A 46,197-nucleotide genomic window follows, 5' to 3' on the forward strand; every position below is an offset into this window, starting at 1 on the left:
AGATGTGTATAAGAGACAGGTGCTGACTTGGACCGACGAAATCGCCGGCACGGTCGTCGCCGATCCGCTCTCGCACGGCGACGTCATCCTCGCGCGCAAGGATGCGCCCGCGAGCTATCATCTTGCGGTGACGATCGACGATGCCGCGCAAGGCGTCAGCCATGTCGTGCGCGGAGTCGATCTGTTCGGCGCGACCCATGTCCACCGCCTGCTCCAGGCGCTGCTCGGTTTTCCGACGCCGATCTATCACCACCACGCGCTGATCGCGGGGCCCGATGGCGCGCGCCTCGCGAAGCGCAATCACGCGCCGACGCTCGAAAGCCTGCGCCTGGCTGGCGAGGACGGGCCTGCGCTTGCGGCATCGCTGCGCGCGGGCATTGGCTTTGTCGCAGCGAACGCCTAGATTGGCTGCATGAGCACATTTCTCACCATCTTGCTGGTCGCCGCGATGATTGCGGTGGTTGTCGTCCTCGTGCGCGGGCTGGTGGTCTTCCTGCTCGGTGCGAGCCAGGATTTGCGCGACGGGACGTCGAACGATGCCGTCTCCGCCTCGTCGATCAAATCGAACAAGATGATGCAATATCGCGTGATGTTCCAGGCGATTGCGATCTTCCTGGTCGTCCTGCTGATGTGGCTCGCCGGCAAGAGCTGAGCCGCTCGCTCTCGGGGAATCCAGCATGGTCAAGCTCAACCGAATCTATACGCGCACCGGCGATGACGGCACGACGGGCCTCGTCGACGGATCGCGCACGCCCAAGGACGCCGCGCGGATGGCGGCGATCGGCGATGTCGATGAAGCGAACAGCACGATCGGTGTCGCTGTCGTCGCCTTGCGCGGTGCCGGGCTCGATCTCGCCTGGCTGCCGGCGTTGCTCGAGCGGATCCAGAACGATCTGTTCGATCTCGGCGCCGATATCGCCACGCCGAGCGCGGGGGAGGATGACGATTTCGCGCCGTCCGAGATGACGCTGCGCATCGTCGCGTCGCAGGTCGCGCGGCTCGAGGACGAAATCGACCGGATGAACGCCGAACTGGGCGCGCTGACGAGCTTCATCCTGCCCGGCGGCACCGCCCCGGCGGCGGCGTTGCACGTCGCGCGCGCGACCGTCCGGCGGGCCGAACGCGCTGGCGTCGCGGCGGCGCGCGAGGTCGCGATCAACCCGCTCGCGCTCGCCTATTTGAACCGGCTCTCGGATTATCTTTTCGTTGCGGCTCGCGCAGTGAACCAAAAGGCGGGTGGCGACGTTCTTTGGCGACCCGGCGCGACGCGATAATCGCACCAGCGCTGCCGGGACTCGCTGTCCGTCAAGGTGACGGCGCGGGTCATACGGGGGAATGGTGAGATGACGACGCGACCGCAGACCGCCCCGATGCCCGACCCTGCGGGTCTTGCCACCCGCTTCGAAGCGGTGCGCGGCTTGACCGTCGGCCTGGTCGCGCCGTTGTCCGACGCCGATGCGACGGCGCAGTCGATGGACGATGCCTCGCCCGCCAAATGGCATCTCGCGCACACGACCTGGTTTCTCGAAACCTTCGTGCTGCGCGATTTCGTGACGGGCTACACGCTCTATGACGCGCGCTTCCCCTTCCTGTTCAACAGCTATTACGAAGCCGAGGGGCAGCGCCATGCGCGCAACCGGCGCGGAATGGTGACGCGCCCCGCGCTCGACGAGATCCTCGCCTATCGCGCGCATGTCGATGCGGCGGTGCTGGCCGCCTTGCCCGATCTTCCGCAAGCTGCGCGCGCGCTGATCGCGCTCGGCTGCCATCATGAGGAGCAGCACCAGGAACTGCTCGTCACCGACATCCTGCATCTGATGGCGCAAAATCCGATCGAGCCCGCGATCTGGCCCGCCGCGCGCAAGGTGCCCGTCGCGATGCCGGGTCCGATCGGCTGGATCGAAGGCCCGGCCGCGGTGACCGAGATCGGGCATGACGGCGACGGCTTCGCGTTCGATGCCGAAGGGCCGCGCCACGCCGTGCTGCTCAGCCCGCATGCCATCGCCGACCGTACCGTCACCAACGGCGAATGGGCCGCGTTCATCGCCGATGGCGGCTATGCCGAGCCGCGCCACTGGCTGTCGGACGGCTGGGCGTGGGTCAAGCGCGAGGGCATCGTCGCGCCGCTCTATTGGGAGCAGGGCGAGTCGGGTTGGACGCGCTTCGGGCTCGACGGACGCCGCGCGATCGATCCTGCCGCGCCCGTCACGCACGTCAGTTTCTACGAGGCCGACGCCTATGCCAGCTGGGCGGGCGCACGGCTGCCGACCGAGGCCGAATGGGAAGTCGCGGCGAGCGCGCACGATTCCGCTGGCGGGAACCAGATGGACGCGCCCGGCCCGGTCGAGCCGCGGCCTTCGGCGGGCGGTCCGGCGTTCTTCGGCGATGTGTGGGAATGGACGGGCAGCGCCTTCCGCCCGTATCCCGGCTTCCGCGCGATCGAAGGCGCGGTCGGCGAATATAATGGCAAGTTCATGAGCGGCCAGTGCGTGTTGCGCGGGGGCTCCTGCGCCACGCCGCGCGGGCATGCACGCGCCAGCTACCGCAATTTCTTCTACCCGCACCAGCGGTGGCAATTCACCGGCGTGCGGCTCGCGAAAGACCTTTGAGATGTTGAAGCAGGAAATCGAGGATGGCCAGGCGTCGCTGGCCGACCCGGCGTTTCGCCAGGATGTATTGCGGGGCTTCGACATGCGTCCGCGCGCCATCCCAGCGCGCTGGTTCTATGATCGCGCCGGGTCCGAACTGTTCGAGCAGATCACCGATCTCCCCGAATATTATCCGACGCGGACCGAGACGGCGATCCTGCGCGCGTGCGCGCCCGAGATCGCGGCGCGCGCCGGTGAAGGTCGTGCCGTCGTCGAATTCGGCTCGGGATCGTCGACCAAGACGCCGATCCTGCTGCAGGCGGTGGCGCCCGCGGCCTATGTGCCGATCGACATTTCGGGCGATTTCCTGCGCGAATCGTCTGCGGGGCTGGCCTCGGCGTTTCCCGGGCTGGACGTGCTTCCGGTCGAGGCTGATTTCATGCATCCGATCGCCTTGCCGATGCAGGTCGCAGCGACGCCCAAGCTCGGCTTCTTCCCCGGCTCGACGATCGGCAACATGATCCCGCATTCGAGCGTCGATCTGCTGCGCGCGATGAAGGAATCGCTCGGCGAGGGCGCGATGCTCGTGATCGGGATGGACCGCATCAAGGACGCGGCCACGCTCGAGGCGGCGTATGACGACGCACAGGGCGTCACCGCGGCGTTCAATCTCAACTTGCTGACGCGGATCAACCGCGAGCTTGCCGGCACGATCCCGGTCGAGCGCTTCCGCCACCGTGCGATCTGGAACGACGATCGGGCGCGCATCGAGATGCATCTCGAGGCGACCGAGGATGTGGCTTTCACGATCGAGGGGCGACCGTTCGAAATGACCGCAGGCGAGACGATCCACACCGAGAACAGCCACAAATACGGCGCGCGCGACGCGCGCATCCTGCTGCGCGCGGGCGGGTGGACGCCGATCGCCGAATGGACCGACGCCGAGGGCAAGTTCGCGGTGATCCTCGCCGAAGCGCAGGCGGCACGCCTCGCGCCGTAAGACCTTCCCCGCCGCGCCAAATCCGCTATCGACGCGTCAAACGGATAGGAGCGGACGCATGGATACGGTCGGAGTCATCGGGGCAGGGCAGATGGGCGCGGGAATCGCGCAGGTTTCGGCGCAAGCCGGATACCGCGTGCTGCTTTCGGACATGAACCTCGCGCGCGCCGAGGCGGGCAAGGCGGGGATCGCCAAGCAGCTCGACCGCGCCGTCACCAAGGAAAAGATCACCGCTGAGGCGCGCGACGCCGCGCTTGCGCTGATCGAGCCGGTCGAGAGCGTCGCGGCGATGGGCCCGGCGTTCCTCGTGATCGAGGCGGCGACCGAGCGCGAAGAGATCAAACGCGCGATTTTCGCCGAGGTCGGCAAGGTATTGTCGCAGGACGCGGTGCTCGCCTCGAACACTTCGTCGATCCCGATCACGCGGCTCGCGCAGGCGGCACCCGATGCGGGGCGCTTCGTCGGCGTGCATTTCTTCAATCCGGTGCCGGTGATGGGGCTGATCGAATTGATCCGCGGTCTCGCCACGTCGGATGCGACGGTGGCGACGGTCGAGGCCTATGCGGGGCGGCTCGGCAAGCAGGTCGTGCGCGCCAACGATGCGCCGGGCTTCATCGTCAACCGCGTGCTGATGCCGATGCTCAACGAAGCGTGCTTCGCGCTCGGCGAGGGCGTCGCGACGATCCGCGACATCGATCTGGCGTGCCAATTGGGGCTCAACCATCCGATGGGCCCGCTGACGCTCGCCGATTTCATCGGGCTCGACACGTGTCTGGAGATCACGCGCGTGCTGTTCGAAGGGACGGGCGACCCCAAGTTCCGGCCTGCGCCGGTGCTGGTGAAATATGTCGAGGCGGGTTGGTTCGGCCGCAAGACCGGGCGCGGCTTCTACGACTATTCGGGCCCGGAGCCCGTGCCGACGCGCTGAGGTGCGTAAGCCCCTCCCCTGGCGGGGAGGGGTAAAGCGTTACCCTGGCCGGCGCATCTCGAAGCGCGTGTCGTCGCTGATCTCGAAATAATCGGCCGGGCCGCCGCCGCGCAGGATCGGATGCGCTGCGGCGGTGCGATAGGCGCCATCCTCGATCAGCTGCGGCGCGATGTGGATGCCGACGACCTCGCCGAGGATCAGCCAGGTGTCGATCTCGGCGCCATCGATGCCCTGCAAGCGCAGCGTCTGGGTATGGCGGCACTCGAACGCGACGGGGCTCGCCGCGACGCGGGGTGGCGCGACGATCCGCGAGGGCGCGGCCTCGAGCCCGGCTAGCTCGAATTCGTCGACTCCGGCCGCGACCATCGCCGCACTTGCATTCATCGGCGCGGCGAGCTCGCGCGTCGCGAGATTCCAGACGAATTCGCCCGTCGCGGCGATATTGGCGACGCTGTCCTTCCAGCCGATCGAGGCGAAGCCGACGATCGGCGGGCGATAGTTGAGCAGCGTGAAGAAGCTGTACGGCGCGAGATTGCGTGTGCCGTCGGTGGCGAGCGAGCTGATCCAGCCGATCGGGCGCGGCGCGACGATCGAATTGAGCGGATCGTGCGCGAGGCCGGGGACGGCGGCATGGCCGTTGCGCGGTTCGTAGAAATGCAGGTCTGACATGATCGGGCGGCCCTTGGCTCATATGTGCGGTCGTGTTTGCGGTTTCGTCGGCGCGTCGCTGCGACTAAGGTGTAACCGAGCCGCCGTGTGGCGCGAATAGGGATCTGCATGACCGACGCACCCCAGCCAACCCCGGGACAACCCGCTTCGCCCACGGCCGTTCCCGCGAGCACCTCGATCTATCGCCATCGCCTCGCGACGCGGGTCTGGCACTGGGTCAATGCGGTGACGATCGTCATCATGATCGGCAGCGGGCTGACGATCCTCAACGCGCATCCGCACCTCTATTGGGGCGAATATGGCGCAAATTCGGATCATTCGTGGTTCAATCCGCCGCATATGCCGTCCTATCTGACGATCCCGGCGGGTTACAATCTGGCGATCGCGCGGCGTTGGCATCTGCTGTTCGCACTCGTCTTTGGCTTCGGCCTGCTCGCCTTCATGGTCGCGAGCTTGCTCAACCGCCATTTCCAGAAGGATCTTCGGATCCGCCTGAAGGAGCTGGCGCCGTCGCACTTCTGGTTCGATCTGAAGGAGCATCTCGCCTTCCGCTTCCACGATCCGAAGCATCCGGCGGCGTTCAACATCTTCCAGAAGCTGTCCTATGCGCTGACGATCTTCGGACTGATCCCGGCGATGATCGTCTCGGGGCTCGCGTTGTCGCCTGCGATGACCGCTGCGTGGCCGTGGTTGCTCGCGGTCGTCGGCGGGCGCGCATCGGCGCGATCGGTGCATTTCATCGCCGCGTCGGGGCTGGTGGTGTTCATCATCGTGCACCTTGTGCTCGTGATCCTCGCGGGCGCCTGGCCCGAGGTGAAGTCGATGGTGACGGGCTGGTGGCGCGTGCCCGAAGACCGTGCGGAGGAAGCGGCATGAGCGGTATCATCACGCGGCGCGCTTTGCTCACCACCGGCGCGCTCGGCGCGGGCGCGCTGCTGAGCGGGTGCGATCAGGTCGCCAAAACGCCGGCATTGCGCAAGATCCTGTTCTCGGGCGAGACGATCAACGAGGGGTTGCAGCGCGCATTGTCGAACCGCGGCAGCCTGGCGAAGGAATATCGCCCCGATCAGATGTCGCCCTTCTTCCGCACAAATGGCACCCGCAACCCCAACACGCCCGATTATACCGCGATGGTGGCCGACAAGTTCGCGCACTGGCGGCTCGAAGTCGGCGGTCTCGTCAATCGTCCGCTCGCGCTGTCACATGCGCAACTGCTGGCGATGCCCGCGCGCAGCCAGATCACGCGGCACGATTGCGTCGAGGGGTGGAGCGCGATCGGGCAGTGGCACGGCCCGCTGCTCGGCACCGTGCTCAAGGCCGCCGACGTGCGCACCACCGCGCGCTATGTCGTGTTCACCTGCGCCGATCTGTTCTCGGGCCAGCATTATTACGAATCGATCGATCTGATCGACGCCTTCCATCCGCAGACAATCCTCGCCTGGGGAATGAACGGGCATCTGCTCGACGTCGGGCACGGCGCGCCCGTCCGGCTGCGGGTCGAGCGGCAGCTCGGCTACAAGCAGGCGAAATATATCATGCGGATTGACGCGGTCGCCTCGCTCGCCGGGATCGGCAAGGGCAAGGGCGGCTATTGGGAAGATGCGATCGATTACGATTGGTATGCCGGCATCTAATCGCTAAATACGCGCAGCTATGGCTTTGATCGACTTATTCCTCGCCAAGCGCGTCAAGCGCGGCACGCTCACGCTCCATCATGCCGATGGCAAGACCCGCACCTTCGGCACCGCGACACCGGGTTTCCCCGATATCGTTCTGCGCTTCACCGATGCCGGCGCTGCCGCCGCGATCGTGCGCGATCCGGGGATCGGCGCGGGCGAGGCCTATATGAACGGGCGGATGGTGATCGAGCAGGGTGACGCGCGCGATCTCGTCAAGCTGCTGATGAAGAACGATCCGTGGGAGGCCGGCCAGAACGGGCTCGCCGCGTCGCCGCTGCGGCGCGCGGTGCAAGCGGTGACGCTTCGCTTCGGGCGGGTCAACATGGCGCGCCAGTCGAAGCGCAACGTCGCGCATCATTACGATCTGTCGGACCGGCTGTACGATCTCTTCCTCGATGCCGACCGGCAATATAGCTGCGCTTATTTCACCGATCCGGCCAACTCGCTCGAGCAAGCGCAGGACGACAAGAAGGCGCATATCGCCGCCAAGCTCGCGCTCGCGCCAGGGACGCGCGTACTCGACATCGGCTGCGGCTGGGGTGGGATGGCGCTGTACCTGCACCAGCAGACCGGGGCGGAAGTGCTCGGCGTGACGCTCAGCGAGGAGCAGCTGAAGGTCGCGCGCGAACGGGCAGACGCGGCGGGGGTGGCGGACAAGGTCAAGTTCGAGCTGATCGACTATCGCCATGTCACGGGGAAGTTCGACCGGATCGTCTCGGTCGGCATGTTCGAACATGTCGGTCCCGCCAATTACACCACCTTTTTCCGCCAGTGCCGCGATCTGCTGACCGATGACGGCGTGATGCTGCTCCACACGATCGGTCGTGCCGGCGGGCCGGGCGTGACCGATTCGTGGACCGCGAAATACATCTTCCCGGGCGGCTACAATCCCGCTTTGTCGGAGATCGTCGCGGCGAACGAAGGGCTGCGCTTCATGATCACCGACATCGAAGTGCTGCGGCTGCATTACGGCTACACGCTCGACCAATGGTACGACCGCGTCGTCGCGGCGCGCGACGAGATCATCGCTCTGTATGACGAGCGCTTCTATCGCATGTGGCAATTCTACCTCGCCGGGGCGGGGCAGTCGTTCCATTACGGCAGCATGGTCAATTACCAGGTCCAGTTCGCCAAGAACCGCCATGTCTTGCCGATCACGCGCGACTATATGCTCGAGGGCGAGCGCGCGATGCGCTCCCCGACGGTTGCACCTGCCGCGCTGGTCGCATAGGGCGCACCCGCGCCAAAACCGAAGGATTCGCTCGCATGACTGATCAGATCAACCGCGTCGTCCTCGCCTATTCGGGCGGGCTCGATACCAGCGTGATCCTGAAGTGGCTGCAGCAGACCTACAATTGCGAGGTCGTCACCTTCACCGCCGATCTCGGCCAGGGCGAAGAGCTCGAGCCGGCGCGGCGGAAGGCAGAAGCGGCCGGCGTAAAGCCCGAGCACATCTTCATCGACGATCTGCGCGAGGAATTCGTCAAGGATTACGTCTTCCCGATGATGCGCGCCAACGCGCTCTATGAGGGGCTGTATCTGCTCGGCACCTCGATCGCGCGGCCGCTGATCGCCAAACGCCAGATCGAGATCGCCAAGATGCTGAACGCCGACGCGGTCAGCCACGGCGCGACCGGCAAGGGCAACGACCAGGTCCGCTTCGAGCTCGGCTATTACGCGCTCGCGCCCGATATCAAGGTGATCGCGCCGTGGCGCGAATGGGATCTGACCAGCCGCACCAAGCTGATCGAGTTTGCCGAACAGCACCAGATCCCGGTGAGCAAGGACAAGCGCGGCGAAGCGCCGTTCTCGACCGACGCCAACATGCTGCACACGTCTTCCGAAGGCAAAGTGCTCGAGGATCCATGGGACGAGGTTCCCGATTACGTCTATTCGCGCACGGTCAATCCCGAGGACGCGCCGAACGAGCCCGAGACGATCACGATCGATTTCGAGGGCGGCGACGGCGTCGCGATCAACGGCGTCGGCATGTCGCCGGCGACTTTGCTCGAGACGCTCAACGAGATGGGCCGGCGTCACGGTATCGGCCGGCTCGACCTGGTCGAAAACCGCTTCGTCGGCATGAAGTCGCGCGGGATGTACGAGACGCCGGGCGGCACGATCTATCACCTCGCGCATCGCGGGATCGAGCAATTGACGCTCGACCGCGGCGCGGCGCATCTCAAGGACGAGCTTGCGCCGCGCTATGCCGAGCTGATCTACAACGGCTTCTGGTTCAGCCCCGAGCGCGAGATGCTGCAGGCGGCAATCGACCACAGCCAGAGCAAGGTGACGGGCACCGTCCGCCTCAAGCTCTACAAGGGCAATGTCTCGGTCACCGGGCGCAAGTCGCCCTTCTCGCTCTATTCGGAGAAGGTCGTCACCTTCGAGGACGATCAGGGCGCGTACGACCAGCGCGATGCGGCTGGCTTCATCAAGTTGCAGGCGCTCCGGTTGCGGCTTCTGGGGCGGCGTGATCGCGCCTAAGCGTTTGACAACAGGCGGATGGGGTCAAGTGACGCGCGAAAACGGCGCGATCTAACTTCGCCTTAACCCCGTTCGCCTAAGTCGGTCGCGATGGACGCTCGCGAATCCCGATTGGCCCGCCGGAGCAACGCACTGTGTGCGCTCGCGCTGGCGGCGCTGCTGGGTGCGGTCTGGGCGGTTTGCGACCGGGGGTCGCTTTCGTCACTGCACCTTCCCGACGCCGACGCCATGCTGCGGCTTCAACAAATTCGCGACTGGCTGGCGGGGCAGGGGTTTGCCGATCTGCGTCAGCACCGGCTCGGTGCTGCGCCCGGACTTGCGCTGGAATGGTCGCGTCTGCCCGACCTCGCGCCGGGCGCGATCATTGCTGCGCTCGCACCGATCGCCGGCGCGCCGCTTGCCGAAATGATCGCCGTGATCGTCTGGCCGACCGCGCTGTTCGCTGCGGCGCTGCTGCTCGTCACACGGATCGCGCGCGCGCTCGGCGGCAGCGCGATCGCGCGCACCGCGACCGTCGTCGCCGCGATCGCCTTTCCTGCCACCACGATCTTCCTGCCCGGCAGGATCGACGCCGACGGGCTACAGATCGTGTTGGTGCTGGTCATGGCGCGCGCGCTCGTTGCCCGGGCGGCGATCGAACCGGGCTTGGTCGCCGGACTTGCGGGGGCGGCGAGCCTTGTTATCGGGGTCGAGTGCGTCCCGCTGATCGTGGCGGTCGGCGGTGCGATGGCGATCGAATGGCTGCGCGCGCGCAGCGGTGCCGACGACCGGATGATGGGGCTTGGGATCGGGCTCGGAGCGGGGCTGCTCGCCGCGTCGATCGTATTCCGGCCGATCGTATGGACTTATGCCGCGTGCGATGGTTTCACCATGACCGCCTGGCGCGCCGCAGTGATCGCCGCCTTCGCGCCGATGGGCATGGCGCTCGCCGCGCGCGACATCGCCAGCCCTGCGACGCGCGCGGTGTTGGGGACGATCATCATCGCGGTGGTCGCGACGGGGATCGTGCTGGTCGCGCCGGAATGCCTTGTACCGGATGGCGGCATCGATCCGATCCTCGTCCAGCTGTGGCGCGCCGAGATTGCCGACGCGCGGTCGGTCACCATAGCGACGCTGCCGACCGCGATCGGCTATGCCGGGATGATGGTCGCGGGCGTGCTGGCGAGCGGCTGGCGGCTGTATGCGACGCGCGACCAGCGTTGGGCCGGTCTGCTGATCGTCCAGCTTGCCGCGCTGCTGTTGAGCTGCGCGCAGATGCGCGGTGCATATGCCGGTGCGATCCTGGCCGCGCCCGGGCTGGCGGCGGTGATCGCCGCGGCGCGCACGCGGGGCGTGCTGCCGCTGGCCGGGGCGTGGATCACGTCGGCTGGGATTCTGTATCCGATCGCCGCGCAGGCATTCGTCGCGAGCCGCATCGCCCGCGAGACTGCGGCGGACAGCTGCGCTGCGCCAGCGACACTCGCGATGCTGCGACGTCTGCCCCCCGGCGGCTTGCTCGCGCCGCTCGAGCTCGGCGCCGATGCGATCGGCGCGACGCAATTGAGCGTGGTCGGTGCGCCCTATCATCGCAACGCTGCGGGCAACCTCGCGGTCTATCGCTTCTTCGTCGGCACCCCGGCGCAGGCCGCGGCGATCGCACGCGGCTGGGACGTGCAGTATGTTGCGCTGTGCGGCGACAGCTTCGGTTCGGCAGGCGGCGCCTCGCTCGCCTATGCCATCCGGCAGGGCCATGCGCCGAACTGGCTCGTGCCGATCGCGCCGCCCGGCCGCGCGTTTGCCCTCTACCGCGTCGAAGCACGCTTGTTTTCGCAAACGCCACCGCAGTAAGACCCCGCAAATGCGGGAAGGTTTCTCAATATCGCGCTGCTCGCAAGCGCGCTGGTTCGGGTGTGTCGCGATCACCGCGACGGCGTGCCCATCGGCATCGCGCCGTGTCGTCTCGTGCCGGTCAGATCGGCCACGTGGCGCATACCGGGCCGCTCGTGTTGCACTGCCTGGCGCGACTTCGCTTGTCGCACCGCCCGTTTCGCCGGTAAGGCGCTAGCATGCCGAACGAGACTTCTTCCGATCTACAATGGTGGCAGACGCGCTGGTTCGTCGCGGTGATGGCGCTGATTGCGATCATCCCCTTGCTGCGTCCCGAAATCCCGCCGCTGGTCGATCTGCCGGGCCATATGGGGCGCTACCGCGTGCAATTGTCGCGCGACGAATATCCGTGGCTATCGGACTGGTACAATTTCAACTGGCAGCTGATCGGCAATCTCGGGATCGACATCCTGATCATCCCGCTTGCCAAGCTGTTCGGGCTCGAGCTCGCGGTGAAGCTGCTGGTGATGACGATCCCGGTGCTGACCGTTACCGGCCTGCTGTGGATCGCGCGCGAGGTGCATGGGCGCATCCCGCCGACCGCCGTGTTCGCGCTGCCGCTTGCATACAGCTATGCCTTCCAGTTCGGCTTCGTCAATTTCGCCTTCTCGATGGCGCTGGCGCTCAACGCGTTCGCGCTGTGGCTGCGGCTCGCGCGGCACCAGCGCTTCGGCTTGCGTGCGGCGATCTTCGTGCCGCTCTCGTGTATCATCTGGGTGGCGCACACCTTTGGCTGGGGCGTGCTCGGCGTTCTGGCGTATTCGGCCGAGATGGTCCGCCAGCATGATGCGCGGGTCGATCGCGGTCCGCTGAGCTGGATCAAGGCATGGCTGCGCGCCGGCGTCGGTTGCGTTCCGCTCGCCCTGCCGATGGTGTTGATGGTGGTGTGGCGCAGCGGCGAGCATGTCGGCGGGCAGACCGGCGACTGGTTCAACTGGCGCGCCAAGATCGGCTATATGACGATGGCGCTGCGTGACCGCTGGATCACCTTCGATCTCGCCGGGATGGCGATTCTGCTGCTGATCCTGTTCCGCGGTTTTCGCGATCCGAGCGTTGAATATTCGCGCAATCTCGGCCTGTCGGCGCTGTTCCTGCTCGCGGTGTTCATCCTGCTGCCGCGGATCGTGTTCGGATCGGCCTATGCCGACATGCGGCTCGCGCCGTTCATGCTCGCGATCGCGGTGATCGCGGTGCGCCCTAAAAAGGGCCTGTCGATCCGTGGCAGCGCGACGATCGCCGCGCTCGGGCTCGCTTTCGTGCTGGTGCGGATCGCGGCGGGTACGGCGAGCTTCTGGATGTTCGCGCAAGATTACGACCGCGAGTTGAAGGCGCTCGATCATCTCCCGGTCGGCGCCAAGCTCGTCACCTTCGTCGGCGCGCAATGCGGTGCGCCGTGGAAAATGACGCGGCTCGAACATCTCCCCGCGATCGCGCTCGAGCGCAAGGCGGCCTATGCCAACGATCAATGGTCGATGGCGGGCGCGCAGTTGCTCACGGTGAAATATGTCCGTGCGCAGCGCTTTGCGCACGATCCGTCCGAGATCGTGACGAGCGTGCAATGCCCGCGCGAATGGTGGCGCCCGATCAGCAAGGCGATGGCGCGCTTCCCGCGCAATGCCTTCGACTATGTCTGGCTGATCCGTCCGCCGGCGTACGATGCCAAATTCAACCAGGGGCTGATCCCGATCTGGCGCGACGGGAGCAGCGTGCTGTTCCGCGTCGACCATAGCCAGCGCGGGATCGAGATCAGCGACGCCGCGCTGAAGACCGCACGCCCGCGCCCGACGCCGTTCTAACCCTTTTTGAACGGCGTCATCGCGCCGAGGAATTCCTGGTCGGATTCGACCGAGGCGCGCTCGCGCACCAGGAAATCGGCGATCGCGCGGCGGAAGCCCGCATCGGGGATGTAATGTGCCGACCAGGTCGGGACCGGGACGTAGCCGCGCGCGAGCTTGTGCTCGCCCTGCGCACCCGCCTCGACGGTCTTCAATCCGCGCGCGATCGCGGCGTCGATCGCCTGGTAATAGCACAGCTCGAAATGAAGGAAGGGGACATCCTCGGTGCAGCCCCAATAGCGGCCGTAGAGCGTGTCCTCCCCGATCAGATTGAGCGCACCCGCGATCGGGCGCCCGTCGCGCTCGGCGAAGATCAGCAGGACCCGCTCGGGCATCGTCTGGCCGAGCAGCGTGAAGAACTGCCGCGTCAGATACGGCTGGCCCCATTTGCGCGCGCCGGTGTCCTGATAGAACACCCAGAAGGCGTCCCAGTCGGCCTCGGTAACGTCGGCGCCCGAGATGTGGCGGATCGTCAGGCCCTCGACCGCGCCAGCGCGCTCCTTGCGGATCGCCTTGCGCTTGCGGCTGGCGAGATCGCCGAGGAATCCGTCGAAATCGGCATAGCCCTGGTTCTGCCAGTGGAACTGCGTGCCCTCGCGGATCAGCCAGCCTGCCGCCTCGAATGCGGGGAGCTGTTCGGGCGCGACGAAGGTGGCGTGCGCGGAGGACAGCCCGTGCTGGTCGGTCACCGCCTCGATCGCGGCGATCAGAGCAGGCGCCTGGTCGGGATCGCGCAGCAGCAGCCGGGGGCCGGGCGCGGGGGTGAAGGGCACGGCGATCTGCAGCTTGGGGTAATAGGATCCGCCGGCCCGCTCCCACGCGTCGGCCCAGCCATGGTCGAAGACATATTCGCCCTGGCTGTGGCTCTTGGCATAAGCCGGGGCGATCGCAGCGGGCTTGCCGTCGGCGCCGTCGACGATGATCGGGATCGGTTGCCAGCCGGTGCGCGACCGCGCGCTGCCTGACGATTCAAGGATCGACAGGAAGGCGTGGCTGACGAAGGGATTGCCGGTGCCGGCGCAGGCATCCCAGTCTTCCGCCGGGATGGCGGCGATGCCGTCGACGATACGGGCGGTGACGGCGTTCTTCACGTCCCCAAGCTAGGGGGTCGCAGGCGCTTTCTCAACCGCTGGCGCCGCGAACGACCAGCATAAAGCGAGCAGCAGGAACGGCGTGACGAATTCGCGGTGGCGCTCGCCGAATTCGAACCACACGCCGAACAGCAGCAATTGGAGCCCGCAGGCGGCGATCAGCAGCACGAGCGTGAAGGGCAGGCGGGGACCGAGCTTGAACGCCGCGCCGCCGAGCAAGGCGAGATGCGCGAGCATCGACAGCGGCCACAAGGCGGCGGCGAGCACGCGTGGCACCGGCGGACCCATCGCGACGAGCCGCGTCACGCCGAACTGCGCGATGCCCGACGCGCGGACGAATTTGGTCAGCGTCAGCCGGACGAAGCCGACCGGATGCGTACGGATCCACTCGACCGCGATCGCGCCGATGCGCTTGCCGTAAGCGAGCTCGGGGATCCCCTTGAGGGCGGGCGGCGGCGGTTGCCAATTGCCCGTCGCATCGGGATTGTTGCCAATCCACAGGCTCGCGCCGCTCGCGGTGGTGAGCGGGACGAAAGCGTGGAACACTGCCCAGTTGCGCACCCACCACGGCACCAGCACCACCGCTGCGACCACGCCGCCTTGCAGTCCCGTGCGCAGCATCGGCCACAGCCCGATCCGGCCGACGAGTACCAACCCGAACACAGCGGCGAGCGGCGCCTCGCCCGGCTGCGTCAGGGCGAGCAACCCGGCCGGAACCCCGAGCGCGAGCGCACCGCGCCAGCCCGCGCGGCGATCGATCCAGGCGAGCGCCAGCAAGAGGACGAGCAGCGCACACAGCGACTCCTTCTGCGCAAGCGGCGCCGAAAACAGCACCGACGGCCAGATCAGATAGAGCCAGGCGGCGCGGCGTCCGGCCACTGCACTGCCGAGCCGGGACCCCAGGACGAACAGCAGCCATGCCGTCGCACCATCGGTCAGCGTGCCGAGCGTCAACACAGCGGCCGTATCGAACCCGAAAACCGCGCCCCAGCCTGCCAGCAGCAGCGGATAGAGCGGGGGAAACAGCGCGCGCCACGCCGAGCCGAAGAACGGATCGTGGATCACCAGCCCGTGGCCAGCGAGCAGGCCCTTGGCGAGATTGAGATAGGCGTTGGGGTCGCCGGTCGATGTGCGCCCGACGGCAAGCAACGCGAAGACGCTGCGGACCACCACCAGCGTCGTCGCCAGCGCGGCGAGCGGCCCGATGCCAGGGCGCTCGCGCAGGATGTCGAACCCGGTTGCGGCGAGGGCAATCCAGCCGGCGACCGCGCCGATCGAAGCGACAGTGATGCCCCATCGCGTGTTCAGATCGGGGATCGAACTGAGCCCGTAGAGCAGCAGCAGCCCCAGCGCCGCCTGGACGCTCCATCTGGTCCAGCGCTCAATCTGGGTCCTGCGCGGCATCACTGCCCGAAAGCAGTCACTCGGTAGAGCAAGGTGATCGCGACGCGGCGGTTGCGCGGATCGGAGGGATTGTCCTTGATCATCGGCTCGCGGTCGGCGACGCCCTCGATCCGGTTGAACCGCGTGTCGGGCAACCCACCCGCGGCGAGCCGGCGCCGCGTCGCCTCGGCGCGCGCGCTCGACAGCATCCAATTGTTCATCGCGAGCGGATCGCCATAGCCCAGATTGTCGGTATGCCCGCGGATCATGATCGGGTTGTCGGTGCCCTTGATCGATTTGGCAATCATTCCGAGCAGCGCCGACGCGCGCGGATCAAGTTGCGTCGTGCCGAGATCGAACATCGAGTAATCGGCATCGTCGAGCAGATCGATCCGCATCCCGTCATTGGTCTTGACGAAGCGGACATGGTTCGAGAGGCGCGCGAGGGCTGGGTTGGTCGCCATCGACTTGGTCATGGCGTGCTTCATCGCCTCGAAATTCTTGCGATCCTCGGTCGTCAGCGCCTTGTCCTTGAGCGTGCCCTTCTGCCCGGTGCCGACCTGGTCGCCGCCGATTGCCTCGACCGGGATCGTCATCGAGCGCGTGCCGGTCTGCGAGGCGCGGTGCGCGTAATTGTCCTTCGACGTCATCGAATCGCCACCGAAGATACCGTTCGAGCCCGCGCTGTTTTCTTTCATCTGGACGAGCGTCGGCGAGAAATAATCGGCGAGCGCCTTGCGCTGCTTTTCATTGGTCGCACCGAGCAGCCACATCAGCAGGAAGAATGCCATCATCGCCGTCACGAAATCGGCATAGGCGACCTTCCACGCGCCGCCGTGATGGCCGCCATGACCCTCGATATAGATCTTCTTGTAGATGATCTTGGGCGGCACGTTGGCGCCGTGCGGGGCGCGGGCGGCGGCCATCAGCGTCGGCCTGTCGGAAGGGTCTCACGCGACGGCGCGAAGGCGCGAAGCGAAGAGGAGTCACGCGGAGCCGCGGAGACGCGGAGGAAGAAGGAGGCGTTTGCGCGGCAGCGCAGAGCGCGCAGGTCGCGCAACGCAGGATGCGCGCGCGTCAGCATGCTGTCGTCCGCCGTACGGCAATGGTGCAGGGCTACCGCGGCGATGGGGTGAGCCACCTCCGCGTCTCCGCGTCTCTGCGGGAGCCCAACCTTTTCCGCGACTTCGCGGCTTCGCGTTAAATCCGTCACGATTACCGCCCCCGCAACCCGTCGAACACCTCGGCGAAGCCGGGTTGGTTCGAATGCGCGATGCCAGAGCGCGCTGCTTCGATGACGAGCGGCTGCGGGTGGCCGTGGAGCGAGGCGATGATGATCTGCTTAACGACGTGATAGATCGCACCATCGGCATCGAGCACTTGCTTGAGGCGATTGGCGAGCGGCGCGACGATGCCGTAGGCGAGCAGAACGCCCATGAAGGTGCCGACCAGCGCCGAGCCGATCATCGCACCGAGGATCGCCGGCGGCTTGTCGATCGAGCCCATCGTCTTGACCACGCCGAGCACCGCCGCGACGATGCCGAGCGCGGGGAGCGCGTCGGCGAGCGTCGCGATCGTGCCTTGCGGGCCTTCGACCTCGTGGTGGTGGGTCTTGATCATATTGTCCATCACGTCCTCGACGGCATGAACGTCGAGCGTGCCCGACGACACGACGACGAGCCGGAGCGTATCGGCGATCAGGTTGGTCAGCGCATGATCCGACAGCAGCCGCGGATATTCGGCGAACACTGCGGAGGAAGCCGGATCCTCGACATGCGGTTCGAGCGCGATCGGGCCTTCGGTGCGCAGCATCTTCATCAGCTTCGACACGAGGAAGATGACGTCGAGATAATCCTGCTTCTTGTATTTCGGGCCCTTGAAGACCTTCATCAACCCGCCGCCGAGCGCCTTCAGCTCCTTCATCGAATTGCCGATGATGAGCGCGCCGACTGCGGCGCCGCCGATGATCAGCATCTCGTGCGGGATGGCCTCCATCACGGGGCCGAGCGCGCCGCCGGTGATCGCGAAACCGCCGAAGATCATCACGAGAAGAACGACTATGCCGATGACCGGAAACATGAGTGGCGGTGGCCCCTGGCTGACGCGGGTCGGGTGGACCTGCGGACTATGATGACGGCTTAGCGGGGATTGGTGTTCAACCAGTTAACCAACGAAGGTTTGTTTTACCCCGATCGCCCTCAGGAGCGGGGCGAGCCGCGCCGATCGCTTGCGCTCCCGGCGGAAGACCGGCTTATTTCAGGTAATCGAACAGCGAGAGCGAGCCGAGCTTGGTGAAGCTTGCTTGCGTTGCCGAAAGCACCGTCATCGTCTTCTGCAGTTCGGCGATCGCGCTCGACAGGTCGGTATCCTCGAGCGCCGAGCGATCGAGCTCGCGCGCGCTGGCGGCGTCGGTCGACTGCGTCGAGACGATGTCGAGCCGCGCCGCGCGCGCGCCGACCGAGCCCTGGACCGCGTTGACCTGCGTCATCGCGCCCTTCAGTCCATCGGCCGCTGTGCCCGCAGCACTCGAAATGTCGCCGCCCGCGTTGAGCGCCGAGATGAAGTTCGAGAGCACCGCAAACGCATCGGTCGTGCCGCCGCCGCTCGTCGGGATGTTGCCGAACACGCGCTGCGCGCTGTCGGTCGCCTGGATGTTGGTGCCGTCGGCGACCGGGATCGCCGAGACTTCGCCCGTGCCGCCGAAGCTGACCGTGCCGTCGGCCGCCTGGGTCACCGCATTGGTGCCAGTCGCCGCGCCGAACAGCGGCTGGCCGCGCGCGTCCTTCGTTCCAGCCAGATTGACGAGATCGTCGCGGATGCTCTGCAGCTGGATCGCGATCGCCTTGCGGTCGGTGTCGTTGAGCGTGCCGTTCGCGGCTCGCGTGGTAAGCTCGGCCGCCTGCTGGAGTTGGGTGCCGATCGCGCTCAGCGTCGAATCCGATTGCTGCAGCAGCGATGTCGCCATGCTCACGTTGCTGGCATAGGCCTTGCTGTCGGCGGTCGCTTGTTTGATCGTGGAAAGGCGGTTGTACGCGACCACGTCGGCGGACGGATCGGTGAACTTCTTGGTCGACGCGATCTTCGTGTTGAGCGTGTCGGCCTTGGCCGACAGCTTCGACAGCTGCGACGCTCCGGTGTCGTAGAATTGGCTGGTGCCGATCTGCATGGCGGGTCCTAGCGGATGTCGAGGATCGACTGGAGCGTGTCGCGCGCGACCTGGATCACGCGGCTCGACGCCGAATAGGCTTGCTGGAAGCGCAGCAGGTCGACCGCTTCGCTATCGAGGTTGACCCCCGATACGGCGTCGCGCGCGGCAATTGCATTGTCGCGGATCGACCCTTGCGCTGTCGCGACTTGCTGGCGGCTGGCGAGCGTGGCGGCGTTGCTCGAGACGAGCGCGGTGGCCTTGGTCTCGAACGCGCCGGTGGTGCGCAACGTGGCGAGATTGGCGAGGTTGCTGTTGTCGCGCGGGCCCGCGCCCTTGGCGGCGGCGGCGATGCCGTTCGGGTCGGTGAGTGCGACGGTGATGTCGGTCGCGCTGCTGCCGGTCGCGAACAGCGCTGCGCCGGGAGTGCCCGCGAGGTCGCTGCCTTCCGCCTGGACGGCGTTGACGCCGCTGGTGAAGGCGCTGGCGATCCCACCGAGCTGGATGCGAGCATCGGCGATCCGCGCTGCGGCCTCGACCACGCCTGCAAGCGCGCCGCCCGACGAGGTCACCGGCGCCACGCCGTCGGCGGCTTGAACGGTGAAGGCGACCGTCCCGTCGGTGCCACGCGCAAAGCCAACGCTCGCCGACTGGTTGCCTGCGACGAGCGTCGGGCCGCCGCCGTTGCCGAGCTTCACGCTCGCGCGCTCGGCCGAGTCGGTCGAAACCGAGAGATCGCTGATCGCACTCATTTGATTGAGAATCGAATCGCGTTGGTCGGCGAGTTGCGCCGCGCCGTTCGAGCCGGGTTGTACGCGGCCAAGCCCGTCATTGACCTTGGCGAGGGCGGTGCCGAGCGCGGTCAGCGTCGTCACCGCCTGCGTCGCGGTCGTATCGAGATCGGCGTCGAGGCTGTCGAGCGCCTTGCCCGTTGCAGTGAAGCTGGCGGCAACGGTCTTGGCCTGTTCGAGCATCGCTGCGCGCGGCGCCGATGCGGTGGGATCGGCGGCGACGGTCTTGGCCGAATTGAAGAAGCCGGTGATCTGCTCGCCGACCTGGTTGCCGGTCAGCGCGCTCTGGATGCGGCCGAGCCATTCGACGCTGGTGTCGGTCCGCGCGAGATCGGCGCTCGCGTTGCGTACGTCGGCGGCGCGCAGCGAGTCGGCCGAGCGCGTAATTCCGGCGGCGATGACGCCTTGCCCGACCGCGATCTTGCCGCCGCTCGCGATGCCGAGCGCGGGCGCGACTTCGCGCAAATCCGCGGTCCGCTTGGCATAGCCCGGCGTCGCGGCATTCGCGATATTCTCGGATACGGTGGTGAGCGCGGTCTGATACGCCTTCACCCCGCTCGCGCCGATGCTGAGCAGGTCGCTCACGGCGTCGTGCCCTCAGCCGGCGGCTCGGCGGCGGGCTGCAGGGCGGCCTGCGACTTGGCGAGGAACGCGGTCATCGCCTTGCCGATGCCGAGCGGCGCATGCTCGGCCATGTTCTGCGCGACTTGCGTGTCCTGCATTTCCTTGAAGGTATCCATGCCCTTCGAGCCGAACAGGCCATCCTCGGCGAGATGCGTCGACCGCATCGACTTGACCATCATGCCGGTGAACACCGCTTCGAACTTCTTGCCGGCGGCCTCGAGATTGGCGCGGCTCTGCAAGCGGCTGGTGTCGACGCTGATGCCTGTCGTCGGGCCCGGGATCGGGGTGATGGCGGGAACGTCGCTCATAGCACGATCAACTCGGCCTTGAGCGCGCCGGCTTCCTTCAGCGCTTCGAGGATCGCGACCAGATCGGCCGGCGAGGCGCCGATCGCATTGACCGCCTTGACCACGTCGGACAGCTTGGGGCCGGGCTCGAGCAGGAACATCGGGTGCTTTTCCTCGTCGACCGCAACTGCGGACTTTTGCTGCTTGGCGGTCTGGCCCTGGCTGAACGGCAAGGGCTGGCTGACCTTTTCGGTTTCGTCGATCCGCACCGTCAGCTTGCCGTGTGTCACCGCGGCGGTGCCGACGCGGACCGCAGAGTTGATAACGACCGTTCCCGTCCGGGCATTAACAATTACTTTTGCCGAGGGTTCGGCCGAGACGACGTCGAGGTTCTCGATCTCGCTCATCAGCGTCGCGCGGATGTCGCCGCCCACCGGCGCGCGGACCGCGACCGAGACGGCATCGGTCGCCTGCGCGGTGCCCGCGCCGAGCCGCGAATTGATCGCGCCGGCGACGTTCTGCGCCGTCGTGAAATCGGCGCGTGCGAGGTTGAAGGTCAGGGTGGGCGTGTTCTCGAACCCGGTCGCGACGGCGCGCTCGACCGTCGCGCCTTCGGGGATGCGTCCCGCCGAGGGGATGTTGACGACGATCGTCGAACCGTCCTTGCCCTCGGCACCAAGCCCACCGACGGCGAGATTGCCCTGCGCCATTGCATAGATCTGGTTATCGGCGCCGAGCAGCGGGGTCATGATCAGCGCGCCGCCGCGCAAGGACTTGGCCTTGCCCATCGAGGCGACGGTGATGTCGAGCTTCTGGCCGGGCTTGGCAAAGGGCGGCAGATCGGCGGTGATCATCACGACGGCGGCGTTCTTGAGGCCGGGGTTGACGTTTGCGGGCAATTGCAGCCCGAAGCGCGAGGCGACCGCCTTCATCGACTGGATGGTGTATTCGAGATTGTCGTCGCCCGTGCCGGGAAGGCCGACGACGATGCCGTAGCCGGTCAGCTGGTTGGTGCGGATACCCTGGAAGCCGCCGAGATCCTTGATCCGGTCGGCCGAGGCGGGGGTGGCAAACAGCACGGCGAAAAGGAAAGCGAGCACCAGCTTCCAGCCGTCACCCCCGCGAAAGCGGGAGTCCCGCTTCTTGCCCGCGGTCCGAAGGAGAAGCGGGACCCCCGCTTTTGCGGGGGTGACGGGGGGGAGGGCGCGCAAAAGGGTCATCAGAAGGGGCTCACCACCGAGAAGAAGCGGCTCAGCCAGCCTTGGCGGCTCGCGCGCGCCACGTCGCCCTTGCCGGTATAGGCGATCTGCGCGTCGGCGACGCGCGTCGAGGGGATGCGGTTGTTGGCGTCGATATCGGCCGAGCGGACCAGCCCCTTGATTTGGACGAACTCGTCGCCGCGGTTGAGCGTGACGCGCTTCTGCCCTTGAACGAGCATCGTGCCATTCGAGAGCACCTTGCTCACCGTCACGCTGACTTCGCCCGACAGGCTGTTCGACTGGTCGGCGGCGCCGCTGCCGTTGAAATTGCGCGATCCGCTCATCGACACGTCGGTGCCCTGGAACAGCGCGAGCCGGCCGGTTGTCGGCGGGATCAGGCTGAGGCCGCCGCTCGAGCCGAGCTTTGAATTGGCCGATTTGGAGGCAGCGGTCGCCTCGACCAGCACGATCGTCAGCGGATCCCCGACGCGGCGCGCGCGCGTGCCTTCGTAGAGCGCGGCATAGCCGCTGCTCGCCTGGAAGATCGACCCGTTCGCCACCAGCGGCGCCTCGGGCTCGGCTGCGGGGAGTGCCGCCGAGAAATCGACCGGGGGCTTCTTCTTGCCGCCGAACAGGTTCGCTTGCGCGACCGTCGGCACCAAAGCGAGCGTCAGGACGCAGGCGATTCGGAGAGAGAGGGATGTCATGGTGTTAACCATCACAGATTTTGGTTAACATATTTCAGCATCTCGTCGGTCGCGGTGATCATTTTCGAATTCACCTCATAGGCGCGCTGCGTCTCGATCATGTCGACGAGCTCCTCGACGACGTTGACGTTCGATCCTTCGAGCTGCCCCTGGCGGATGTTGCCGCGGCCTTCTTGCCCCGCGATGCCGAGATTGGCCGCGCCCGACGCCGAGGTTTCGGCAAGGTAATTGTCGCCCTTCGACAGTAGGCCCGCGGCATTGGGGAAGCTCGCGACCTGGATCTGGCCGAGCTGGGTCGACGCCGACTGGCCGGGGACGGTCGCCGAGACGGTGCCGTCGGTGCCGACGGTGATCGCGGTCGCGCCTTCGGGGATCGTGATGCCGGGCTGGACTTGATAGCCCTCGCTCGTCACCAGCAGCCCTTCGGGGCTGCGCGAGAAATTGCCCGCGCGGGTGTAGCCGAGCGTGCCGCCGGGCAGCTGGACCTGAAAATAGCCATCGCCGTCGAGCGCCATGTCGAGGCTGTTGTTGGTCTGCTGGAACGACCCTTGCGTATCGATCCGCGCGGTGCCCTGGATCTTGACGCCGGTGCCGAGGTTGAGCCCCGTCGCGTATTTCGATTCCGAAGAGCTCGGCGCTCCGGGCGCGGTGACCGTCTGGTAGGCGAGCGTCTCGAACGCGGCCCGGTCCTTCTTGTACGCCGTGGTGTTCACGTTCGCGAGGTTGTTCGAGATGACGCGCATGCGCATGTCCTGGGCATCGATCCCAGTCCGCGCGATCTGCATGGCTGCACTACCCATGGTCTATTCCTTCTTCAGCTTGGCAGCCGCATCAGCGATGCGCTGGATTCATCCATGTCCTTGGCCGACTTCATCAGATTGGCCTGGACCTCGTAGCTGCGCTGGTTCTCGATCATGTCGACCAGCGCCTGAGTCATGTTGACGTTCGATCCCTCGAGCGCGCCGCTCTCGATCTTCGCGTCGACATCGGCGGGGAGCACGCCGCCGCCGCGCACGTAGAGCAGATTGTCGGTGCCCTTGACGGTGTCCGACCCCTTGGCGCTGGCGATCTTGAGCGTGTCGATCACTTGCGGATTCTTGATGTCGCCGCCGATCGGAATGATCGAGATCTCGCCGCTCTGCGAGATACTGACGCTTTGTGCCGGCGGGATGGTGATCGGGCCCCCCGACCCGATCACCGGGAAGCCGTCGCCAGTCTGGAGCACGCCCGAAGGCGCGATTTCCAGATCCCCGCGGCGCGTATAGGCTTCGGTCCCGTCGGTCGCCTGGACGGTCAGCCAGCTGTCGCTTGCCACCGCGACGTCGAGCGGACGCCCGGTCTGCTGGATCGTGCCGGCCTTGCGGTCGGCATCGACCACTTCGGCCGACGCGGGCGTACGCGTGTCGAAATCGGAGCCTTGCAAGGACAGCCGGTCGAACACGACGCGATCGGCGCGAAAACCGATCGTCGAGGCGTTCGCCATATTGTTGGCGATCGCGGCCTGCGACGCGAGATGCGCCTTGAGCCCCGAGGCCGCGGTGTAAACCAGCTTGTCCATGCGCTACCCCAATCGCCTCCCGATCAGCCCTGAATCTGGATGATCGTCTGCGAGATCTGGCTGGCGGTATCGAGCGCCTTGGCGTTGGCCTGGAAGTTGCGCTGCGCCGCGATCAGATTGACCAGTTCCTCGGTGATATCGACGTTCGACCCCTCGAGCGTGCCCGACAGCATCGAGCCGAAGCCGTTCTCGTTGGCGGCGCCGAGCGTCGCCTGGCCCGAAACGCCGCTCGCCGACCAATAGCTGTTGCCCATCTGGCGAAGGCCCGTTGGATCGGCGAAATTGGCGAGCGCGACCTTGCCGAGCGCGACGGTGTCGCCGTTCGAGTAATTGGCCGAGACGATGCCCTGCGTATCGACCGACACGCCGGCGAGCATGCCGACCGAAGACCCGTCGACGCTGCGCGTATTGACCGCGAACGCCGTCGAGGCCTGCGTCGAACCCGCCAGATTGACCGTCAGCGTCTGCGAGACGCCGCCGGTGCCGGGCATGAAGGCGTCATAGGCAATCGCCGCGGTCGGCGCGGTGAGCTTGCCGTCGCTGCCGAACGTCACGGGCGTTCCCGCGGTCGATCCGCCGACGGTCAATTCCTTGTCGCCGGCAAAGCTGTGCACCGTCCAGGCATTGTCCGCGGTCTTGACATAATAGTTCGTGAGCGTGCTCGCCTTGCCCGACGAATCGTAGATCGTCGACGTCGTCGTGCTGTTGTAGCTCGCGGCGTTGGTCGGGCTGAAGGTCGCGGACGGCACGCTCGCGGCGGCATAGAGATTGACGCCGAGCGCGACCTTGCCGGTCGCCACCGGGGTGCCGCTCGTCTCGGCCAGGTTGAGCGCGCTCAGCCCCGCCGCGCCCGTTGCGGTGGCGTTGCCCTTGGCATCGACTGGATAGCCGAGCAGCGCCGACCCTTGCGCGTCGACGATGTTGTGCGTCGCTGGATCGACCTTGAAGCCGCCGTTGCGGGTATAGGCGGTGGTGGGATTGAGCCCGGCGGTCTTGACCGTGAAGAAGCCGTCGCCGGTCACCGTGAGATCGAGCGCGCCACCGGTGGTCTTGAGATTACCCTCGGTGAATTGCTGTTGGTTCGCTTTGACGACCACGCCCGACCCGACGAGCTTGGTCGGATCGGTCGCGATGCTCGAGGCGATCACGTCGGCGAAATTGGTGCGGCTCTTCTTGAAGCCGTCGGTCGAGACGTTGGCGAGGTTGTGGCTGACGGTCGAGAGTTCGGTCTGCGCGGCCTGCAGGCCGCTGAGCGAGGTGTAGAAGGACATGGCGGGCTCCTGAGAATCTTGGAAGAAAGCGGGGGAAGGGCGTCAGCCGACTTGGCGAACCGCACTCAGCGCGACCTGGCCGACACCGGGGACGGTGAGCGTCGGGCTGCCAGTGGCGGGAACCGAAACGGTGGAGACCGGCGCCCACACCAGATTGCGGCCGGCGACGCTGCCGCTGGCGCTGCTCGCGCTGACCGAGACGGTGAAGGGGCCGGCGCCGGCGTCGGTGCCGCTCGCGGTCTTGCCGTCCCAGTCGTAATTGATCGTGCCGGCCTTCTGCGCGCCGAGGTCGAGCGTGTTGAGCAACTGGCCGTTGGCATCCTTGATCGCGACGCGGACTGCGCTCGCATCACCGTCGATCTCGGCCGCGCCGGCGATGCCGCCGCTGGTCCGGCCGTAGGCGGTGCTGCCTTCGGTGAGGATCGTCTTGCCGACATAGGACAGCGCGTCGGCGGTGCTGGTGGCGCCGAGCTTGGTCTGGATCGCCTTCAAGGTCGTGCCCATGTCGGCGATGCCCGAGGTGCTGGTGATCTGCGCGAGCTGCGCGACCATCTGGCTGTTGTCGGTCGGCGAGAAGGGATCCTGGTTCTGCAGCTGCGCGGTGAGCAGCTTGAGGAAATCCGACGTGCCAAGCGAGGTCGACTTGGCGGTGGCCGCTGCGGCCGAAGTCGACTTCGTCGCGCTGATGCCGAGGCTGGAGAGCGTGGAATCGAAGGTGCTGGCCATGTTAGCGTCCCATCTTGAGGGTATCGAGGATCAGCGATTTCGCCGTCTGCATGACCTCGACATTGTTCTGGTAGGTGCGCGAGGTCTCCATCATGTCGACCAGTTCGCGCGTTTCATCGACCGCCGATTCCCAGACGTTGCCGTCCTTGTCGGCGAGCGGATGCGACGGATCGTAATGTTTCGACGGCGTCTCGCCGGCGGTGACGATGCTTTCGACGTTGACCGTCGCGAGGCCCGAGGCCTTGTCGTACTGCGTGCGGAAGATCGGCTTGATCGTGCGGTAGGCGGTCTCGGCGCTGGTCGTGACCGAACCGGCATTGGCGAGGTTCGACGCGGTCGTGTTCATCCGCACGAGCTGCGCGGACATCGCGCGCCCGGCGACTTGGAAGATCGTGAGAGGATCGGCCATTCTATTCGCCTCGCAGTGCACGGGTGATCTGGCTGATCCGCCCGTTGAGGAAGGAAAGCGTCGTCTGATAGGCGACGGCGTTCTCGGCAAAGGCGGTCTGCTCGGTCGCGAGCTCGACGGTGTTGCCATCGAGCGAAGGCTGTGAGGGCACGCGATATTGCAGCGCGCCGGTGATGCTCGCATTGCCGCCGCCAGCATTTTCGACCGCGGCGAGCGCGGTGTGGAAATCGACGTCCTGCGCCTTGAAGCCCGGCGTCGAGGCGTTGGCGATGTTCGACGCGAGCACGCCCATGCGCTGCGAACGCACTTCGAGGGCTGACCCATGTACTCCGAACAAACTGTCGTTGGGCATCGCCCGTCTCCAGCGCCTTATTGCGCGAAAGGGTATCAGCAAGGGGCGTGCCAAATGGAGTATGGGCGTGAAATGCGGCATTCGGCGGGAGCGGGCGGCAAAGGCTTGCCGGAAGGCGGCAATACGATTGCCGGTTGTCGCCCCGGCGCAGGCCGGGGCCGCTGCGACGTGAGAGAGCTGGCGTAGCGCGCGGGTGACGCCGTGCGCGGTCCCATGGCGGCCCCGGCGCGGCCGGGGCGACGCGGGGATGAAACTGGCCCGCGCCTTGCAGTGAGTCCCGCGATGACAGCGCTCCTTGCCCCCTTTCTCGATCCGCTCGCCTTCGCCATCGTCGGTGGGGGGACGCTCGCGGCGATGGTGCTGCGCACGCCGGCGCGCGACTTGGCGGGCGGGTTTGCCGCGCTCGGGTCACTTGCCGGCGTGCGGTTCGATGCCGATCCTTTGCTCGACCAGATCGCTGCCTTCGGCCGCATCGCCAAGCGCCACGGCGTGATGGCGCTCGACCGCTCCGTCATCGCCGACCCCGACATCGCCGCCGCGGTCGCCGCGATCGTCGATGGCGCGACGCCCGAGGATGTCGCCGAACTGCTCCGCCAGCGCCGCCGCGCGCGCACCGAACGCGCCGTGGCGTCTGCGGAACTGTGGTCGGGCGCGGCCGAGACCGCGCCGGCGATGGGGATGGTCGGCACGCTGATCGGCCTCGTCGGCATGTTCGTGAAGATGCAGGATCCCGCCGCGATCGGTGCGGCGATGGCGGTCGCCTTGCTCGCCACGCTCTATGGTGCGGTGCTCGCTAATCTCGTGCTTGCGCCGATCGCCGCGCGGCTGCGCCGCCATGCCCGCGACGAGGCGATCGAGCGGTTGCGGCTCGATCCGCCGCTTATCGCGCTCGCCGCGCGCGAGCGGCCGCGCGGTGCCGCGCTGATGGAAGTCGCATGACCGCCGCTGCCTTCGAGGACGCGCTGCCCGAGCTCGGTTCGAGCCGGCCGGTGTGGCTGATGACGCTCGCCGATCTGGCGCTTCTGCTGATCGGCTTCTTCGTGTTTCTCCAGGCGAGCCAGACGCTCGACCGGCATGCGCTCGCCAAGGGCCTGCGCGAGGGTTTCGGCGTGCGCGACAGCGCGCGGACCGAGCCCGCCGATCCGATCGCGGTGTCGGTCGGCGCGTTGCGCGGCTTTGCGCCGGGCTCGGCAGTGGCGACGGAGTCGCCCGCCGCGCTGATTGCCTGGGCGCGCGAGGCGACGCGCGACCGCCGGGTGACCTTGCGGATCGCGGGCGCGGTCGATGGCTCGCCTGGCGATGTCGACCCCGTGACCGGGAGCGGCGCGATGCTCGCCGCCGATCGCGCGCGCGCGGTGGCGACGCTGCTGCTCGTCGCGCATGCCGTTCCGGCCGATCGCCTCACGATCGTCTCCACCGCGCGACCGCTGGGCCGATCGGTGACTGTTTCCACCGGCTTTGCCGGGGCCGGCACGCGCTTGCCGCCCGGCAACCCCAATTTGCCGCCTCAAAGGACCCCGCGATGATTCGTCGTCTCCCCTTGCTCTTGCTCGCCGTCGCCGCGCCGCTCGCCGCGACAGCGCCGCGGGCCTTCCAGGATACCACCGCGCTCGACCGCGCCGTGACCGCCTTTGCCGGGCACGGCATTGGCGACGAAGGGGGCGCGCGCACGCCGATCGACAGCCGACTGAAGCTGGCCGCCTGTCCGATGGTGTCGCTGGCGTGGCGCTCCGAGGTGCATGATGCCGTGGTCGTGACGTGCACCGGGCCCGAATGGCGGATGTATGTGCCGATGAAGCTGCCCGTGGCGGCGCCCAAGGGTGCCGCGCCGCTCGTCCTGACGCCAAGCGAAGTCAGCGCGTCGCGCCCCGTCTATGTCATCAAGCGCGGCGATCCGGTGACGATCAGTGCGGGGTCGCGCGGCTTTTCGATCACGCGCGATGGCATTGCGGTCGGCGATGCCGTCGCGGGCGGGCGCTTCCTCGTCAAGATCGACGCCGCCAAGGCACCGATCCAGGCGGTCGCGATCGACAGCGGCCGCGCGACGCTGCCGGGCTGGACCGAATAAGCGGCACTGCCAAAAAAGCGCGAAATCTTTTCTTAAGGTCCGCGCGCATCGGTCGTTCCTCTCTATGTCAGCGAGAACCGCGAAGGTGCAGACATGGTAGATGCAATCGGATCCAAGGCAGTCACACCGCACGACCGGCTGGTCGTGCCGGTAGCCGCTGCAGCAAAGCCCGCGGCGACGGTCGAGCGGCGGAGCGACGCGGTGGCCCAGCAGCGCGAGCTGTCGGCGATCGCCTTCGACTTCGGCAAGCCAAGCGCCGCCGAGACCGAGCGCGTCGACGAAGTCCGCCGTGCGGTGCGCAACGGAACGTACCCAATCTCCCCTGAAACGATTGCCGACCGGATGCTCGCTTTGAAACTGTATTGGAGCCCGAACAAATGAGCGTCCCGACGCGGCGCGACGCGCTGATCGGCGTGATCGAAGCGCTCCATGCCGAGATCGGTGCGTTGAAGGTCAACGACGTTGCCGCGCTCGAGCGCGCGACCGCCGACAAGCTCGCCGCGATCGAGGCGGTTGCCGCGTTCGGCCAGGCGCCCGCCGGCGATGAGCTGCGCGCGCTTGCCGAGGAAGCGCATCGCTTGAACGAAACCTGCAGGATTTACGTCAATCTGATGGCGGCAAATGTTCGCCGCCGCCTGCAAACCTTGACCGGTTCTGCCGGTGTCGCGACCGGGTCGGGCCCCGGAACGGTCTATCGCCCCGGCATGGGGCTCGCCGCTTACGCCTGATTAAGCATCTTGGCACGACCCTTGCTGTGCTTGCCGTGAAGACGCGCAAGCAGGGGTCCGATGCCTTTCAATCCACTTTCCATTCTGAACGGGGCGGTTGATGCGACCGGCGCTGGCGGTGCGATCCGCAACGCCATCGCCAATGCCAGTCAGAAGACCGGCATCGACTTCAACTATCTGCTGGGGCAAGCCAAGCTCGAGAGCGGACTGAATGCCTCGGCCAAGGCCGGGACGTCGAGTGCGCGCGGGCTGTACCAGTTCGTCGACCAAAGCTGGTTGCGCGTCGTGAAAGCGCACGGCGCCGAGAACGGCCTCGCCTGGGCCGCCAACGCGATTACGACGGGTGCCGGCGGGCATGCCACGGTCTCCGATCCGACGATGAAGCGCGCGATCCTCGCGCTGCGCAACGATCCGGCGGCGGCGTCGCTGATGGCGGCCGAACATGCCAGCGACAATAAGGACGCGCTCGAAAGCGCGACCGGGCGCACCGCGACCGGCACCGATCTCTATATGGCGCATTTCCTCGGGCTCGGCGGCGCGCGCTCGTTCCTGACGACGATGCAGGCCAATCCCGACAAGAGCGGCGCGGCGATGTTCCCCGCCGCCGCCCGCGCCAATCGCGGCGTGTTCTTCAATTCCGATGGCAGCGCGCGATCGCTCTCCGACATTTACAGCCGCTTCTCGGCCAAGCTCGGCAAGAGCATCGAGGGCGCCAGCGCACCCGCAACGTCGGGCCTGGCCGCGACGCGGCTTGGTTCGTGGGGCGCCGACGTCATCCCCGGCAATGCCGAAACCTCTACCTCGGACGCGACGATCTGGGCGCAGTCGACGCTCGAGCGCTTGGGCGGCGCGATGGGCAGCTCGACGACGCAGATGGCATCGAACTCAGCCGCCAGCTTGCTCCGTCCGACGCCGGCGAACGCGCGGCTCGCGTACATGTTGCTCGCGCAGATGGGGGCGTAACTAAGTGGCGATTGCTCTGACAGCTCCCGCCGGAAAGGCGGGCGGGATCCTGCCGCTGCTGCGTTCGGCAGCGCTCCCCGTCGCGATCCTGTTGCTCGTCGTGCTGATGGTCGTGCCGATCCCGGCGGCGATGCTCGACGTGTTCTTCATCATGAACATCACGATCAGCCTCGCGGTGCTGATGGTCAGCCTCAACGCCCAAAAGCCGCTCGATTTCTCGGCCTTTCCGACCGTCCTGCTGTTCGCGACGCTGTTCCGTCTCAGCCTCAACGTCGCCTCGACGCGCGTCGTGCTGGTCCACGGGCATGAGGGCGAGAGTGCCGCGGGTCATGTGATCGAGGCGTTCGGCACCTTCCTGATCGGTGGCGATTATGTCGTCGGCCTGTTCGTCTTCGCGATCCTCGTGATCATCAACATGATCGTCGTCACCAAGGGTGCGGGTCGCGTATCCGAAGTGTCGGCGCGCTTCACGCTCGATGCGTTGCCCGGCAAGCAGATGGCGATCGACGCCGATCTCAACGCCGGGTTGATCACCCCCGAGGAAGCCAAGCTGCGCCGCGTCGAAGTCGCGACCGAGGCCGATTTCTACGGGTCGATGGACGGTTCGTCGAAGTTCGTGAAGGGCGACGCGGTCGCGGGCCTGCTGATCCTCGCCGCAAACATCGTCGGCGGGTTGATCCTGGGTCCCGTCAGCCACGGCATGACGATCGCGGCGGCGGCGCACAATTACGTGCTGCTCGCGATCGGCGATGCGCTTGTGGCCCAAATCCCGTCGCTGATGCTGTCGATCGCCGCGGCGGCAATCGTGACGCGCGTCCAGTCGACGATGGATCTCGCCGGCCAGATCGGCAGCCAGTTCGGCTCGGCGCGGACTTGGACCCCGGTCGCGATCATCCTCGGGCTGCTCGGCGTGATGCCGGGGATGCCGCACCTCATCATCCTGCCTGCCGCTGGCCTTGCCGGCTTTGCCGCGTGGAAGATGCGCCAGGCCTCGCGCCGCCCCGCGCTGGTCGAGATCGTGCCGGCCGAGCCGATCGATTATTCGAAGATCGGCTGGGACGAAGTCGCCGACACGATGCAGGTCAATCTCGACATCGGCTATGGCCTGGTGCCGCTGGTCGACGAGCGTCGCGGTGCGCCGCTGATGGGGCGGATCACGGGGGTGCGGCGTCAGCTGTCGAAGGACATGGGCTTCGTCATTCCGCAGGTCCGCGTGCGCGACGACATCAACCTCGCGCCGTTCGCCTATCGCATCATCGTCGGCGGCGTCGTCGTCGGCGAGGACAGCGTCTCGCCCGACGAGATGCTCGCGCTCGATACCGGCCAGGCGGTCGGCGGGCTGATGGGCAAGCGCGCCAAGGACCCGACCTTCGGGCTCGACGCGGTGTGGATCGCGCCGAGCGACGCCGATGCCGCGACCGGCGCGGGCTATCTCGTGGTCGATCCGGGCACGGTGATGGCGACGCATCTCAACCATCAGCTCGGCGTCCATGCGTCCGAACTGCTCGGCCCCGACGAAGTCCAGGCGCTGCTCGACGGGCTCAAGGAGCGCGCGGCGAACCTGGTCGCGTCGCTCTCGCCCAATCCGTTGCCGCTCACCACGCTCACCCAGGTGCTGCGCGGGTTGCTCGCGGAGAACGTGCCGCTCAAGGAATTCCGGCGGATCGCCGCCGCGATCGCGGTCGCGGCGCAGAAGACGCTCGATGCCGACGAGATCATCGAGATGATCCGCCCGGCGCTCGGCGGGCTGATCATCGGCAAGCTGTGCGGCGTGCGCGAGCCGCTGCGCGTGATGACGCTCGAGGGGCAGCTCGAAGGGCTGCTCGGCCAGGCGATGCGCGGCGATCCGTCGAAGCGCCATACGATCGAGCCCGATCTCGGCCGCCGCATCGTCGATGCGCTGCAGAATGCCGCGCAGCCGCTGATCAACGAAGCCAAGCCATTCGCGCTCGTCGTCCAGCCCGCGATCCGCGTCGCGATCCGCAAGCTCGTCAAGACCTGCCTGCCCGATATCCCGGTGATGAGCTTCTTCGAAGTCCCCGAGGACAAATCGGTCGAAGTCGTCGCCGTGATCGGCGCAGCCGGAGCGGTCCCAGCATGACCGCACAGCCCAACCCCGCGCTTTTCGCCGACGCCCAGCCGCTGGTCTATGGCCGCACCGCCGCGCCCGACATGAACGTGCTGGCGCGCAAGCATCTCCCGCTCGTCCGGCGGATCGCGCGGCATATCCATGGCAGCATGTCGTCGGCGGTCGAGGTCGAGGATCTCGTCCAGACCGGGATGGTCGCGTTGGTCGAAGCGGCCGCTGCGTTCGAGGATCGCGGGCAAGTGACCTTCGAACAATATCTCGCCACGCGCGTGCGCGGCGCGATGATCGACGCGCTGCGCCGCAGCGCGACGATCACGCGCGGCGCGATGCAAAGGAAACGCCTGTATGCCGAGACCGTCGCGATGCTGACCACCGAACTCGGCCATGCGCCCGATGCGGCGCTCGTCGCCGCGCGGATCGGCGTGACGCCCGAGAAGCTGCGGCTCGATTATGCCAATGCCCAGCCGGTGCGGATGGAGCCGATCGACGATGTGTATTCGGACGAGGGCCCGTGGTTCGCGAGCGAGGAGCCCGACGCGTTCGCCCACCTCTCCGACGAGCAGGAGCGCGACACGCTGATCGCCGCGATCGCCAGCCTGCCAGAGCGCGAGGCGCTGGTCATCCAGCTGTATTATGTCGAGGAGTTCAACCTCGAGGACATCGGCTCGGTGATCGGTGTCGGCGCGGCGCGGGTGTGCCAGATCAAGGCGTCGGCGCACGCCCGGCTCAAGAAAGCCATGCTGCGCCGCTAGGCGGGATCGCGCAGCAGCGCATCGGCAGCGGTTTCTGGCGCGGCGGTGCTCCGCGCCGCCACCGTCAGCGTGACCGCCATGTCGAAGATGACGTTGCCGAGCGTGCGGAAGATATCGGGCATCGTCTCGACCGCGACGAGCAGCCCGAGCGGCGCGACCGGCACGCCGAGCGTCACCGCGAGCGGCGCGATCGCGCTGATGAAGCTCACTTGCCCCGGCAAGCTGACCGACCCGAGCGAGGTGAGCACCGCGATCGCGGTCGCCGCGCTCAGCGTCGCGAAGGTCAGCGGCACGCCGAACCACGAAGCGACATAGATCGCCACCGCGAGGTTCATCGCCGGCCCGGTCGCGCGCAGCATCGCGACGGCGAGTGGCAGGACCACGCCCGAGGTGGCGACGGGAACGCCCAGCGCCTCGGTACTGCGCAGCATCGCGGGCAGGCTGGCGAGCGAGCTCTGCGTGCTGAGCGCGACCGCGAGCACTGGCGCCGAGCCGCGCAGGAAGCGGCCGAGCGCGATCCGTCCGCCCCACACCGCGAGCGGCAGCGCGAACAGGCTGACGACGATTCCGACGGCCGAGACCGTCGCGACGTAATGGAACAGCGCGCCGACCGCGGCGGTGCCGGTCTTGGCTGCAACGCTCAGCGCAAGCGCGAAGACGCCGATCGGCGCGATCCAGATGATCCAGCCGATCATCACCAGCATCGCATCGCGGATCGCCGCGAAGAAGCTGGTCAGGATGTCACGGCCGGTGCGATCGATCTTGGTGAGCGCAAAGGCGAAGACGAGCGCGAACAGGATCAGCGAGAGGAACGCGCCGTTGGCAGCAGCGGCGACGACGTTGCTCGGCACCATGCCGGCGAGGAATTCCCCGAGCGGCGGCACCGGGCCGGCGGGCGCTGCATCGACCAGCGCACCCCGCAGCGCCTTGGCCGATGCAGCGGGCATCGGCACGATGCGGAGGAACAGCGGCGTGAGGATCGCCGAGGCGACCGCGCTCGAGATCATCACGACGAGGATGATCGCGATCGAGCGCGCCGCGATCGCACCGCTTTGCGCCGCCGCCGTCGTCTCGGCGATTCCGGTAACGAGCAGCGCGAAGACGAGCGGAATGACCGTCATCTGCAAGCCGTTGAGCCACGCAGAACCGATCGGTCCGGCAATCGCCGTGACGGTCGGGACGGCGCCCGGCAGCCCTGCTGCGAGCGCGGTGCCGAGCGCGAGCCCGGCCACGAGCGACAGCAAAATCCGGGTCGATGGGGTGTTCAACTTCGCCGACATGCTCGCCCTTGTCATTGCGGGACGCGGTCGAACGCCCCAAAGAGGAACCCGCATAACCGAATGGACGCGCGCGCATGGCAAGAAAATATTTCGGCACCGATGGGATTCGTGGACTCACCAACACAACGCCGATGACCGCGGCGATGGCGATGAAGGTCGGGATGGCCGCGGGCGCGCACTTCCGGCGCGGGGATCACCGCCACCGCGTCGTGATCGGCAAGGATACGCGGCTGTCGGGGTACATGCTCGAATCGGCGATGGTCGCCGGGTTCACCTCGGTCGGGATGGACGTCGTGCTGCTCGGGCCGATGCCGACGCCCGCCGTCGCGATGCTGACGCAGTCGATGCGCGCCGATCTCGGCGTGATGATCTCGGCGAGCCACAATCCGTATTTCGACAACGGCATCAAGCTGTTCGGGCCCGATGGCTACAAGCTCTCCGATGCCGACGAACTCGCGATCGAGGCGTTGATCGACGGCGATATCGATCTTTCGCCCGCCCCCGAGATCGGCCGCGCACGCCGCGTCGACGATGCGCAGGGGCGCTACATCCATTTCGCCAAATCGACCTTCCCCGAGAATATGCGGCTCGACGGCATGAAGATCGTCGTCGATTGCGCGAATGGCGCGGCGTACCGTGTCGCGCCGACCGCCTTGTGGGAATTGGGGGCCGAGGTCGTCGCGATCGGTGTCACGCCGAACGGCAAGAACATCAACGACGGCGTCGGCTCGACCGCGCCGACGCTGCTGTGCGAAACCGTCGTGAAGACGGGCGCGCACCTCGGCATTGCGCTCGACGGCGATGCCGATCGGCTGATCGTGGTCGATGAAAAGGGCCATGTCGTCGATGGCGACCAGCTGATGGCGACGATCGCAAGTGGCTGGGCGCGCAGCGGGCGGTTGAAGAATGGCGGGTTGGTCGCGACGGTGATGTCGAACCTCGGGCTCGAGCGGCACCTTGCGGCGCAGGGTATCGGCATGGTGCGCACGAGCGTGGGCGATCGCCACGTGCTCGAGGCGATGCGCGCGCAGGGGTATAATGTCGGCGGCGAGCAGTCTGGGCACATCATCCTGTCGGATTATGCGACGACCGGCGATGGCTTGGTGGCGGCGCTGCAGATCCTCGCCGAGCTCGCCTGGGCGGGGGCACCGGCGAGCGAGCTGCTGCATCGCTTCGAGCCGCTGCCGCAATTGCTCAAGAACGTGCGCTTTGCGGGTGGCAAGCCGCTCGACGACGCGGCGGTCAAGGCGGTGATCGCGCAGGCCGAGGTCGAGCTGAAGGGCAGGGGGCGGCTGGTGATCCGTCCGTCGGGCACCGAACCGGTGATCCGCGTGATGGCCGAGGGCGACGACCCCGCGCAGGTCGAAGCGGTGGTCGATCGGATCTGCGAAGCGGTGCGCGTCGCGGCTGGCTGAAAGCTCTCCCCCGTCTTTCTGCTCCCCTCCCGCTTGCGGGAGGGGCTGGGGGAGGGCAGTGCGGCATGCGATGCTGCCTCTTTGCTAGGCCAGCCCCTTCCCTAACCCCTCCCGCAAGCGGGGGGGCAGGAGAGGCCGAGGGGAAAAGGAAGACACGATGCTCGAAATGCGCCCCGATTGCGAACGGTGCGGCACCGATCTCCCGGCCGATGAGGCAGGGGCTTTCATCTGCTCGTTCGAATGCACCTTTTGCGCGCAATGCGCCGAAAAGGCCGACGACCGTTGCCCCAATTGCGGCGGCGAGCTGATGGATCGCCCCGCGCGCGTCGATGATTTGCTCGAGCGGCACCCCGCATCGACCGTGCGGCGCTTCAAGCGGCCGCAATGAGCCGCGCTGCCACGCCGCGCATCCTGATCATCGCCGGTTCGGATTCGGGCGGCGGCGCTGGGGTCCAGGCCGACATCAAGACGGTGACGATGCTCGGCGGCCACGCGATGACCGCGATCACGGCGATCACCGCGCAGAATACGCTCGGCGTCCAAGCGGTGCTTCCGGTGCCGACCGACATGGTGATCGCGCAGATCGAATCGTGCGTGTCGGATATCGGCGTCGATGCGGTGAAGATCGGGATGATCGGATCGGCCGATACCGCGCATGCGGTGGCGGATGTGTTGGAAAAGCTCGACGTGCCGATCGTGTTCGATCCCGTCATGGTCGCGACCAGTGGCGATGTGCTGGCCGATGCGGAGACGATTGCGGCGTTCGAGCGGCTGATGAGGCTCGCTTCTGTGGTAACGCCCAATCTGCCCGAACTAGCAGCGCTTGGCGGTGAGGGGGCGGTGCTCGCGCATGGTTGCCACTTGGTCGCCAAGGGTGGTCATTCCGACGGACATTGGATCGTCGATCGTTTGCTGTCGCCGACCGGTGAAATCGATCGGCTCGAAGCGAAACGCATCGATACCGACGACACCCACGGCACCGGTTGCACCTTCGCCAGCGCGCTGGCGTGCGGGCTGGCACAAGGCCTCGATATCTCAGCGGCCTTTCGCCAAGCCGTTCGATTCGTGCGCATCGCCTTGATTTCAGCGCCTGGCCTCGGTCAGGGTCATGGGCCGATGGGGCATTCGCTCGGGGTTAATCCGTTCGAAGAACTGGAGGGCTGATCATGCCCAGCCTCAGACACGAAAAGCTCTGCCTCGCTCCCGTAGCGGGCGTGGATGAAGCCGGGCGCGGGCCGCTCGCCGGGCCGGTCGTGGCTGCTGCCGTCATTTTGCCGGCCAAGGGCATCCCGCGCGGCATCAACGATTCAAAGAAGCTGCCCGCGGCCGAACGCGCGCGGCTGCACGACCGCCTGCATGGCTGCGCGCTGGTCGGTATCGGCATTGTCGAGGCGGACGAAATCGACACGCTCAACATCTATTGGGCGACGATGAAGGCGATGACGTTGGCGGTGGAAGCGCTCGGCTGCGCGCCGGGTCACGTGCTGGTTGATGGCAACCGGCTGCCCAAATGGGGCTTCGCTGCCACCCCGATCGTGAAGGGCGACGCGATCAGCCTGTCGATCGCCGCTGCGTCGATCATCGCCAAGCACACGCGCGACACGCTGATGCTCGGTTATGCCGAGACCTATCCGCACTATGGCTGGCACAGCAACAAGGGCTATGGCGCGCCCGATCATCTGCGCGCGTTGCGCGAACACGGGCCGTGTCCGCTGCATCGGCGCAGCTTCGCACCCGTTGCGGCGGCGTGCGATCTGTTGCACGCGCTGGGCTAGCCTCAGGCATCGGAGGGTCCAGATGAAGCGCCTCAGTCACATCCTTATGAGCGCACTCCTGCTGCTGGGTTCCAGCGCCGGTGCGCAAGTTCCTGCTCCCAAACCGGCAACGAACCCGGCGCTCGACGCCTATGCCAGCGCGGCGTATTCGATCCGTCTGACGGACGGGCGGACGATGCACCTCACCTGCATGGGCACTGGCAGCCCGACGGTGATCCTGACCGCGGGCCTGGGCGATTGGGGCGTCTCGTGGGGCTTGGTCCAGCCGGATATCGCAAAGCACACCCGCGTCTGCGCCTGGGATCGTGCTGGGTTCGGGCTGAGCAGCCCGAGCAAGGCACCGCAAACCGTCGATGCCACCGTCGCCGATCTTGAAGCGGCGCTGCGGCGCGGGCGGATCACTGGGCCCTATGTGCTGGTCGGCCATTCGATGGGCGCGTATGAGACGCTGCGCTTCGCCGACCGGCACCGCGTTCAGGTCGTCGGGATGGTGTTGGTCGATCCGAGCTTCCCCGACCAGGGCGCGCGGTTCGCGCGCGAGCTTCCGGCCTTTACCTCTGCCGGTGCCGAATATGAAGCGGGCGGCCTGCGCGCGATGCGGCATTGTGCCGACCTGGTCGCCAAGCCCGATCACAGTTCGACCGAGATCGGGCGCTGCGTTAAGTATCCGGCGGATTTTTCGCCGCTTCTTCGTGCTACGATTACCGCGCTCAGTTATGATCCAAGGCGCTTCGCCACGCAGGTCTCGCTGAGCGAATCGTTCGACCGTAGCAGCGCGATGATGGTCGATCCGCACCGACGCTATGGCGCGATGCCGCTGCGCGTGCTGACCGCGTCGGATGGCCCGGATCTGCCGCCCGATCTGGTCGCCGCGCGCGCCGAATTGCCACGCATGGCCGCGATCTGGGGGGCGGAGCATGATCGGTTGGCTGCGCTGTCGACGATTGGCACCAACCGCATCGTCGATGGCACCTCGCATTACATCCACCGAATCAAGCCAGAGCGCGTCGTCGCTGAGGTCGACGCGGTGATCGACGCGGCGCGCGCGAAATCGCCGCGGAAATAGCATCGCCCGAGTCTTTTGCGTCACACCCCAGAGGTTGCGCCTGTGGATAAGTGCGGACTCAATATCTGGTTCGTTTCCCGAAATGTTCCGCCAAATTAACGGAATCTCAAGGTTTTTCGTTAACCAATGTTCGCTTGACGCGAGTCTCGTTGCTGGCAGGGATGCCCGTCACACACGAAGGGACGACGACGATGGGGGTTTTGGAGAAGATCAGGACGGCAGCGCCACGCGCGGTCGAGGCACCGGTGCAGCTCCCGCTCGACCAGATCCTGCGCGGCGACTGCATTGCTGCGATGCGCGCGCTGCCGGCCAAGTCGGTGGACCTGATCTTCGCCGATCCGCCCTACAACCTCCAGCTCGGCGGCGACCTGTCGCGGCCCGATGGCAGCCATGTCGATGCGGTCACCGACGAATGGGACAAGTTCGATTCGCTCAGCGCCTATGACAAGTTCACGCGCGAATGGCTCGCCGAGGCGAAGCGCATCCTCAAGGACAATGGCGCGATCTGGGTGATCGGATCGTATCACAACATCTACAAGGTCGGCGCGGCGATCCAGGATCTAGGCTATTGGATCCTGAACGACATCGTCTGGCGCAAGACCAACCCGATGCCCAATTTCAAGGGCACGCGCTTCACCAACGCGCACGAGACGCTGATCTGGGCGTCGATGGGCGAGAAGTCGCGCTACACCTTCAACTATCGCAGCATGAAGACGCTCAATGACGAGCTGCAGATGCGCTCCGACTGGGAATTCCCGACGTGCGGCGGGCAGGAGCGGTTGAAGCGCGACGGCGTCAAGGTTCACCCGACGCAGAAGCCCGAAGCGCTGATCTACCGTATTCTGCTCGCGTGCACCAAGCCCGGCGACGTGGTGCTCGATCCGTTCTTCGGTACCGGCACGACGGGGGCTGTCGCCAAGCGGCTCGGCCGGCACTGGATCGGGATCGAGCGCGAGAGCGACTATATCGCGGCGGCCGAAGAACGCATCGCGGCGGCGCTGCCGCTCGATGAATCGGCCCTCAAGACGATGCAGAGCCCCAAGGCCGCACCGCGCGTAGCCTTCGGTACGATCGTCGAGAATGGTATGCTGGTCGCGGGCGCAGTGCTGGTCGATGCCAAGCGCCGCTACAGTGTCACGGTGCGCGCCGATGGCTCGGTCATCAGTGGCGACCAGACGGGGTCGATCCATAAGCTCGGCTCGGTGTTGCAGGGGGCGCCGGCGTGCAACGGCTGGACCTTCTGGCATCACGAGACGCCCGAGGGGCTTAAGCCGATCGATACGCTGCGGCAGACCTATCTGCTGGCGACGCAGATCTAGGCGTCGCCCCGGCGGAGGCCGGGGCCGCCAGGCAGTTGCGCGCAACAGAGGTTTCGCGTCAACAGGGGTTTCGCGTCAAACGCAGCGGCCCCGGCCTCCGCCGGGGCGACGGGATGATCTATGAGCAGTCTCCACCTCCGCCCGATCCAGTTCGTCGACACGCCGGTCGACCGCGACGGCGAGGTCGCGCGGCTGGCCGGCGGGATGCTGTGGTTCTCGGCCTATGAGGTGATCGAGGACGGGCATCGCCGGACGGTGCCGATCGCCGATCTCGCCACGCTGCTGCGCGACGACCGCGCGGCGCGGCTGCACGCAGCGATTATCGCCCCGCGCGCCGCGCTCACGCTCGGCGAGCGGACGCTGCGGTTCGATCAGCCGTCGGTGTGCGGCATCCTCAACGTGACGCCCGACAGTTTCTCCGATGGCGGAAGCGTGTCGGATGATCCTGCAGCAGCAGCGAGCGCCGGTGTCGCGATGGCGGCGGCGGGGGCGGCGCTGATCGACGTCGGCGGCGAATCGACACGGCCGGGCGCGGCGACGGTGTGGGAGGGCGACGAAATCGCGCGCGTCGTGCCCGTGATCGAACGACTCGCGCGCGCGGGTACGCTGGTGTCGATCGACACGCGCAAGGCCGCAGTAATGGAGGCGGCGCTCGCGGCGGGGGCGGCGATCGTCAACGATGTCGCGGCATTGCTGTGGGATGATCGCGCGCTCGACGTCGTCGCCAAGGCGGGGTGTCCGGTGGTACTGATGCACTCACCCGATCCGGCCAAGGGACCGCATGGCGGGCAGGGCTATCGCGATGTCGTGGTCGAGGTGTTCGACTGGCTCGAGGCGCGGATTGCCGCGGTGGTGACAGGCGGGGTCGCACGGTCGCGGATCATCGTCGATCCGGGCGTGGGCTTTGGCAAATCGCTCGCCGATAATCTGGCGCTGATGAATGCGCTGACCATCTTTCACGGGCTCGGCTGTCCGATCCTGCTCGGCGCGAGCCGCAAACGCATGATCGGAGCTTTGTCGAACGAAGCACCGGCAACCGAGCGGCTGGGGGGATCGATTGCGCTCGCGCTGACTGGGGTGATGGCGGGCGCGCAGCTGCTGCGCGTCCACGATGTACCCGAAACCGTCCAGGCGATGCGGGTATGGCGCGGTCTTCGCGACCGCGCCCTGGTCGGGCGGTAGCCTCAGGCTACCACCCGGATCCGATCAGCACCCGTTCTTGCGGTTCTGGGCGGCGTCATGACGTTTGTCGAGCGTCCTGCCGAGCAGCGCGCCGCCGACGCCGCCAGCGACCGTCCCGAGCAGACCGCCACCGAGGACGTTCCCCGCAACCGCACCGCCAACGCCACCGGCAACCGCGCCGGTCGTGCCGCTGCTGCGCTTGCAGGGGTAGTAGCGGCCATCCTGGCCACGATAGGTACGCTCGTCGCGGCGGTTGTCGCGGCGGTCATCGTCGCGACGGTCATAGCGACGATCGTCGTCGCGACGATCGTACCGACGGTCGTCGTAGCTCTGCGCGGACGCGGCGACAGGTGCCATGCTGGGGACGAGGGTGGCAGCGGTCAGCGCTGCGAGGATCAGTTTGTTACGCATGAGAATACATACTCCTTTGCCGTACCAACTCTCTGAGGCGCGGGTGTGTCCGTAGCGGGACGAAATTTGCGACGAATCGTTGTGGCGAAAGGCAGGTCAGGCGGCGGCGTTGTCGATTCCGAGCTCGCCGAGCTTGCGATACAGCGTCGAGCGCCCGATCCCGAGCCGCCGCGCGACCTCGGTCATGCGCCCGCGATAATGGCCGATCGCGAGGCGGATGACATCGGCCTCGATCTCCTCGAGCGCACGCAGATTGCCATCGGCGTGGAACAGCGTAACGCCGCCGCTCGTCGCCATCGGCATGGGGGTCGGCGTGGTGTGACGCTGTCCGCCGAGCGCTGCGATCTGCGGAAAATCGACGCGCGTCAGCGCCGCGCCGTCACACAGCACCGCCGCGCGGAACAGGGCGTTCTGAAGCTGCCGGACGTTGCCCGGCCAATCGTATCGTCCGAGCAGCGCCAGCGCATCGTCGGTGATACCAAGCGGGCGGAGCCCCGGCTGCTCGGCGATCCGCGCGAGCAAATGGCGCGCGAGCGCCGGGATGTCGCCGGCGCGTTCGCGCAAAGGTGGGATTGTCACCTGGACGACGTTCAGGCGGTAATAGAGGTCCTCGCGGAAGCGGCCGGCCTCGACTTCCTCGATCAGCCGCTTGTTGGTCGCGGCGATGACGCGGACGTCGACCTCGCGCGTATGGCGCGCGCCGATCGGCTGGATTTCGCCCGATTGCAGCACACGGAGCAGTTTGACCTGCGCCTCGAGCGGCATCTCGCCAATCTCGTCGAGGAACAGCGTGCCGCCATCGGCTTCCTGGAAGCGCCCGATCTTGCGCTCGAACGCGCCGGTGAACGCGCCTTTCTCGTGCCCGAACAGCTCGGATTCGATCAAGTTCGGCGGCAGCGCGCCGCAATTGATCGCGACCATCGCCTTTTTACCACGGGGGGACGCGGCGTGGATCGCCTCGGCGACGACTTCCTTGCCGACGCCGCTCTCGCCCTCGACGAGCACCGGCACGCGGGCGCGGGCCGCTTTGGCGGCGATGGCGAGCGCGGCGCGGAAATCGGGGGCGGAGCCGACGATCTCGTCGAACGCGAGCAAAGCGGGGATCTTTTCGGTGAGCGGGCGCAATTCGCCAGCCGCCTTGCCAGCGACCGCGGCGTCGAGCGCGGTGAGAAGCCGCTCGGGGGCGAGTGGCTTTACGAGGAAATCGGTCGCGCCGCTGCGCATTGCCGCGACGGCTTGTGCCACCGATCCGTTGGCGGTGAGCAGCAGCAGCGGAAGTGCGGGGCGACGGCGGCGGATCTCGTCGATCAGCGCGGTCGGGTCGGCTTCGGGCGCCCATTGGTCGAGCAGGATCGCGTCGAGCTGCATCCCGTCCTGCGTACCGAGCATCGCGATCGCCATCTCGCCATCGGCGGCGAACACCGCCCGCCAGCCGCGCCGCGCTGCGATCGCCGCGACGAGCCGCCGCTGTGCGGGCTCGTCGTCGATCAACATCAGCAGCCGCTGTCCGTTACGCGTCATGCGTCCATCCCATTCGTGTCAAATCCAGTGCAAAGCATACCGCCAAGGTGTGAAAGCGCCCTTAAACGCCCCGCCATGGGACGCGCGGGACACAAACGCGCGTTTGGCAATGCGAATGCGCGGGGGTTGAGGCGCAGGCGTGTGCAAGCTAAGCACAAGGACGAACCGGGGAACTACCCCGTCTTGCAGGGGATGGAACGATGGCTGCCGAGAATGACATGCAGGTCCACCGCGCGACCTATGACAAGGTCATGAGCGTCATGAAATATGGCGCGGTCGCGGTCTTCATCATCGCTTTCGTGGTGGTGTGGCTGGTTTCGGGCAAGTAGAATGAAGATTGCCGTCCTCCGCGAAACCGTCGAGGGCGAGCGCCGCGTTGCCGCGACCCCAGAAACGGTCAAGAAATTCTTGGCGCTCGGCGCGACCGTCGCCGTCGAGATCGGCGCGGGCGCGACCGCGTCGATCGCCGATGCCGATTATACGGCGGTTGGCGCGACCGTCGCTGATCGCGCGGCGACGCTCGCGGGGGCCGAGATCGTCCTTGGCGTGCAGGGGCCGTCGGCCGATGCGCTGGCGGGCGTGGCGCCGGGCGCCTGGCTCGTCGCCGGGCTCAACCCGTTTGGCGACCGCGCGCGGATCGACGGCTATGCCGCCGCCGGGCTCGAAGCGCTCGCGATGGAGTTCATGCCGCGCATCACGCGCGCGCAGTCGATGGATATCCTGTCGTCGCAGTCGAACCTCGCCGGGTATAAGGCGGTGCTCGACGCCGCGGGCGTCTATGGCCGCGCCTTCCCGATGATGATGACCGCGGCGGGCACCGTGTCGGCCGCGCGGGTGTTCGTGATGGGCGTCGGCGTGGCCGGCCTGCAGGCGATCGCCACCGCGCGGCGCTTGGGCGCGCAGGTCTCGGCGACCGACGTGCGCTCGGCGACCAAGGAGCAGATCCAGTCGCTCGGCGCCAAACCGATCTTCGTCGAGAACGTCGCCGGCATCGAGGGCGAGGGCTCGGGCGGCTATGCTGGCGAGATGAGCCCCGAATATCAGGCGGCGCAGGCCGAACTGGTCTCCGGCCATATCGCCAAGCAGGATATCGTCATCACCACCGCGTTGATCCCGGGGCGCCCCGCGCCACGGCTGATCTCGGCGGCACAGGTGGCAAGCATGAAGCCCGGTTCGGTGATCGTCGATCTCGCGGTCGAGGCGGGCGGCAATGTCGAGGGCGCGGTTGCGGGCGAGGTGGTCGTGGTCAACGGCGTGTCGATCGTCGGCTATCGCAACGTGCCGTCACGGCTTGCGGCCGATGCGTCGGCGCTGTTCTCGCGCAACCTGTACAATTTCCTCAATGCCTTCTGGGACAAGGAGGCCGGCAAGCCCGTGCTCGACGCCGAGATCGGCGATGCGATCCGGCTGACGCAGGGCGGCAAGGTCGTCAACGCGCGGTTGCTGGGATGATGCGGGCTCGTGGCCAATGCCGACAAACTCCTCGAGCGCATGCGCGCCAACCCGCGCGATTGGCGGATCGAGGATGTGGCGGCGCTGTGCGACGGGTTCGGGATCGCTTGCGCGCCACCGCGCAAGGGGTCACATTATAAGGTGAAGCATGTCGAGCGACCCGAAATCCTGACGATCCCGGCGCATCGGCCGATCAAGCCGATCTACATTCGGGAGCTCGTACGGTTCGTCGACGCAGTGCAGGGATTACGGAGATGAATCCGTTCGATTACGAAGTCGACATCCTGCCGCTCTCCGCCGCGGATGGCGGCGGCTATACTGCGGTTGCCCCGGAACTTCCGGGCTGCCGTTCCGATGGCGAGACCCCGCAAGAGGCGCTCGACAATATCTACGACGCGATCGGGTGCTGGATCGAGGCGGCGCAGGAATTGGGGCGTCCCGTCCCGCAACCCCGCCGCGCCGCCGCCTGACCGACTGGGGGACTGACTATGGACTTCATCTCGATTCTCTCGATCTTCGTGATGGCCTGTTTCGTCGGCTATTACGTCGTCTGGTCGGTCACGCCGGCGCTCCACACGCCGCTGATGGCGGTGACCAATGCCATCTCCTCGGTGATCATCGTTGGCGCGCTGATTGCGGCTGCTGCAGCCGGTATCGGTGGTGGCGGGGCGACGTCGAAATGGCTCGGGCTGCTTGCCGTCGTGCTGGCGAGCGTCAACATCTTCGGCGGCTTTGCGGTCACTGCGCGGATGCTGGCGATGTACAAGAAGAAGGCGCCGGCGGCGGCGAAGCACTAATTTCGTCACCCCGGCCTTGTGCCGGGGTCCACTCATCCACTGACGCTGGGGCAAATGGCGCGGTGGACCCCGGAACAGGTCCGGGGGGTATAGTGATAGCTGGGTGAAATAGCATTCCTGACCACACAAAGCTTTAGACGAGGCGCTAATGTCCAGCTTAGTGGTTTTCGACGTTCTGTTTTTAGGGGTAGCCGTCCGCAAACCGGCCCTTACACCGGAGAAGCTAGGAACGATCCGCAAGCTCCTCGCTGTCGGCGATAAGCCGAGTGCGGTGGCAAAGCTGCTGGGATTGGGTTCTCGACTTTCTAACGTCATTTCCCGGCAGGAGCCCGGTGATAGCAGCGTGCGCCCAAAGTCAAACCTTGAGCTTGAAGCCCATTGCCGTTGGCGGAAACGGGGCAGGCTTGCGACCCACCCCCCCATGCGGCAAGGTGGTCGGATAGCTCGCACGTCCAGAGCATCACAACGGGTTGCAATAACCACATGAGCTTGAAGCTATCCCTGTCCAAGACAAAGACAGAAGAGGACGTGAAAGACGCTTATATCAAAGCACTTGGCCTTACGGCGTACAACAAGGGCTTGGTCGATATCCAGACGGAGGAAATCTGGTTTGAGGCAAAAGGCGAAGGAACGCCCACTGTCATCATGTTTACTCAGTTATTGTTTTATGTCCGGGCCGCACGGAAAGCCGGCGAACGCATCCCGCCGTTCCTAGTGGTTCTCGCCTTACATTTGAGTCCGATTAGGGATTCCCGTCGACGTTTTGGCGTGCGAGTCATCGGGG

51 protein-coding genes and 1 pseudogene are annotated in these 46,197 nt (G+C 66.7%); 33 read left to right on the top strand and 19 right to left on the bottom strand.

The features are described from left to right. The 6 genes from QN347_RS09890 to QN347_RS09915 all read left to right on the top strand — a co-directional run. Positions 1-403: glutamate--tRNA ligase family protein (locus tag QN347_RS09890; protein WP_323494021.1), on the top strand; the 403-nt coding region annotated here is incomplete at its 5' end. Between the two features lie 9 nt (positions 404-412). Further along, positions 413-652, top strand: a complete 240-nt coding sequence (locus QN347_RS09895; RefSeq protein ID WP_133191606.1) for a twin transmembrane helix small protein — start codon at positions 413-415, stop codon at positions 650-652. A gap of 25 nt (positions 653-677) precedes the next feature. Beyond that, positions 678-1,274, top strand: a complete 597-nt coding sequence (locus QN347_RS09900; RefSeq protein WP_322160938.1) for a cob(I)yrinic acid a,c-diamide adenosyltransferase — start codon at positions 678-680, stop codon at positions 1,272-1,274. Positions 1,275-1,370: 96 nt separating this feature from the next. Next, positions 1,371-2,609 carry an ergothioneine biosynthesis protein EgtB gene (gene egtB, locus QN347_RS09905; RefSeq protein WP_322164124.1) on the top strand — a complete coding sequence of 413 codons (1,239 nt, stop codon included), beginning with the start codon at positions 1,371-1,373 and terminating at the stop codon, positions 2,607-2,609. Position 2,610: 1 nt separating this feature from the next. Next, on the top strand, positions 2,611-3,588 hold the full coding sequence (gene egtD, locus QN347_RS09910; RefSeq protein ID WP_322160937.1) for an L-histidine N(alpha)-methyltransferase: 978 nt from the start codon (positions 2,611-2,613) through the stop codon (positions 3,586-3,588). A 58-nt stretch (positions 3,589-3,646) separates the two neighbouring features. Next, positions 3,647-4,516, top strand: coding sequence for a 3-hydroxybutyryl-CoA dehydrogenase (locus QN347_RS09915; protein WP_322160935.1), 870 nt, complete (start codon positions 3,647-3,649; stop codon positions 4,514-4,516). Positions 4,517-4,555: 39 nt separating this feature from the next. Here QN347_RS09915 and QN347_RS09920 read toward each other — a convergent pair whose 3' ends face one another. Further along, positions 4,556-5,185, bottom strand: a complete 630-nt coding sequence (locus QN347_RS09920; protein WP_133191611.1) for a flavin reductase family protein — start codon at positions 5,183-5,185, stop codon at positions 4,556-4,558. A gap of 108 nt (positions 5,186-5,293) precedes the next feature. Here QN347_RS09920 and QN347_RS09925 point away from each other — a divergent pair, with 108 nt between their 5' ends. From QN347_RS09925 to QN347_RS09950, 6 genes are all read left to right on the top strand, one after another. Next, on the top strand, positions 5,294-6,061 hold the full coding sequence (locus tag QN347_RS09925; protein ID WP_322160933.1) for a cytochrome b/b6 domain-containing protein: 768 nt from the start codon (positions 5,294-5,296) through the stop codon (positions 6,059-6,061). Next, positions 6,058-6,819, top strand: coding sequence for a molybdopterin-dependent oxidoreductase (locus QN347_RS09930; protein WP_322160932.1), 762 nt, complete (start codon positions 6,058-6,060; stop codon positions 6,817-6,819). The genes QN347_RS09925 and QN347_RS09930 overlap by 4 nt, the downstream gene beginning before the upstream one ends. Positions 6,820-6,838: 19 nt before the next feature. Next, a complete protein-coding gene (locus QN347_RS09935) occupies positions 6,839-8,095 on the top strand; it encodes a cyclopropane-fatty-acyl-phospholipid synthase family protein (RefSeq protein WP_322160930.1) in 1,257 nt (418 codons plus the stop codon). A 35-nt stretch (positions 8,096-8,130) separates the two neighbouring features. Then, the gene (locus tag QN347_RS09940) at positions 8,131-9,351 is read left to right on the top strand and encodes an argininosuccinate synthase (protein ID WP_133191615.1); all 1,221 of its coding nucleotides are present in this window, start codon (positions 8,131-8,133) and stop codon (positions 9,349-9,351) included. A 228-nt stretch (positions 9,352-9,579) separates the two neighbouring features. After that, entirely contained in the window at positions 9,580-11,178 is a 1,599-nt protein-coding gene (locus QN347_RS09945; protein WP_322160928.1) for a hypothetical protein, read from the top strand. 218 nt (positions 11,179-11,396) lie between these two features. After that, positions 11,397-13,013 carry a hypothetical protein gene (locus QN347_RS09950; RefSeq protein WP_322160927.1) on the top strand — a complete coding sequence of 539 codons (1,617 nt, stop codon included), beginning with the start codon at positions 11,397-11,399 and terminating at the stop codon, positions 13,011-13,013. On the opposite strand, the gene QN347_RS09955 is transcribed toward QN347_RS09950, so the two are convergent. From QN347_RS09955 to flgB, 15 genes are all read right to left on the bottom strand, one after another. Further along, a complete protein-coding gene (locus tag QN347_RS09955) occupies positions 13,010-14,143 on the bottom strand; it encodes a GNAT family N-acetyltransferase (RefSeq protein WP_322160925.1) in 1,134 nt (377 codons plus the stop codon). The genes QN347_RS09950 and QN347_RS09955 overlap by 4 nt on opposite strands. 9 nt (positions 14,144-14,152) lie before the next feature. After that, positions 14,153-15,547 (bottom strand): glycosyltransferase, encoded by a 1,395-nt coding sequence (locus QN347_RS09960; protein ID WP_322160923.1) that lies wholly within the window; start codon positions 15,545-15,547, stop codon positions 14,153-14,155. Then, complete coding sequence (locus tag QN347_RS09965) at positions 15,547-16,452, bottom strand: flagellar motor protein MotB (RefSeq protein ID WP_189676995.1); 906 nt, start codon at positions 16,450-16,452, stop codon at positions 15,547-15,549. Before QN347_RS09965 ends, QN347_RS09960 begins: the two co-directional genes overlap by 1 nt. 289 nt (positions 16,453-16,741) lie before the next feature. Further along, entirely contained in the window at positions 16,742-17,605 is an 864-nt protein-coding gene (gene motA / locus QN347_RS09970) for a flagellar motor stator protein MotA (RefSeq protein ID WP_133191621.1), read from the bottom strand. Positions 17,606-17,777: 172 nt separating this feature from the next. Then, a complete protein-coding gene (locus QN347_RS09975) occupies positions 17,778-18,692 on the bottom strand; it encodes a flagellar biosynthesis protein FlgL (RefSeq protein WP_322160921.1) in 915 nt (304 codons plus the stop codon). Between the two features lie 8 nt (positions 18,693-18,700). Further along, positions 18,701-20,047, bottom strand: coding sequence for a flagellar hook-associated protein FlgK (flgK, locus tag QN347_RS09980; protein ID WP_322160919.1), 1,347 nt, complete (start codon positions 20,045-20,047; stop codon positions 18,701-18,703). After that, complete coding sequence (locus QN347_RS09985) at positions 20,044-20,394, bottom strand: rod-binding protein (protein WP_322160917.1); 351 nt, start codon at positions 20,392-20,394, stop codon at positions 20,044-20,046. Before QN347_RS09985 ends, flgK begins: the two co-directional genes overlap by 4 nt. Next, positions 20,391-21,473: a flagellar basal body P-ring protein FlgI gene (locus QN347_RS09990; protein ID WP_354288133.1), complete on the bottom strand. Its 1,083-nt coding sequence runs from the start codon at positions 21,471-21,473 to the stop codon at positions 20,391-20,393. The genes QN347_RS09985 and QN347_RS09990 overlap by 4 nt, the downstream gene beginning before the upstream one ends. A gap of 119 nt (positions 21,474-21,592) precedes the next feature. After that, the gene (locus QN347_RS09995) at positions 21,593-22,279 is read right to left on the bottom strand and encodes a flagellar basal body L-ring protein FlgH (protein ID WP_322160915.1); all 687 of its coding nucleotides are present in this window, start codon (positions 22,277-22,279) and stop codon (positions 21,593-21,595) included. Positions 22,280-22,290: 11 nt separating this feature from the next. Next, on the bottom strand, positions 22,291-23,079 hold the full coding sequence (flgG, locus tag QN347_RS10000) for a flagellar basal-body rod protein FlgG (protein WP_010184707.1): 789 nt from the start codon (positions 23,077-23,079) through the stop codon (positions 22,291-22,293). A gap of 14 nt (positions 23,080-23,093) precedes the next feature. Continuing rightward, positions 23,094-23,837, bottom strand: coding sequence for a flagellar basal body rod protein FlgF (locus QN347_RS10005; protein ID WP_189676999.1), 744 nt, complete (start codon positions 23,835-23,837; stop codon positions 23,094-23,096). Positions 23,838-23,860: 23 nt separating this feature from the next. Next, a complete protein-coding gene (locus QN347_RS10010) occupies positions 23,861-25,108 on the bottom strand; it encodes a flagellar hook protein FlgE (RefSeq protein ID WP_133191627.1) in 1,248 nt (415 codons plus the stop codon). 42 nt (positions 25,109-25,150) lie between these two features. Then, complete coding sequence (locus QN347_RS10015; protein ID WP_322160913.1) at positions 25,151-25,834, bottom strand: flagellar hook assembly protein FlgD; 684 nt, start codon at positions 25,832-25,834, stop codon at positions 25,151-25,153. A 1-nt stretch (position 25,835) separates the two neighbouring features. Then, positions 25,836-26,243 (bottom strand): flagellar basal body rod protein FlgC, encoded by a 408-nt coding sequence (gene flgC, locus QN347_RS10020; RefSeq protein WP_133191629.1) that lies wholly within the window; start codon positions 26,241-26,243, stop codon positions 25,836-25,838. A gap of 1 nt (position 26,244) precedes the next feature. Continuing rightward, complete coding sequence (flgB, locus tag QN347_RS10025) at positions 26,245-26,595, bottom strand: flagellar basal body rod protein FlgB (RefSeq protein ID WP_133191630.1); 351 nt, start codon at positions 26,593-26,595, stop codon at positions 26,245-26,247. 282 nt (positions 26,596-26,877) lie between these two features. Between flgB and QN347_RS10030 the strand changes: the two genes are divergently transcribed. From QN347_RS10030 to QN347_RS10065, 8 genes are all read left to right on the top strand, one after another. Beyond that, positions 26,878-27,534 carry a MotA/TolQ/ExbB proton channel family protein gene (locus QN347_RS10030; RefSeq protein WP_322160912.1) on the top strand — a complete coding sequence of 219 codons (657 nt, stop codon included), beginning with the start codon at positions 26,878-26,880 and terminating at the stop codon, positions 27,532-27,534. Further along, positions 27,531-28,121, top strand: a complete 591-nt coding sequence (locus QN347_RS10035) for a flagellar motor protein MotB (RefSeq protein ID WP_322160910.1) — start codon at positions 27,531-27,533, stop codon at positions 28,119-28,121. The genes QN347_RS10030 and QN347_RS10035 overlap by 4 nt, the downstream gene beginning before the upstream one ends. Beyond that, positions 28,118-28,663: a flagella basal body P-ring formation protein FlgA gene (locus tag QN347_RS10040; RefSeq protein ID WP_322160908.1), complete on the top strand. Its 546-nt coding sequence runs from the start codon at positions 28,118-28,120 to the stop codon at positions 28,661-28,663. Before QN347_RS10035 ends, QN347_RS10040 begins: the two co-directional genes overlap by 4 nt. A 93-nt stretch (positions 28,664-28,756) precedes the next feature. Next, positions 28,757-29,044, top strand: a complete 288-nt coding sequence (locus QN347_RS10045) for a flagellar biosynthesis anti-sigma factor FlgM (protein ID WP_133191633.1) — start codon at positions 28,757-28,759, stop codon at positions 29,042-29,044. Continuing rightward, entirely contained in the window at positions 29,041-29,391 is a 351-nt protein-coding gene (locus QN347_RS10050; RefSeq protein WP_133191634.1) for a flagellar protein FlgN, read from the top strand. The genes QN347_RS10045 and QN347_RS10050 overlap by 4 nt, the downstream gene beginning before the upstream one ends. A gap of 60 nt (positions 29,392-29,451) precedes the next feature. Then, entirely contained in the window at positions 29,452-30,354 is a 903-nt protein-coding gene (locus QN347_RS10055; protein WP_133191635.1) for a lytic transglycosylase domain-containing protein, read from the top strand. Between the two features lie 4 nt (positions 30,355-30,358). Then, complete coding sequence (flhA, locus tag QN347_RS10060; protein WP_416194467.1) at positions 30,359-32,455, top strand: flagellar biosynthesis protein FlhA; 2,097 nt, start codon at positions 30,359-30,361, stop codon at positions 32,453-32,455. Beyond that, a complete protein-coding gene (locus tag QN347_RS10065) occupies positions 32,452-33,195 on the top strand; it encodes a sigma-70 family RNA polymerase sigma factor (RefSeq protein WP_133191636.1) in 744 nt (247 codons plus the stop codon). Before flhA ends, QN347_RS10065 begins: the two co-directional genes overlap by 4 nt. Here the strand turns inward: QN347_RS10065 and QN347_RS10070 are convergent. Next, a complete protein-coding gene (locus QN347_RS10070) occupies positions 33,192-34,475 on the bottom strand; it encodes a dicarboxylate/amino acid:cation symporter (RefSeq protein WP_322160906.1) in 1,284 nt (427 codons plus the stop codon). The two genes, QN347_RS10065 and QN347_RS10070, sit on opposite strands and share 4 nt — an antisense overlap. 74 nt (positions 34,476-34,549) lie before the next feature. Between QN347_RS10070 and glmM the strand changes: the two genes are divergently transcribed. The 7 genes from glmM to folP all read left to right on the top strand — a co-directional run bounded on the left by glmM (position 34,550) and on the right by folP (position 41,232). Beyond that, the gene (gene glmM, locus QN347_RS10075; RefSeq protein ID WP_322160904.1) at positions 34,550-35,890 is read left to right on the top strand and encodes a phosphoglucosamine mutase; all 1,341 of its coding nucleotides are present in this window, start codon (positions 34,550-34,552) and stop codon (positions 35,888-35,890) included. Positions 35,891-36,047: 157 nt separating this feature from the next. Next, positions 36,048-36,278, top strand: a complete 231-nt coding sequence (locus tag QN347_RS10080; RefSeq protein ID WP_133191639.1) for a DUF1272 domain-containing protein — start codon at positions 36,048-36,050, stop codon at positions 36,276-36,278. Beyond that, a complete protein-coding gene (gene thiD, locus QN347_RS10085; RefSeq protein WP_322160902.1) occupies positions 36,275-37,054 on the top strand; it encodes a bifunctional hydroxymethylpyrimidine kinase/phosphomethylpyrimidine kinase in 780 nt (259 codons plus the stop codon). The genes QN347_RS10080 and thiD overlap by 4 nt, the downstream gene beginning before the upstream one ends. Before the next feature lie 2 nt (positions 37,055-37,056). Then, positions 37,057-37,665 carry a ribonuclease HII gene (locus QN347_RS10090; protein WP_322160900.1) on the top strand — a complete coding sequence of 203 codons (609 nt, stop codon included), beginning with the start codon at positions 37,057-37,059 and terminating at the stop codon, positions 37,663-37,665. A 22-nt stretch (positions 37,666-37,687) separates the two neighbouring features. Next, positions 37,688-38,731 carry an alpha/beta hydrolase gene (locus QN347_RS10095; RefSeq protein ID WP_322160899.1) on the top strand — a complete coding sequence of 348 codons (1,044 nt, stop codon included), beginning with the start codon at positions 37,688-37,690 and terminating at the stop codon, positions 38,729-38,731. Positions 38,732-38,922: 191 nt separating this feature from the next. Next, positions 38,923-40,050 carry a site-specific DNA-methyltransferase gene (locus QN347_RS10100; protein WP_322164120.1) on the top strand — a complete coding sequence of 376 codons (1,128 nt, stop codon included), beginning with the start codon at positions 38,923-38,925 and terminating at the stop codon, positions 40,048-40,050. Between the two features lie 120 nt (positions 40,051-40,170). Further along, complete coding sequence (gene folP / locus QN347_RS10105) at positions 40,171-41,232, top strand: dihydropteroate synthase (protein ID WP_322160897.1); 1,062 nt, start codon at positions 40,171-40,173, stop codon at positions 41,230-41,232. A 24-nt stretch (positions 41,233-41,256) separates the two neighbouring features. Here folP and QN347_RS10110 read toward each other — a convergent pair whose 3' ends face one another. Together QN347_RS10110 and QN347_RS10115 are read right to left on the bottom strand one after the other, a co-directional pair. Continuing rightward, positions 41,257-41,643, bottom strand: a complete 387-nt coding sequence (locus tag QN347_RS10110) for a hypothetical protein (RefSeq protein ID WP_322160895.1) — start codon at positions 41,641-41,643, stop codon at positions 41,257-41,259. A 96-nt stretch (positions 41,644-41,739) separates the two neighbouring features. After that, positions 41,740-43,164, bottom strand: coding sequence for a sigma-54-dependent transcriptional regulator (locus QN347_RS10115; RefSeq protein ID WP_133191645.1), 1,425 nt, complete (start codon positions 43,162-43,164; stop codon positions 41,740-41,742). Positions 43,165-43,364: 200 nt separating this feature from the next. Here QN347_RS10115 and QN347_RS10120 point away from each other — a divergent pair, with 200 nt between their 5' ends. From QN347_RS10120 to QN347_RS10145, 6 genes and pseudogenes are all read left to right on the top strand, one after another. Continuing rightward, positions 43,365-43,493 (top strand): aa3-type cytochrome c oxidase subunit IV, encoded by a 129-nt coding sequence (locus QN347_RS10120; protein WP_133191646.1) that lies wholly within the window; start codon positions 43,365-43,367, stop codon positions 43,491-43,493. A gap of 1 nt (position 43,494) precedes the next feature. Continuing rightward, positions 43,495-44,616, top strand: a complete 1,122-nt coding sequence (locus QN347_RS10125) for an NAD(P) transhydrogenase subunit alpha (protein WP_322160893.1) — start codon at positions 43,495-43,497, stop codon at positions 44,614-44,616. A gap of 9 nt (positions 44,617-44,625) precedes the next feature. After that, positions 44,626-44,874 (top strand): type II toxin-antitoxin system HicA family toxin, encoded by a 249-nt coding sequence (locus tag QN347_RS10130; RefSeq protein WP_322160891.1) that lies wholly within the window; start codon positions 44,626-44,628, stop codon positions 44,872-44,874. After that, positions 44,871-45,086 carry a type II toxin-antitoxin system HicB family antitoxin gene (locus QN347_RS10135; protein ID WP_322160889.1) on the top strand — a complete coding sequence of 72 codons (216 nt, stop codon included), beginning with the start codon at positions 44,871-44,873 and terminating at the stop codon, positions 45,084-45,086. Before QN347_RS10130 ends, QN347_RS10135 begins: the two co-directional genes overlap by 4 nt. 18 nt (positions 45,087-45,104) lie before the next feature. Then, positions 45,105-45,413 carry a proton-translocating transhydrogenase family protein gene (locus tag QN347_RS10140; protein ID WP_140852216.1) on the top strand — a complete coding sequence of 103 codons (309 nt, stop codon included), beginning with the start codon at positions 45,105-45,107 and terminating at the stop codon, positions 45,411-45,413. Between the two features lie 483 nt (positions 45,414-45,896). After that, positions 45,897-46,197, top strand: a pseudogene (locus tag QN347_RS10145) (hypothetical protein); the annotation flags it as partial.

It is taken from the genome of Sphingomonas sp. 10B4 (assembly GCF_035019905.1).
Taxonomy (GTDB): domain Bacteria; phylum Pseudomonadota; class Alphaproteobacteria; order Sphingomonadales; family Sphingomonadaceae; genus Sphingomonas; species Sphingomonas glacialis.

Coding starts and splice junctions, on each gene's coding strand:
- folP (WP_322160897.1), top strand. CDS start 40,171: ATGAGCAGTCTCCACCTCCGCCCGATCCAGTTCGTCGACACGCCGGTC.
- thiD (WP_322160902.1), top strand. CDS start 36,275: ATGAGCCGCGCTGCCACGCCGCGCATCCTGATCATCGCCGGTTCGGAT.
- QN347_RS09935 (WP_322160930.1), top strand. CDS start 6,839: ATGGCTTTGATCGACTTATTCCTCGCCAAGCGCGTCAAGCGCGGCACG.
- QN347_RS10005 (WP_189676999.1), bottom strand. CDS start 23,837: ATGGACAAGCTGGTTTACACCGCGGCCTCGGGGCTCAAGGCGCATCTC.
- QN347_RS09960 (WP_322160923.1), bottom strand. CDS start 15,547: ATGCCGCGCAGGACCCAGATTGAGCGCTGGACCAGATGGAGCGTCCAG.
- QN347_RS09985 (WP_322160917.1), bottom strand. CDS start 20,394: ATGAGCGACGTTCCCGCCATCACCCCGATCCCGGGCCCGACGACAGGC.
- QN347_RS09895 (WP_133191606.1), top strand. CDS start 413: ATGAGCACATTTCTCACCATCTTGCTGGTCGCCGCGATGATTGCGGTG.
- QN347_RS10030 (WP_322160912.1), top strand. CDS start 26,878: ATGACAGCGCTCCTTGCCCCCTTTCTCGATCCGCTCGCCTTCGCCATC.
- QN347_RS10080 (WP_133191639.1), top strand. CDS start 36,048: ATGCTCGAAATGCGCCCCGATTGCGAACGGTGCGGCACCGATCTCCCG.
- QN347_RS10100 (WP_322164120.1), top strand. CDS start 38,923: ATGGGGGTTTTGGAGAAGATCAGGACGGCAGCGCCACGCGCGGTCGAG.
- QN347_RS09940 (WP_133191615.1), top strand. CDS start 8,131: ATGACTGATCAGATCAACCGCGTCGTCCTCGCCTATTCGGGCGGGCTC.
- QN347_RS09915 (WP_322160935.1), top strand. CDS start 3,647: ATGGATACGGTCGGAGTCATCGGGGCAGGGCAGATGGGCGCGGGAATC.
- QN347_RS10140 (WP_140852216.1), top strand. CDS start 45,105: ATGGACTTCATCTCGATTCTCTCGATCTTCGTGATGGCCTGTTTCGTC.
- flgC (WP_133191629.1), bottom strand. CDS start 26,243: ATGGCCGATCCTCTCACGATCTTCCAAGTCGCCGGGCGCGCGATGTCC.
- QN347_RS09975 (WP_322160921.1), bottom strand. CDS start 18,692: ATGCAGATCGGCACCAGCCAATTCTACGACACCGGAGCGTCGCAGCTG.
- QN347_RS09950 (WP_322160927.1), top strand. CDS start 11,397: ATGCCGAACGAGACTTCTTCCGATCTACAATGGTGGCAGACGCGCTGG.
- QN347_RS10050 (WP_133191634.1), top strand. CDS start 29,041: ATGAGCGTCCCGACGCGGCGCGACGCGCTGATCGGCGTGATCGAAGCG.
- QN347_RS10040 (WP_322160908.1), top strand. CDS start 28,118: ATGATTCGTCGTCTCCCCTTGCTCTTGCTCGCCGTCGCCGCGCCGCTC.
- QN347_RS10015 (WP_322160913.1), bottom strand. CDS start 25,834: ATGGCCAGCACCTTCGATTCCACGCTCTCCAGCCTCGGCATCAGCGCG.
- QN347_RS09995 (WP_322160915.1), bottom strand. CDS start 22,279: ATGACATCCCTCTCTCTCCGAATCGCCTGCGTCCTGACGCTCGCTTTG.
- flgG (WP_010184707.1), bottom strand. CDS start 23,079: ATGGGTAGTGCAGCCATGCAGATCGCGCGGACTGGGATCGATGCCCAG.
- QN347_RS10135 (WP_322160889.1), top strand. CDS start 44,871: ATGAATCCGTTCGATTACGAAGTCGACATCCTGCCGCTCTCCGCCGCG.
- QN347_RS09920 (WP_133191611.1), bottom strand. CDS start 5,185: ATGTCAGACCTGCATTTCTACGAACCGCGCAACGGCCATGCCGCCGTC.
- QN347_RS10055 (WP_133191635.1), top strand. CDS start 29,452: ATGCCTTTCAATCCACTTTCCATTCTGAACGGGGCGGTTGATGCGACC.
- QN347_RS09900 (WP_322160938.1), top strand. CDS start 678: ATGGTCAAGCTCAACCGAATCTATACGCGCACCGGCGATGACGGCACG.
- QN347_RS09925 (WP_322160933.1), top strand. CDS start 5,294: ATGACCGACGCACCCCAGCCAACCCCGGGACAACCCGCTTCGCCCACG.
- QN347_RS10065 (WP_133191636.1), top strand. CDS start 32,452: ATGACCGCACAGCCCAACCCCGCGCTTTTCGCCGACGCCCAGCCGCTG.
- QN347_RS10045 (WP_133191633.1), top strand. CDS start 28,757: ATGGTAGATGCAATCGGATCCAAGGCAGTCACACCGCACGACCGGCTG.
- QN347_RS09930 (WP_322160932.1), top strand. CDS start 6,058: ATGAGCGGTATCATCACGCGGCGCGCTTTGCTCACCACCGGCGCGCTC.
- QN347_RS10110 (WP_322160895.1), bottom strand. CDS start 41,643: ATGCGTAACAAACTGATCCTCGCAGCGCTGACCGCTGCCACCCTCGTC.
- egtD (WP_322160937.1), top strand. CDS start 2,611: ATGTTGAAGCAGGAAATCGAGGATGGCCAGGCGTCGCTGGCCGACCCG.
- QN347_RS10035 (WP_322160910.1), top strand. CDS start 27,531: ATGACCGCCGCTGCCTTCGAGGACGCGCTGCCCGAGCTCGGTTCGAGC.
- QN347_RS10070 (WP_322160906.1), bottom strand. CDS start 34,475: ATGTCGGCGAAGTTGAACACCCCATCGACCCGGATTTTGCTGTCGCTC.
- QN347_RS10125 (WP_322160893.1), top strand. CDS start 43,495: ATGAAGATTGCCGTCCTCCGCGAAACCGTCGAGGGCGAGCGCCGCGTT.
- motA (WP_133191621.1), bottom strand. CDS start 17,605: ATGTTTCCGGTCATCGGCATAGTCGTTCTTCTCGTGATGATCTTCGGC.
- QN347_RS10115 (WP_133191645.1), bottom strand. CDS start 43,164: ATGACGCGTAACGGACAGCGGCTGCTGATGTTGATCGACGACGAGCCC.
- QN347_RS10010 (WP_133191627.1), bottom strand. CDS start 25,108: ATGTCCTTCTACACCTCGCTCAGCGGCCTGCAGGCCGCGCAGACCGAA.
- glmM (WP_322160904.1), top strand. CDS start 34,550: ATGGCAAGAAAATATTTCGGCACCGATGGGATTCGTGGACTCACCAAC.
- egtB (WP_322164124.1), top strand. CDS start 1,371: ATGCCCGACCCTGCGGGTCTTGCCACCCGCTTCGAAGCGGTGCGCGGC.
- QN347_RS09965 (WP_189676995.1), bottom strand. CDS start 16,452: ATGGCCGCCGCCCGCGCCCCGCACGGCGCCAACGTGCCGCCCAAGATC.
- QN347_RS10095 (WP_322160899.1), top strand. CDS start 37,688: ATGAAGCGCCTCAGTCACATCCTTATGAGCGCACTCCTGCTGCTGGGT.
- QN347_RS09945 (WP_322160928.1), top strand. CDS start 9,580: ATGCTGCGGCTTCAACAAATTCGCGACTGGCTGGCGGGGCAGGGGTTT.
- QN347_RS10120 (WP_133191646.1), top strand. CDS start 43,365: ATGGCTGCCGAGAATGACATGCAGGTCCACCGCGCGACCTATGACAAG.
- flgB (WP_133191630.1), bottom strand. CDS start 26,595: ATGCCCAACGACAGTTTGTTCGGAGTACATGGGTCAGCCCTCGAAGTG.
- QN347_RS10090 (WP_322160900.1), top strand. CDS start 37,057: ATGCCCAGCCTCAGACACGAAAAGCTCTGCCTCGCTCCCGTAGCGGGC.